The organism is Vogesella oryzae (genome assembly GCF_902829295.1).
Taxonomy (GTDB): Bacteria; Pseudomonadota; Gammaproteobacteria; order Burkholderiales; family Chromobacteriaceae; genus Vogesella; species Vogesella oryzae.
Window position 1 is genome coordinate 115081 of sequence record NZ_CADEPL010000019.1, and the last position, 55252, is coordinate 170332.

Here is a 55252-nt window from a genome sequence, read left to right on the forward strand (position 1 = left end):
TGGGCATCCGCCTGAGCGACGAGGAAGAATTCAACGGCGCCGACTTGTCGATCCACCAGATTACTGCCACGCCGGAGCGTGAAGCCAACTGGTAACCGGTAGAACCTCGCCATGAGTTGGCCGCATGCGGCCAACTGCCGATTGTGCTAGCTGCAGCTACCATGCAACAAGCCGCCCGGTGTGAGTCGCGGCGGCTTGTTGCATGGAGGGTTAGGGTTGTGAGTGTGATTCGAAGCGATGGTCACAAGAACGGCAACGCTGCACAGCTTCCTGCGTCCAGTAGACATGAGTAACTGTCTTGCTGCCATTGCTGTTTTCGCGCTCATAGGTCGAACTACGGCCATTGGCAGACTGGCGGACCAGCGTCCCCCAACTCAGCGGATCGTCACTGATGTCGACCCCTGCCGCACTGGCACCACCGCTCGCTGCGGCTAACGTGGTTGTCGAGTCTTGGTGCGAATAGATAATGCCAAGCTCTTCGAAGTCATGGTCATTCGGCCGCGTACTCTGGTCGCTGCCAGCATTCACACCGGTATTCGAGAAGTAGTCCATACAGCTATTCTGTGAGCTGCCATCGGTGGATTGGTGATCCAGTCCGAAGGTATGCGCCACTTCCTGGCACACCACATGCTGCCTTTCGTTTGGGTTGTTGTACGTCTTCAGATTGAAGTAGGAGTCGTTCATCTTGGCAGTACCCTGGGTAATATGCACCCCACCGGTAATGTTGATCGATGCCAACCCCAGCCAACCGTTGTAGCCGTATTTGCCATTGCAGACCTGGGTAGTGCCAGCCACCATAGAGCACGTACGTTTGCTGGATCGCCCACCGACTAACGACACCAGCAATGGCGTGCTGGCCGAACTATTCCAGTCATTTGCAGCCTGGTTCAAATGAGTGATCCAGTCGACGCTAGTCATATTGTTCCCCACCTTCAAGGTGAAAGAATAGGTAGTGCGTGCCCAGTGATAGCCGCCCCAGGAGTGGGTCGCCTCGCTCACGGCGGGTGCCAGCGCCAAGAGCACCCCCAGCAATACGGCCAGGCGCTGCGGTCTGTATCCGGTAATCAGCATGGTGGTTTCCTTTCAACTCGGCGAGACCGGCAAGCTGCCCGCCGTAATGATTGATTGCCCCTTACTGGATACCTGCCGGCAATGCCGGCGCATAGCCGATTGTTTTTCTTCGTTATAGCGCGCCAGCAGCCAGTCCTGCGCCACAAAAAACATGGCCCGCAGTGCGGGCCATGGTCTGCTGGAAATACAGCGCAGCGTGATCAGTAGTCGTACTCCGGCGATTGCTTGTAATAGTCGAAGCAGCGTTGCAGCTGGGCGCGCTTGCCGGCATCCAGCGCCACGAACTCCAGCCCGTAATTGCAACTATCCTTGCCGTCGGTCTTGCGCAGGATACGGGCAGCGACAGCCAATGGCTCCTGTTCGTCGTAGACCTCGCGCTCTTCATGCGGAATGCGGATCAGCAGATGTACACGCTCGCCCTCCCGTACCTGCAATTGGGCCGGCACACGCAGCTGCATGCCACTCATGCTGAAGTCGGCGGTGGTTGCCAGCTGGCTGCAGTGGCCATCATCCACAGTAACCAGCAGGTTGTGCGCCACCCGCGGCTCGCGACGCAGCTCGTTGGCCGCAGGCTGCGGCTTGGGCGCATCCTCGAAGTGGAAGTTCTGCATGATCTGCCGCAGCCGTTCGGCGACCTGGAACAGATCGGCACTCACCACGCTGGTGGTACGGATCTCGGTGGTATTCATTTCCAGCGTGTGCAGCAGCTCCTGCAAACAGGCTTCCAGATGGCGCAGTTTGCTCATCTGTTGCTGGCTGACGGTAGCAATCTCACCGGCCAGCGCATAGTTGTTGTCGATGTCCTGCATGATCAGGCCAAACACCTGATTGGCACCATCGGCCTTGTCCATGCTCAGGCTGGTGCGCTGGATGATGGCTTCCATCGCGGCCGCATTATCGGCAATCAACCGCGCCAGGTTGCTGATAATGCCATTGATATTGCCAGTGGCCTGCCCGGCACGTTGCGCCAGACTGCGGACTTCGTCAGCCACGACCGCGAAGCCACGGCCTGCCTCGCCGGCGCGCGCCGCCTCGATGGCTGCGTTCAGCGCCAGCAGATTGGTCTGCTCGGTAATGCCGGCGATGGTGTCGGTAATGGCCTGGATCTGGCGGCTGGCCTCACCCAGTGCCTGCATCTGTCTTTCCGCCTGCTGCACTTCACTGACGGCACGCTGCATTTCCTCGATATTGTCGCGTATCGCCGTCACGCCTTGCTCGGCGCGTTGCTTGGCCTGCTCGGCACGATCGCTCACCGCCTGTGACAACTCCAGTACCGAGCTGGTGGTCACCGCCAGCTCGGCAGTGGCGCTATGCACTTCCACCGAGCGCTCCTCCTGCTGGCGTGCAGTACCGGTGATGCGCTGCGAAATCTGGGAAATCTGGTAAGAAGACTGGGCGATTTGCCGCGACTCGACATCGATGCCACGCATATGGCTCGCCAGCGCACTGACCATGCCCTGCATGCTGCCCAGCAGACTTCCTGCCACGCCGGAGCGGTTGTCGATACGGGTATCCAGCCGGCCTTCGGCCACATGGCGAGTCACCTGTACGGCATAGGCAGGTTCATTACCCAGCATGGCAATGAGTTTGCGATAAAGATAGGCACCACTGGCCAGCAACAGCAGCAGCGAGGCGGCGGCACCGCCGGTACTGACCCAGAACATCAGTCCCAGGTGTAATTGCTCATCCTGCCCGGCGGCTGCCGTCTGCTGGTCGAGCTGGGCCGCCAGTTTTTCCAGTTTGTCGCCCAGCGCATCGGTCTGGGCATCGAAACCGCCCGGCTCCTTCATCACGACATTGCCAGCTTCCCTCCCCTGCTGCACATACAACTGGACCATCTTTTCGCCCGTGTCGTACAGCTTGCCGACAAGGCTATCCGCTTCGGCCACGGCATCGCGATATTCCGGCGCCAAGGCTGCCAGGTGGGTCAGCTCTGTCTTGGCCGCATCGCGCTCGGCCCTGGCTTCGTTGAATTCGGCCGCCCCGACGGCTGCCGAATCGGTAAGAAACTGCTGAATCTGCACTACATGGTAACGGACATTCTTGAAGGCCTCGGAGGCCTGCTGCAGACGTTCCTTCTCCCGTGCCGAAACATCAAGCGAGTAATTGCCATACCAGACCACGGCAATGCCGATCAGCATGATCAGCGATACCGCCGTTGCCAGTGTCAGCAACAAGCGCTTCAGGGAAGTAGAGGAACTCAGGGGGGCAGACATAGGCGTGTTCCGTTGACATTGTTGTACTCAATGATACAAACAACGCATTTCCGTTGTTAATTGCGAATTACACATTGCAATTAACATTAAACAATACCGCAACCGCCAGTAGATACCAGCCAGGTTTTTCACGCCTCCGGCTCGTTGTTGCGCCGGGCAACCTCTTCGCCACGCATGCCACGCTTGAAACCGCGCACCGCCGCACCCAGGTCTTCGCCCGCGGTACGCAACTTGCTGCCACCAAACACCAGCAAAACCACCAGCAACACGATCAGCCAGTGCGCCAGACTGAATTCACCCATTTCTGTTTCCTTGCATCACAAAAAAACCACGGAGGCCATGCGGCCAACCGTGGCATCAGCCTGCCAATCAGGCTTTCTTGGCGTAAACGTTACACCAGCCCTTGGCGGATACCAGCTTGCCGCCCAGCATCGGACAGGCGCCAAACGCATCGCCAGCCTTGCCCTGGAAGAACTGGCAATTGCTACAGGACTGGCCGGCCACAAATTTCGGGTGCTTGGCCTTGTCAATCTTGCCAGCATCGGCCACATAGCCCAGCGCTGCAGCAGCCGGGTCTTTCTCGTCAACCTTGGCCGGTGCAGCCAGCGCGGTACGGGCAACGGCCAGGGCAGAAACCACCCCTACACTTTTAATCAGAAAACTGCGGCGAGATTGCATGTTCGACTCCTGTAGGTACCGGCAACGCCGGTGATTGCTGAAAAAGACGGTACAGCCGGCAGCGCTGCTGCCGGAACATCACCCATCGCAGCCGGCATACGGCAGCGGGCGAGGCTGCCAATGTTGCACAGCAGCGCAAAAAAACCTTTGGCCAATCTCAAGCTTTTTACAGAATCGCAGCACACGGCACCATACACCCAAAGTCGTAGGGGCTTGCAGCCCGCGCCGGCATGGCGATAATCGAAAGCTGATTTTCACCCACGAGGCCGTCATGAGCTTGCAATCGGTACGAGCGTTCTTTGCAGAACGCCAACTGGATATCCCCATCATCGAACTGGACACCAGCACCGCTACCGTGGCGCTGGCGGCCGAAGCTCACGGCGTGGAACCGGGCCGTATCGCCAAAACCCTGGCTTTCCGCCTTGCCGACGGCCGTGTGGTACTGCTGGTGGCACGCGGCGATGCCCGCATCGACAACCGCAAGTTCAAGGATGCCTTCGGCAAGGGCCGCATGCTGCCGGCGGAAGAAGTCCACCAGCTGACCGGCCATCCGGTTGGCGGGGTCTGCCCGTTTGGTCTGGCGCAAGCGCTGCCGGTCTTTGTCGACAGTTCGCTGCAGATTTACGACGAAGTACTGCCGGCAGCGGGGGATGTACACACCGCCGTGCGCATCAGCCCTACCCTGCTGGCTGAAGTGGTAGCCGGCGAGTGGGTGGATGTCTGCCAAGAAGCCGCAACACTCGCCAGCGTGTGAAAAACGGGCCGATCACAGCCCTTCCCTCCGCACCAATGTCTAGGCAATCGGCGCTCTTGCCAGCCGGCCAAGCGGCTGGGGTGCTGCTGCCGAATGCCCGGTTGGTGACGGCAGCGTAAAGAAGGCGATGGCTGCCTTCAGCTCGTGCGCCATCTGCTCCAGCTGGCCGGCCGATACCGCAGTCTGCGTGGCCGCGGCACTGGTTTCCTCGGTCATCTGCGCCACCTGCTCCACATTGCCGGCAATGCTGGCTCCTGCCGCCTGCTGCTGCGCCAGTGCCACCGACACCGACTGGATGGCCTGATCGATGCGGCCAACGTTGCCGCTGATACCCGCCACTGCCGCCTGCGCCTGCTGCGTTTGCACCAGCCCGGTTTCCATCTGCGCCACGGTTTGATGAATACCGCCGACCACCTGCTGACTGCTGGTCAGCATTTCGGCAATGATGCCGCTGATCTGGCTGGTGGACTGCGCGGTACGTTCCGACAACTTGCGCACCTCGTCCGCGACCACGGCAAAGCCGCGCCCTGCCTCGCCGGCCCGTGCCGCCTCGATGGCGGCATTCAGTGCCAGCAGATTGGTCTGTTCCGCTACGTCGCGGATCACTTCCACCACGCCGGAAATCTGCTGCGACTTGCTGCCCAGCAGATTGGCCTGTTGCTGCGAATCGCGCACCAGCTGGCTTACCTGCTGGATGGTCTGCAAAGTACCGGCAATGATCTGTTCGCCCTCGCCAGCCAGCTTGCCGGCGCTATCGGCATCGCGCGCCACGTCACGGGTATTGTCGCTGACCGAGGCAATACTGACCGACAGCTGCTCCACCGAGGCGGACATCGCGGCTGCCGAGCGATTCTGCTCTTCGGCCGATACCGCCACCTGCTCCGAGGATGCGGCCAACTCGCTGGCATTGACCGACAAACGGGCAATGACCTGTTCCAGATTCTGCACCAGCCGGCACAGTGCGTGCTGCATCGCCGCCATCGACGCCACCACGCTGCAGTCATCCCCCTGGCGCACCGGCAGCGGCTGCCCCAGATCACCTGCGGCGATACGCCGTGCCAGCAGCACCACGTCCGCCGGCTCGCCGCCCAGCTGCCGCAGCAGGTTGCGGATGATGTACCAGCCCATGCCGCCGCCCAACAGCAACCCCAGCGTCATCAGCAGCACCGAAAGCTGCGCACTGTGCTGCGCCGCCGCCTCGGCGGTTGCATATTGTTCCGCCGCCACCCGCAGCTGCAGTGCGATCAGGGCGGCAATGCGGCCGGATACCGGGTCGATGGCCGGGTACAACTTGCGGTCATTAAATTGCTGCAAGCCGGCTTGATCGTCCGCCTGCGCTAGCTGCTGCAACTGGCCAACTGCGGCATTGGCCAGTTGCATCGCCTGCTCGGTCTCGGTGACCAGTTTCTGTTCTTCATCGGTCAGCAAAGTACTGCGATAAGCCTGCCATTGCTGGTCTATGCTGCCGCGGGCCGCGCCAAGGCTTTGCAGGAAACTGTCGCGGCTGATGGCACCGGCGCGCAGCTTGTGCGCGGCATCGACAATGCTCACCGCGTAGCCGTCCGCCACTTGCTTGAGCTGCTGCAGGGGCACCACGCGATCGTTATAGGTACTGGAATAGTCGGCGAGGATGCGCTGCTGTACATACATGCCGTAGCCGCCCAGTACGGCGGCAATCAATAGCAATAGTGACAACAACAGGCCAAGGCGCTGGCCGATGGTAAGTGAGTGGGTCATGGAGCTTGCTCCGTTGCGGTGGGATGGGATAACGGAAACTGCAATGCATGCCACTTCTAGTTAAACGCCATAACATGACATGTCAAAGACATGTCTGCACCCTAAGTAATTGCACCTAGACCCGGTTTATTCCGGCCAAAAGCATGTGCCACCATTTCTCAGCCCGCTGGTGGCAGCAAATTGTCTATACCGCCAGTGGCAAGCCATTTCCACGGCATAAAATGGCGGCCAACGTCGCCAGCAGGTTGGCCGCAGCTCGGTGACCGATGCAATATTTATTCCGTAAGCATTGGCGATATAAACAAAAAACCCGCACACGGCGGGTTTCCATACGAGCGGCCAACCGCAATCAGGCATAGTTCTGCGGGAACAGCGCGCGCTCGACCGACTCGATCAGGATGTGGATCACCTTGATGTGCAACTCCTGCACCCGGTCGGCATACTGGCCACCCGGGGTGCACACGTCGATGTCCGCCAGCTGGCCGATCACCGAGCCGGGACGGCCGGTCAGCGCCACCACCACCATGCCCATTTCCTTGGCGGCCTTCACCGCCGCCAGCACGTTCTTGCTGCTGCCGCTGGTGCTGATCGCCAGCAGCACATCACCGGCGCCGGCATGCGCTTCCAGGTAACGCGAGAAGATCGCCTCGTAGCCATAGTCGTTACCGACGCAGCTGATATGGCTCGGGTCGCTGATACTGGCCGCCGGCAACGCGCGGCGGTCGTTGCGGTAGCGACCGGACAGCTCCTCGGCAAAATGCATGGCATCGCACATCGACCCGCCATTACCGCAGCTGAACACCCGCTTGCCCTGCTGATACGCCGTCACCAGCGCATCGCCGGCGGCGTCGATGGCAGCCAGCGCTTGCGGGTTGGACAGCAGCGCATCCAGCGCGCTGCGTGCTTCGGTCAGGGTGGCAACGATATGCGGTTTCATGATGTCAGCCTTGTTGGTCTTGATGGGCGGGCATTGTACCCGCCTCGCGCGGCCAGCGCAGCAGCAGATCCTGCCGCAAGCCGACCGCCAGCTGACCGCCGGTCTGCGGTGGCGGAGCCGCGCCCAGCTCGCGCGCGCCCAGCAGCAGCTGCCACGGCGCATCGTCGCCAGCCACCGTCACCTGCCAGCCATCGGCCTGCGGCGCCGTCGCCATCACCGGCCGCAGCGGTTGCCCGGCCCCGAGCATGAATGCCTGCGGCGGGATGGCGTAATGCTCGAACACATTACGGAAGCCGACAAAACGTGCCACCCAGCTGCTGGCCGGCCGCGCCAGAATGTCCGCCGGCGTGCCCTGCTGCACGATGCGGCCATGCTGCAGGATGGCGACCCGCTGCGCCAGGGTGAAAGCTTCGTGCCGATCGTGCGTCACCAGCAGCGCCGGCACCTGCAAGCCGGCCAGATGCCGCGCCACATCGGCCAGCAGCTGCTGCTTGAGATCGGTATCCAGGCTGGAGAACGGCTCGTCCAGCAGCAGCAACTGCGGCCGGCACACCAGCGCCCGCGCCAGCGCCACCCGCTGCCGCTCGCCGCCGGACAGGGTGTGGCAGGCGGCACTTCCGCGCCCGGCCAGACCTACCGCCGCCAGCATCGCCTCGGCCTGCTGCCGTGCGGTGCGGCGCGGGGTGCCGCGCTCGATCAAGCCGAACGCCACGTTGGCCGCGGCATCCAGATGCGGAAACAGCGCGTGATCCTGGAACATCATCGCCAGCTGTCGCCGCTCCGGCGGCAGTGCCAGCAGGTCGCCGCCATGCAGGCTTACCCGCCTGCATATCGTCGCCGGCTTCAGTTGTGTATAAGAGCCGGGCCCCCACCTTGCCGTTACCCAGCCGCTGCAGGAAATACATGGCCTCGCGGGAGACATCGGCGGCCATCGCCGCGCTCAGACTGCTAAACATCTCGCGCGCCTTGTCCTCGTCCGCCGGTGTACCGCCCAGTGGCGACAGATAATCCGGCGCCAGTACCCAGTAACCCGCCAGTGCCAGCCGCCGGGCCACATCGCGGATATGCGGATTCAGGCCGCGGTTCTCGTGCACCAACACGACCCCCGGCATCGATTTACCGGCTGCCAGCGGCCGCACCAGATAGCCGGATAGCGGCACACCTTCGCGGTTGCCGAAGCTGACATCCTCCGCCTTGAGCCGGCTGTCGTCGGGCGCCGTCTCGCCGGCCTGCGCGTAATTGTTTTCCAGCAGCGGCAGCACCGCATAGGCCGCCGCCGCACTCCCCAGCAAGCGCGTCAGCCGGCCGATGAACTCGCGCCGTGACAGCGGCTGGTGGGTATAGCAGTCGTACAGATTGATGACCTCCTGCGACAACTCAGGCGGCGGACATTTCGGCTTCATAGGCAGCTCCTATGCAGACAGACACGTTGGCCGCATCCGGCCGGGCGGATGCGCAATGCAAGCGGCAGCGGCCGCACCGTTTTATAGGAAACCGTGACGGCAAAACGCAATGACAATTGCCTGTTGCGCGCCGCCACCCCCGCGTTGCCGGTATCAGCAAGGCAGTACGGCGGCGGCGCGCCCGGCAAGCCGGCACCGGAACTCGCCGGACAGACCATCGGTCTTACCGGAGTAGCGAATTGCTCGCTGCCTGCCTGACACCAGCAACTCACAGGGGACACATCATGACACCCTTCCTGACGCGCACTACCCTCGTACTGGCGGCCATTGCCAGCCTGTCCGGCTGCGCCGGCATGACCCAGCGCCAGCAGAATGCCGCCATCGGCGCCGCGGTTGGCGGCGTTGCCGGCTCGGTACTGACCAATGGCAGCACCGCCGGTACCATTGGCGGCGCCGCCATCGGCGGCATCATCGGCAATGGCGGCGTGAAATAACCCCCGCCGCCGCCCGCAAACCGCCGCCCACCTATGCGTGGCGGCGGTTTTTGCTTGCCGGCAACAGGCATGGAGAAAGCCGTGCCAGCCGCCATGCAGCATCTATACTGGCGGTAAGCTGCGACGCGACGCCGCGGCTGCGTCAAGGAGCATCGCCATGAGCAAGTCCAGACATAGCACCAAGGAAGCCAAGAAGCCGGCCATGCACACGGCCAAGGAAAAACGGGCCGCCAAGCACATGAAGAAACATGCCGCAGAAATGCCGCCCATCATCGTTCCACACTAAACGCCAGCAGCATGAACAATGCGGCCAACGTTGGCCGCATTTTTGTTTGCCCAGCCGCAAAGCGATGCGGCCAGCCGGCACACCACCGCCAGCAAGCAGCGCCGCAGCGACTACCATCAAGGGTAAGGAGGGACACACCATGAAATGCTGGACTTACGACACCCGCTACGGTCCGTTCGAGATCGTGCCGCTGGATGGCAGCTACCACATCATGCACGAGGGCGAGGCGCTGGGCGCCTACCCCAGCCCGGAAGCCGCCGCCAAAGCCCTGGCCGCCGGCGACACCAGCTGGCCACCATTCGGCAACCCGCAGGATCTAGGCATCCCCGCCGACCTGCAGCAATGGCATGCCCGGCAGCTGGTTTGAACTAGCGCACACACAGACCCGAGAAGGCAAAAAGGTTGGCCGCAAGTCCACACAGGCTTGCGGCCAACCTTTTTCTCCCCAAGCACCGCAACCAAACCATGCGCCGCCGAACCGACTTAGCCCACACCCGTTGGCGCGAGCCGGGCGAAACGGTGCGCCCCGGGTGTTAAGACGCTGCCTGAGCCGCGCGACGTTAGCGCGCGGTGAATCAGCGGCGCCCGGGGCGTATCGTTTGGCACAGGGTTGTGAGCAGCCGTCGGGTCGCCTTTCTTTGGGTACTTTCTTTTGGCGAGGCAAAAGAAAGTATCCCGCCGCCGCGCGGAAAGCGGCACTTAAACAAACCGCGTAGCGGCACTACAAACAAAACAAGGTTGGCCGCAATGCCATCTGGGCATGCGGCCAACCTTGGTGATTGCGCGGTAACTGTTGGGTTTCATTTCATTCAACCCAACCTACGAGCTCAAGACCCTAACAAACCTGCTGCCTTTGCTTTACCCTCACCCCAAAACGCAGATTCATCGTAATAATTTTTGTGATTCAAATCCATGAGCAGATCTTCATCAATATTTCTCAATAAGCTATATTTCTCAATCAATGGCTTAAACTTCTCCGCTCCAACCCCAGTCAAACCGTTATAAAAAAGTAAAACCAACTCATAAGAGGAGAGTTGTGCACGAAAAAGGCTAGTATAGAATCGCTTATCCACACCACTCAAACTTGTTGATTTATCTACAAAATCAACAACATAATACATGTTTCTAAAATAATGCTGCAATTCACTAGAGAATTTTTTAGTCAGTAAAGTTGCAGATTCCACACAAATCCCACGAGTATCATTTATTTTTTTCGCACCACCATCAGCATGATCACCTAGAATTTTTTCATATAGAGATCTGAAATGACGATAGATATGATAAAAAGCGGGCTTTCCAGCCACCGTTACCTTTTTATCTTTAAAATAGTGCGTCGAAGAAACAATATCTCTATGAACAGAAAGCAATTGAAAGAAATGCGCCTCAAATTTTGATTTTTCATCTTTACTTCGCTGAAAATACAGTGTCAAGACAATAAGCAATGTTGACAAGGCAGCAAAAAACGCATTGAAGGAGCCAAACATATCGCCTGACTGCCCCCTAACTGCTATGGCTGCAGATGCCTCGACACTCCCGCTCTCAACTGGAAGAGCCCTATATAAAACAGATGCTATCCAGTCACCTCCATAACCGAGAAACCATACCCAAACCAACAATACAAAGGCAAAAGCAAAAATCACCCAATACCCAAAAAACACGCGCTTCAAGAAGCCCATACTCCCTCCAAAAAAATAAGGCACGCCAAAGCGTGCCTTACATCTCTATCAAGCCAGCTTGGCAAGCTGCACCTTGATCTTGTCCAGCTTGTCATTCAGCTCGGCCAGCTGCGCCTTGTCGCGCTCCACCAGGTGCGCCGGGGCCTTGTCTACATAGCCCGGCTTTTCCAGCTTGGCGGTCAGCTTGGCAAGCTCCGCTTCCACCTTACCCTGCTCCTTGGTGAGGCGCGCGGTTTCGGCGGCCTTGTCCACTTCCACTTTCAGCATCAGGCGGGCGTCGCCGGAGATGGCCACCGGCGCGTCGTCGGCCGGCAGTGCGGCGACGATGCTGCCTTCGCTGATACGGGCCAGCAGCTTCAGGTACGGCACAAAGTCAGCCAGGCTGGCGTCGCTGGTTTCGATGAACAGCGGGGCCTTCACTGCCGGGCCGATACCCATTTCACCGCGCAGGTTGCGCACGGCGTTGACCAGATCCTTGAACGCATCCATGCGGGCGTTGGCCGCAGCGTCGATCTTCTCCGGCACGGCGACCGGCCAGGCGGCAACCATGATGGAGTCGGTGTGCTTGGCGTTGGCCAGCGGCGCCACGGTCTGCCACAGTTCTTCGGTGATGAACGGCATCAGCGGGTGAGTCAGACGCAGTGCCACTTCCAGCACGCGCACGATGGTGCGGCGGGTGGCGCGTTGCTGCGCTTCGTTGCCGTTCTGCAGCTGCACCTTGGCCAGCTCGACGTACCAGTCGCAGTACTCGTTCCAGATGAATTCGTAGATCACCTGGGCGGCGAGGTCGAAACGGTAGGTTTCCAGCGCGTTGGTGACATCCAGCTCGGCCTGTTGCAGGCGGCCGATGATCCACTTGTCGACGAAGCTGTATTCCAGCGGCAGGGTTTCGTCCTGGCCGCAGTCCTTGCCTTCCACGTTCATCATCACGAAGCGGGTGGCGTTCCACAGCTTGTTGCAGAAGTTGCGGTAGCCTTCGGCGCGCTTGAAATCGAAGTTGACGGAGCGGCCCAGCGTCGCGTAGCTGGCCATGGTGAAGCGCAGCGCGTCGGTACCATAGGCCGGGATGCCGTCCGGGAACAGCTTCTCGGTAGCCTTGGCAATCTGCGGTGCCTTTTCCGGGCGGCGCAGGCCGGTGGTGCGTTTTTCGATCAGCGGTTGCAGCGCGATGCCGTCGATCAGGTCCACCGGGTCGATCACGTTGCCCTCGGACTTGGACATCTTCTTGCCTTCGTGGTCGCGCACCATGCCGTGGATGTACACGTCGCGGAACGGCACCTTGCCGGTGAAGTGCTTGGTCATCATGATCATCCGGGCAACCCAGAAGAAGATGATTTCGTAACCGGTCACCAGCACGTTGCTGGTAACGAAGGCGTTGAGCTCCGGGGTGTCTTGCGGCCAGCCCAGGGTGGAGAACGGCACCAGTGCGGAGCTGAACCAGGTGTCCAGCACGTCCTGTTCGCGGCGCAGGGTCTTGCCCGGCGCCTTGGCGCGTACTTCTTCCTCGCTGCGGCCAACGTAGATGTTGCCGTCTTCGTCGTACCAGGCCGGGATCTGGTGGCCCCACCACAGCTGGCGGCTGATGCACCAGTCCTGGATGTTGTTCATCCACTGGTTGTAGGTGTTGACCCAGTTTTCCGGAATGAAGCGCACTTCGCCGCTGGCGACGGCGTCGATGGCTTTTTCGGCGATGGACTGACCGGTGGCATCGCCCTCGCCGACCTTGCTCATGGCCACGAACCACTGGTCGGTGAGCAGCGGCTCGATCACGGTGCCGGTACGGTCGCCGCGCGGCACCATCAGCTTGTGCGGTTTGGCTTCCAGCAGCAGACCCTGGGCTTCCAGATCGGCCAGCATGGCCTTGCGTGCCTCGGCGGTGGTCAGGCCGGCGTAGGCGCCCGGCAGGTCGATGCTGCCCTGGGCGGTGCCGTCAAAGCTGAACACCTGCGCCTTGGCCAGGATGCGCGCTTCCAGCGACATCACGTTGATCAGCTGGGTGTCGTGGCGCTTGCCGACCTGGTAGTCGTTGAAGTCGTGTGCCGGGGTGATCTTGACGAAGCCGGTACCGAAGGCGGCATCGACGTAGTCGTCGGCGATCACCGGAATCTGGCGGCCGGTCAGCGGCAGCTCCAGCAGCTTGCCCAGCAGGGGCTGGTAGCGCTCGTCCGTCGGGTTGATGGCCACGGCCACGTCGCCGAGCAGGGTTTCCGGACGGGTGGTGGCGACGGTAACAAACTCGTCGCTGCCCACTACCGGGTACTTGATGTGCCACATGTGGCCATCTTCTTCCTCGGACACCACTTCCAGATCGGAGATGGCGGTGCCGAGCTTGGCGTCCCAGTTGGACAGGCGCTTGCCACGGTAGATCAGGCCCTGTTCGAACAGGCGCACGAAGACTTCGGTGACCACCTCGGCGCGGGCGTCGTCCATGGTGAAGTATTCACGGCTCCAGTCCACCGAGCAGCCGACGCGGCGCATCTGGCTGGTGATGGTGCCGCCGGATTTTTCTTTCCATTCCCAGATCTTGGCGGTAAACGCTTCGCGGCCTAGGTCGTGACGGTTGATGCCCTGCTCGGCCAGCTGGCGCTCCACCACGATCTGGGTGGCGATACCGGCGTGGTCGGTACCCGGAATCCAGGCGGTGTTATGGCCCTTCATGCGGAAGTAGCGGGTCAGACCATCCATGATGGTCTGGTTGAAGGCATGACCCATGTGCAGGGTGCCGGTGACATTGGGCGGCGGCAGCTGGATGCAGAAGGCGGGCTGGGTGCTGTCCATATGCGGCTGGAAATAGCCGGACTGTTCCCATTGATCGTACCAGCGACGTTCGATGTCGCCCGGCTCATAGCTTTTGGCAAGTTCCTGGGTCATGGTGTGAATTCGGTCAGTTGAGGCAAAAAATGGCGCAAATTATAAACCGATCTGTCGCACGGCGTCCCGCCGGGTGCCAAGAAGTGCCTGAACAAAACCAAATGGCAACGACAACTGCCAGCAAAGCCATGTATATATGGCACTAATACCAACTATTTTTTCGCCGGCGCAAGCACAACAGGGATCTGGATAAGAATGAGCAACAAGATCTTGCTGGTAGAAGACAGCACCGCCGTACTGCGCACCATGCAACGCATTCTCGAAAATGACGGTTTCGAGGTGGAGTGCGCGGTCAGCATGCAGGAGGTAAAGCACATCCTGCAGCAAGGCAACGACTTCCTTGCCTGTGTACTCGATTACTGCTTGCCTGATGCGCCAGACGGCGAAGCGCTGTCGCTGGTACTGAATCAGCAGATCCCCACCATCGTGCTTACCGCCCGCAGCGACATGGAAACCCGGGAAAAAGTCCTGCTGCAGCCCGTGGTGGACTACGTACCAAAGGACTCCCCAGCCGCATTCGATTACACCATCAAGATGGTACGGCGCATCAAGGCCAACCCCGGCATCCGTGTGCTGGTGGTAGACGATTCGGCAACTGCCCGCGGCTATTTGCGCCAATTACTGCGCCGCCACCGCTACGAGGTACTCGAAGCAGGCGATGCCGACACCGCACTTCGTATGCTGCGTGACGATCCCAGCATTCGGTTGGTGTTGTCCGACCACGACATGCCAGGCAAGAGCGGCGTGGTGATGGTGAACGAAATTCGCCGCTTCCGTAGTCAAGAAGAGCTGGCCATCATCGGCATTTCGGGCAGCCAAGACCCCACCATGACAGCCCGTTTCATCAAGTCCGGCGCAGATGATTACCTCAACAAGCCATTCAATCATGAAGAATTCACTTGCCGCGTGACACGCAACATCGAATTCGTGGAAAACCTGTGCGCATTGTCACGTGCAGCCAACGAGGATCCGCTGACCGCCCTGCCCAATCGGCGTTATTTCTTCGAAAACGCGATGAAACAGACGCAACCATTTGGCGTGGCCATGATAGACATCGATCATTTCAAGTCCATCAACGACCGCTATGGCCATGACACCGGAGACTTGGCACTGAAACTACTGGCGGACCTGCTGCGCGCCCACTTTCCTGGACAACTGATTGCGCGCTTTGGCGGCGAGGAGTTTGTCATTCTACTGGAAGCCGAGCACGAACAATCCATGCTGCCAGCATTGGAAACATTTCGTGAACAGGTCGCCCAGATGATCTACCCGACGACACAGGGCGATCTACAATTCACGCTTAGCATAGGCGTAGCCGCCGGGCAGCACGACATTAGCGCCCTGTTGAAACTGGCGGACGACCGCCTTTATCGAGCCAAGGGATTGGGGCGTAATCGCGTGTGCAGCAGCTGACCCTGCCCCAGCCAAAAGCACAAGGCCGCCCGATGGGCGGCCTTGTGCTTTCAATGCGGCATCACGCCGCGCGCGCCAGCACCCAGTCCAGCAGCCGGGTGGGCAACAGCCACTTCAGGTGCCAGAACAGATGGGTGGGGAAGGTTACCCGGTAGCGTGCCGCCGGCCGGCGTGCGGCCAACGCCTTTTGTACCTGCGCCAGCACTGCCGTGCCCGGCAGGGTAAACGGTGCCGCGTGACCCTCTTTTTTCAGCCGCAGCAGCTGCCGCTGGTATGACTCGCGGTGCGCGCTGGCTTCGGTATCGATATTGCGCAAAAACTTCTGCAAGGCATTGGGACGGAAGCGGCTTTCGATCGGCCCCGGCTCGATCAGGCTGACATGGATGCCGCTGCCGGCCAGCTCCAGCCGCAAGGTATCGCACAAGCCCTCCATCGCATATTTGCTGGCGTTATAGGCGCCACGGTATTTCATCGCCGCAAAGCCCAGCACCGAGCTGTTGAACAGGATGCGTCCCTCGCCCTGCTGGCGCATCACCGGCAACACGGTGTTGGTCAGCTCCCAGGCGCCAAACAGATTGGTTTCGAATTGCTCGCGCATCGCCTGGCGCGGCACATCCTCCACCGCACCCGGCTGGCCGAAACCGGCGTTATTGAACAGCGCTTCCAGCTGGCCGCCGGTGCGGCGCAGCACTTCCGCCACCGCGGCGCGGATGCTGTCACTGTCATCCACATCCAGCTGCAGCGCATCGGCAAAACCGGCTGCGGCCAACCTTGCCACATCGTCCACTTGCCGCGCGGTAGCAAACACCCGCCAGCCATCGGCCTGCAGACCACGGGCGACATCCAGGCCAATACCACTGGAACAGCCGGTAATCAGAATATTTTTTTGCATGAATGGTGAACCAGACGAAGCAGGCCCCGTCACAGTAGTCTTAAGATATGTAACCGTATGTACGGCAAAAATCGGTCGCGCCAAGCTGCGCCGGCCGATCATAACAAAACACACTTCATTTTCTACGCACAAGGAGCATTCCCGATAATGGAACAGGCCCTCCCCTCGATTGGATCGCCTTTCTTCTACACGGTATTTTTTGTTGCCGTTCTGATCATGGTGGTGATCGACATGCTGGCGCTGAAGCAAAGCGGCGCACACAAGGTATCGGTCAAGGAAGCCGCCGGCTGGTCGGTAATCTGGGTCAGCCTTGCCTGCGCCTTCGGCGGCTGGCTGTGGTGGACGCTGGCCAGCGACCCGGCCTATGGCGCGGCCATCGCCAAGCAAAAAACACTGGAGTTCTTTACCGGTTACGTGATCGAAAAATCGCTGGCGGTAGACAACATCTTCGTGTTCCTGATGATCTTCGGCTTCTTCAAGGTGCCGGTGGAATACCAGCGCCGCGTACTGCTGTACGGCGTATTTGGCGCCATCGTGCTGCGTACCCTGATGGTGTTTCTGGGCGCGGCGCTGGTGCAGCAATTCAGCTGGATCCTGTATGTGTTTGGTGCCTTCCTGCTGTTTACCGGTCTGAAAATGATGCTGCCGGAGAAAGAAGAACAGCAAGACCTTACCGATAATGCGCTGCTCAAGTTCCTGCGCCGCCACATCCGCATGAGCAACGACTTCCACGGCGAGGCCTTCTTTGTGGTGAAGGATGGCCTGCGCTACGCCACGCCGATGCTGCTGGTGCTGGTGATGGTGGAGCTGTCGGACGTGGTGTTTGCCGTGGACAGCATTCCGGCCATTTTCGCGGTGACCATGGACCCGTTCATCGTGCTGACCTCCAATATCTTCGCCATTCTCGGACTGCGCGCAATGTTCTTCCTGCTGGCAGATGTGGCGGATCGTTTCCACCTGCTGCGCTACGGCCTGGCCATCGTGCTGACCTTCATCGGCCTGAAGCTGTTGCTGCTGCAGGTACTGCACGTGCCGGTACTGCTGTCGCTGGGGGTGGTTTTCGCGGTGATCGGCGGCTCTATCGTCGCATCGCTGCTGTTCCCGAAAAAACACGCCTAAGCCACTGCCATATTCCGGCCCCCACCCCGCTGCAGACAGCCTGCCAGCGGGGTTTTTCCATCTGTTGCAGCGCGATATGGCAGCTTTGTTACGCGGAGCAAAAACGCCTACAATGGCGGCCGACTTGCCATTCACTTACGGAAAGCCCCGCAATGGCCAAACCGACCAAAGCGCAAGCCAGCTTCGAAAGCGCGCTGGCACAGCTGGAAGACATCATCCGGGCGATGGAAAGCGGCGACATGCCGCTGGATAACGCCCTTACCTCGTACAAGCAAGGCATGGAGCTGATCAAGTTCTGCCAAAGCAAACTGGCGGATGCCGAACAACAACTGCGCGTGCTGGAGAACGACGAACTCAAGCCGCTGGATCTCGCCGATGGCCAATGACACTTTTACCGGCTGGATGACCGCCACCCAGCAAGCGGTGGAAACCGCGCTGGAATCGCTGCTGCCGGACGCCAGCCGCGCACCGCACATCCTGCACGAAGCCATGCGCTACAGCACGCTGCAAGGCGGCAAGCGCGTGCGCCCGCTGCTGGCGTTTGCTGCCGCCGAGCTGGTGGATGCCGATGCGGCCAACGTGGCGCGCGTGGCCTGTGCCGTGGAAATGATCCACGCCTACTCGCTGGTTCATGACGACATGCCGTGCATGGACGACGACGTACTGCGCCGCGGCAAGCCGACCTGCCACGTACAGTTCGACGAAGCCACCGCGCTGCTGGTGGGCGATGCGCTGCAAACGCTGGCGTTCGAACTGGTCGCCAGCCCGCTGCCCGGCGTCGCCGCCTCGCAGCAGCTGGCGATGGTCAAGCTGCTGGCGCAGGCTTCCGGCCACGCCGGCATGGCCGGTGGCCAGGCCATAGACCTCGCCAGTGTCGGCAAGCCGCTGTCGCAGCCGGAGCTGGAATTCATGCACCTGATGAAAACCGGCGCACTGATCCGTGCCGCGGTACTGCTGGGCGCGCTGTGCGGCCAACCGCTGGATGCGGCGCAGACCGAAGCGCTGGACCACTTTGCCAAGCGCATGGGCCTGGCGTTCCAGGTAGTGGACGATGTGCTGGACGTGGAAGCCGACACCGCCACGCTGGGCAAGACCGCCGGCAAGGATGCGGCCAACGACAAGCCCACCTATGTCAGCCTGATGGGACTGGGCGAAGCCAAGTCCTACGCCCGCGACCTGTACGACGACGCACTGGCGTCACTGGCACCGTTCGGTGACAAGGCGGCACGCCTGAAACAGCTGGCCGACTACATCGTCGCCCGCTCGTTCTGATACACCACAACAAGATCAATATGACAACATTGCTCGACACCATACAGAGCCCGGCCGACCTGAGAAAACTCGGTCGCCAGGAGCTGCCGCAACTGGCACAGGAGCTGCGCCAGTTCCTGGTGGAATCGGTCAGCAAGACCGGCGGCCACTTTGCCTCCAACCTGGGCAGCATCGAGCTGACCATTGCACTGCATTATGTGTTCAACACCCCGGACGACCGTCTGGTATGGGACGTTGGCCACCAGACTTATCCGCACAAGATCCTGACCGGCCGCAAGGAGCAGATGCCGACCATGCGCCAGCTGGGCGGCCTCGCTGGCTTCCCCAAGCGTGGCGAATCGGAGTACGACACTTTTGGCGTCGGCCACTCATCCACCTCCATCGGTGCGGCACTGGGCATGGCGGTCGCAGCCAAGGCGCAGGGGCTGGACCGCAAGTGCGTCGCCATCATCGGTGATGGCGCGATGACCGCCGGCCAGGCGTTCGAGGCCCTGAACAACGCCGGCGCGATGGACACCGACCTGCTGGTGATCCTCAACGACAACGATATGTCGATCTCGCCCAATGTCGGCGCGCTCAACAACTATCTGGCCAAGTTGATGTCCGGCCGCTTCTACGCGGCGATGAAACAGGGCAGCAACAAGGTGCTGGGCATCGCCCCGCCGCTGCGCGAGATCGCCAGCAAGATGGAAGAGCACGTGAAGGGCTTCTTTACCCCCGGCACGCTGTTCGAGGAATTCGGCTTCAATTACATCGGCCCGATCGACGGCCACGATGTCGACGTGCTGGTGGATACGCTGAAAAACATCCGCAGCCTGTCCGGCCCGCAGTTCCTGCACATCGTCACCAAGAAGGGTCAGGGCTACAAGCTAGCCGAGAACGATCCGGTGAAATACCACGGCGTGACCAAATTCGACCCGGTCAACGGTCTGGCTGCCGGCAAGAGCGGCAGCAGCAAACCGCAGTACACGCAGATCTTCGGCGACTGGCTGTGCGACATGGCCAAGCAGGATACGCGGCTGGTTGGCATCACCCCGGCCATGCGCGAAGGCTCCGGCATGGTGCGCTTCGAGAAAGAGCACCCGGACCGCTACTTTGACGTGGCGATCGCCGAGCAGCACGCAGTGACCTTCGCCGCCGGCATGGCCTGTGACGGCATGAAGCCGGTGGTGGCGATCTACTCCACCTTCCTGCAGCGCGGTTACGACCAGCTGATCCACGATGTGGCGATCCAGAACCTGCCGGTGGTGTTCGCCATCGACCGCGCCGGTCTGGTGGGTGCCGATGGTCCCACCCACGCCGGCGCCTTCGATCTGTCCTTCCTGCGCTGCATCCCGAACATGACGGTGATGGCGCCGTCGGACGAAAACGAATGCCGCCAGATGCTGTACACCGCCTTCACGCTGGACACCCCGACTGCCGTGCGCTACCCGCGCGGCACCGGCCCCGGCGCGACGGTAGCGCAAGAGATGTCCGCCATGCCGATCGGCAAGGGCCGCATCCGCCGCCAGGGCAGCGGCAAGGTGGCCATTCTGGCCTTCGGCAGCATGGTGACCCCGGCACTGGCCGCCGCCGAGCAATTCGACGCCACCGTGGCCGACATGCGCTTCATCAAGCCACTGGATGCCGAGCTGGTCAAACAGCTGGCGGCAAGCCACGACCTGTTGGTGACAGTGGAAGAAAACGTGATCATGGGCGGCGCCGGCAGTGCCTGTCTGGAAACGTTGGTCGCAGCCGGCATCGCCATCGAGGTGTTGCAATTGGGCCTGCCGGACGATTATGTTGAACATGGCGACCCGGCCCTGCTGCTAGCAGCATGCGGCCTGGACGCGGACGGCATCGGCCGCAGCATCGGCGCACGACTGGCAGGCAGATAAACCGCCAACCGGTAATGAGCGGCCAGCAGCCCCGAGCTGCTGGCCGTTTTGCCATCCACCCGCGGAGAACAACAATATGCAATGGGACCTATCCGCCTGGCTGCAACTGAGCGGCACCCCGTATCAGAACCTGCCGGCACTGCTCTCCAGCCTGGGCATCGGCCTGCTGATCGGCGTCGAGCGCGAGCGCAAGCACCACGTGCTGGCCGGCATCCGCACCTTCCCGCTGGTCTGCCTGCTGGGCACGCTGCTGGCCATGCTGCTCCCGGCACTCGGCAGTGCATGGTTGCCGGCGGCCGGCTTGCTGGCCGTTGCCGGCCTCGGCTTTCTGCCCCACGGTAGCCGCGACCCGGACGAACCCAACGAGCCGCGCACCACCACCGTTATCGCCCTGCTGGTGGCCTACACCCTCGGGTTGATGGTTGGCATGGGCAATATCGAACTGGCCGTGGCGCTGGGCATCATCACCACCGGGTTGCTGTATCTGAAGCCGGAGCTGAGCAGCCTCACCCAGCAGCTGGATCGCCATGATCTGCTTTCGCTGCTGCAATTCGCCACCCTGACCTTCATCATCCTGCCGCTGCTACCCAACCAGGGCTTTGGCCCCTATCTCGCCTTCAACCCGCACCGCATCTGGCTGCTGGTGGTGCTGATCGTCGGTGTCGGTCTGGCGGGCTACCTGGCCGTGAAACTGCTGGGGGAAAAAGTGGGGGCGCCATTGCTGGGCTTCATGGGCGGACTGGTATCCACCACCGCCACCAGTCTGGTGTACGCGCGCGAAGCCGCCAGTAATCCGGGGTCGCAGCAGCTGGCAACGCGGGTGATTCTGCTGGCCAATATGGTGCTGTTTCTGCGCCTGCAACTACTGACAGTTGCCATTGCACCGCAAGCATCCGGCGGCATGCTGCTCGTCATGTTGCCGGGCATGGCGCTGGGGCTGCTGACCATTTTCATCAGCGGCCGGCGTGGCCAGGCACGAGACGGCGCTCCCGAGCTGGAGCTTAAAAACCCGGCGCAACTGCGTATCGCACTGGGCTTTGCCGCGCTGTTTGCCGTGGTGATGCTGTGTTCTGCGTGGCTGAAAGACCTGTTTGGTGACAGCGGCCTGTACATGGTGGCACTGGTTTCCGGCATCAACGATGTGGATGCCATCTCGCTGACGGTAATGGAGCTGTTCGGCAAGCAGTTGCTGCCGCTGCAGCCGTTGCTGATTACGGTAGTGATTGCGGTGCTGGCCAACACCGTGTTCAAGATGGGGCTGATTTTCAGCATCGGCGGGCGCGCACTGGCATTGCGCTGCCTGCCAACGTTTATTGTCGCGATGCTCGGCATGCTGGGCGGGCTGTGGTTCGCCACCCTGTAGTGTTTACTCCGTCGACAGCCGCGCGATCAGGTCGGCGGTATCCAGCGGATGTTCCAGCGGAAACAGATGGCTGCCGTGCTGGCGATGGATGTTGGCCGCAAAGTGGCGCCGCATGAAGGCCAGATCGCGCGCGGTTACCGCGCTATGCTCGGCAGCCACCACATAGCTCAGCGGCACCTGTAGCCGGCCACGCAGAAACCAGCTGTTGTGCGGCAGCGTGCCGTAGATGTCGTGCTCCACCTGCGGGCGGAATTTCAGCCGCCGCCCGCCCTGCCCGTTGTCCACCGTGCCATGCTCGGCATAATCGCGCAGGCAATCCTCGTCCCAGCGCGCAAATGCCGGCTTGCGGGCAAAGTAGTCATACACCGAGCCGATACTGGCCCAGTTGTCACGCCGGCGCAGGGTGCCGGTGCCGCCGGGCGTGATGCGCTGGATAAAGCCCAGCCGCTTGGCCAGCCAGATCATGAAACTGGTGCGCGGGCCCAGCAGCGGCGAATCCAGCACGATCAGGCGGGTAAAGCGCTGCGGCTCGCGGATTGCCGCCTGCAATAGCACCATGCCGCCCAGCGAATGCCCGACTGCCAGCACCGGCTCGCGATAGTGGGCAGCCATGTACGCCAGCGTCTCGTCCACCAGCTGCGGCCAACAGTCGGTGACCGGGTAAGCCCGATCATGGCCGATGGTGTCCAGAAAGCCGACCTCATAGCCATGCGTCGCCAGCCGCTGGTGCAGCTTGCGGTAAATCGAAGCCGGAAAACTGTTGGCGTGGGCAAAATGCAAGGGTTGCGACATCATTATCCTCCTGGCGCCACATCATACCCCAAGCAAACGCTTGGTTCAGCCCGCTCGACATGACGCACCGCGCCGGCACTGCTAAGCTGCCGCCCTGAACCTATCCGCCGACCGGCGGTCTTTGTCCGATAGTCATTGCTGCGATACACCATGTCCCTCGTCCGCTTGCTGCACCGCCTCTTGCTGTTGATCCTGCTTTGTACCGGCACCGCCTGGGCACTCAACCAGGATGAGCTGCTGCCACCGGAACGCGCTTTCGCCGCCCGGCTGGAACAACAGGGCCAATCACTGTTACTGCATCTGGATGTTGCCCGCGGCTACTACCTGTACCGCGAGCGCATCCAGCTGACACCGCAGCCAGCCGGTAGTATCGACATTGCCAAACTACCGGCGGGCGAGACCAAGAACGACCCCTACTTCGGCCGCCAGCAGGTATACCACCGCGGCATCACCCTGACCCTGCCCATTCATGGCACCCTGCCAGCGGATTTCACGCTGAAAACCGTGGTACAGGGCTGCGCCGACGCCGGCCTGTGCTACCCGCCACTGACCCGTACCCTGAAGGTAGGCGACGGCATGGCCAGCAATCCGTGGCTGGACAGTATGCCCAGCCAGAGCGCCGCTCCGACGCTGGCACGCGGCAAGCTGGCCGCCACCCTGGCCGCCTTCTTTGCCGCCGGCCTGGCCATGGCCTTTACCGCCTGCATGTACCCGCTGCTACCGATTGTGTCGTCGCTGATCGCCGGCCACGGCCACCATCTGAGCAAACGCCGTGCACTCGCGCTGTCGCTAGCCTACGTGCAGGGTCTGGCACTGACCTATACCGCGGTCGGCATCGTGGCCGGCCTGACCGGCAGCCTGCTCACCGTCTGGCTGCAGCAGCCGGCGGTGGTCCTGTCTGCCGCGGCGCTGATGGTGCTGTTCGCACTGGGCATGTTCGACGTTATCAGCATCCAGCTGCCGGCCGCGCTGCAATCGCGGCTGGCCAGCACCTCCAACCGCCTGTCCGGCGGACATCTAGCCACCGTGTTCGCCATGGGTGCGCTATCGGCGCTGCTGGTGGGGCCGTGCATCGCCCCGCCGCTGGCCATCGCACTGGGTTACATCGGCCAGACCGGTGATGCGGCACTGGGCGGCGCGGCGCTGTACAGCATGGCGCTGGGCCTGGGCTTGCCACTGCTGGTGGTCGGCACCTTTGGCGGCCATGTATTGCCACGCGCCGGGCAATGGATGAATGCGGTCAAATTCGCCTTCGGTTTCGTGATGCTGGGTGTGGCGATCTGGATGGCCGGTCCATTCCTGCCAACGCCGCTGACCATGCTGTTGTGGGGCGCGCTGGCATTGGGCATTGCCTGGAAGCTGGGGCTGACCCGCCGCCTGCCAGTCGGCGCAAGGTTGGCCGCACGGCTGGGCAAGACTCTGGCGCTGCTGTTTGCACTGGCAGGCCTGCTGCAATGGGTCGGTGCCGCCACCGGCGCACCTTCTCCGCGCCTGCCGTGGGCCGGCGTCTGGCACGGCCAACAGTTGCCCAAGGCTGTATTCACCCGAGTGCAAGACAACCAGCAGCTGGATGCCGCACTGGCGCGGGCGCAGGCTGCCGGCCAAGCGGTGCTGCTGGATTTCTATGCCGACTGGTGCGTCAGCTGCATCGAAATGGAAGAAACCACCTTCCGCGACCCGGCTGTACGCCAGCGCATGGACAAGATGCTACTGCTGCAGGCCGACGTCACCGCCAACAGCCCGGCGCAACAGGCGATGCTCAAACGCTTCGGCCTGTACGGCCCGCCGGGCATCATGCTGTACGACAGCAGCGGCCGCCAGACACAGCAGGTCATCGGCTATCAGGACCCGGCAGAATTCGTGCGCAGCCTGGATGCGGCCAACCTTGGGCAATAAATCGACATGAGCCATGACCGGCTCAAAAGGATAACCATGCAAGCCATCGTAGATTTCATCCTCGAGCTGGACCGGCTCAAGGGCGTGACCCGCAAGACCCGGCCACTGGGGCTGGACCGGCAGGAAAATTCCGCCGAGCACAGCTGGCAGATTGCCATGCTGGCGGCCTCGCTGCAGCCTTATGCGCCACAACCGGTAGACATTCACCGCGTGATCGGCATGCTGCTGGTGCACGATATCGGCGAGATCGAAACCGGAGACACCATCGTCTATGCCGAAGAAGGCTGGGAAGAGCGCAAGGCGGCGGAGCTGGCGGCGGTGACACGCATCTTCGGCCTGCTGCCGGATGGACAGGGCGCGCGCTTTCTGGCGCTGTGGCAGGAGTTCGAGGACGGCGACACCGCGGAGGCGCGCTTCGCCCACGCCGCCGACCGCGCCATGCCGGTGCTGCTGAACCTGGCCAACAACGGCCAGAGCTGGCGCGAGAACGGCATCAGCCACGAGCGGGTGATTAAACGCATCGGCCCGCCGATCAGCGAGGGCTGCCCGGCGCTGTGGACTTATCTGGAAGCCCGCCTGGAGCACGCGCGACAGCAGGGCTGGTTTGGTGCCTGAGCCATGGCTCGAATCGCGCGCTTCATGAGCATCTACGACAACAGCAGCGATGAATTTGTCAGGGATATTGAATTTGCTCGCTTTGACCTCCCAGCTTTTCAGCAATGGTTTGGCGTGGCATCCGACAACCCCATGTACGACTGCTACCCCATCACCCGGCAGGACACTGCTTTTGTCGAGCAGTATCTGAACACGCCACCCGCCTGGGACTTTGCGCATTTCGCTTATTTTGTCGAGGCGGGTACGGTACAGACCTCGCGCTGATCGAAACAACAAGGGCCGGTGCAATGCACCGGCCCTTGTCACTTCTGTCTGCGGCCAACGTTGGCCGCAGGCCTGCCGCTTACAGCGCTTGCGCCACTTCGTCTTCCAGCGCACGGGCGATCACCAGCTTCTGCACGTCCGAGGTACCTTCGTAGATCTGCGCCACGCGCACGTCGCGGTAGATGCGCTCCAGCGGGTAATCGGCCAGGTAGCCGTAGCCGCCCAGGGTCTGGATGGCGGCCGAGCACACCGTCTCGGCCATTTCCGACGCCACCAGCTTGGCCATGCTGGACTCCTTCAGGCACGGCTTGCCGGCATCCTTCAGCGCCGCGGCGTGCCACACCAGCTGCCGCGCCGCCTCCAGCTTCGCCGCCGCCTCGGCCAGACGGAATCCCACTGCCTGATGGCGGATGATGGCCTGGCCGAAAGTGTGGCGCTCGGTAGCGTAGCGGGTGGCGAACTGCAATGCGGCACGCGCCATGCCCAGGCACTGCGCGGCGATACCGATGCGGCCGGATTCCAGATTGGCCAGCGCGATCTTGTAGCCCTCGCCCTCTCTACCCAGCAGGTGGCTGGCCGGCACGCGCACATTGTCGAATACCACCTGACAGGTGTCGGAGGCATGCTGCCCCAGCTTGTCTTCCACCTTGGCCACGCTGTAGCCGGCGCTGGCAGTTGGCACCAGAAAAGCGCTGATGCCCTTCTTGCCCGCCGCCGGATCGGTTACCGCGAACACGATGGCCACATCGGCATGCTTGCCGTTGGTGATGAACTGCTTCACGCCGTTGATCACGTAGTCGTCACCGTCGCGCACAGCACGGCTGCGCAGTGCGGCGGCGTCGGAGCCGGCGTCCGGTTCGGTGAGGCAGAACGCTGAAATCCACTCGCCACGGGCGATCGGCCGCAGGAAGGTTTCCTTCTGCCAGTCGGTGCCGAAGCGCTCGATCGGGCCGCAGCCCACCGAGTTGATCACCGAGATGATGGTGGACAGCGCACCGTCGCCGGCGGCGATCTCCTCGATCACTGCGGCCAAGGTCACGTAGTCGAGACCGGCGCCATCCCACTGCGGCGCCACCGCCATCCCGAAGCAGCCCAGTTCGCCCAGGCCCATCAGTGCCTGCCGCGGAAAGCTGTGTGTCTTGTCCCATTCGGCGGCATGCGGCGCGATCTCGCCCTGCACGTAGTCGCGTACCGCATCCACCACCTGTTGCTGTTCAGCCGTCAGCAGCATGTCGCGCTCCTTACACCAGTTCCACTGCCAGCGCGGTGGCTTCGCCACCGCCGATGCACAGGCTGGCCACGCCACGCTTGAGGCCACGCGCCTGCAACGCCGCGATCAGCGTCACCACGATGCGCGCGCCGGAAGCGCCGATCGGGTGGCCCAGCGCGCAGGCGCCGCCATTGACGTTGACCTTGTCGTGCGGCAGCGCCAGATCGTGCATCGCCGCCATGGTCACCACCGCGAACGCCTCGTTGATTTCGAACAGGTCGACATCGGCTACGCTCCAGCCGGTCTTGGCCAGCAGTTTCTGCATTGCCCCCACCGGCGCGGTGGAGAACCACTCCGGCTCGTGGGCGTGGGTGCTGTGCGCCACAATGCGCGCCAGCGGCTGCAGCCCCTGCGCGACGGCATCGCTCTCGCGCATCAGCACCAGCGCGGCGGCACCGTCGGAAATGGAGCTGGCATTGGCCGGCGTCACCGTGCCGTCCTTGCGGAAGGCCGGCTTCAGCGTGGGAATCTTGTCCGGATTGGCCTTCAGCGGCTGCTCGTCGGTATCGATGACCTCTTCGCCCTTGCGGCCAACCACGGTGACCGCGGCGATCTCGCCCTGGAACGCGCCGCTGCTGATCGCCTGCTGCGCGCGGGTCAGCGAGGCAATCGCGTATTCGTCCTGCGCGCTGCGGCTGAAGCCGTACTTGTCGGCACAGGCTTCGGCGAACACGCCCATCAGCTTGCCCTTGTCGTAGGCATCTTCCAGCCCGTCCAGGAACATATGATCCTTGATCTCGCCATGCCCCAGCCGCAGTCCGCCACGGGCCTTGGGAATCACATACGGCGCATTGCTCATGCTCTCCATGCCGCCGGCCACCATTACCCGGTTATTGCCGGCCAGCAGCATGTCGTGGGCAAACATCAGCGCCTTCATGCCGGAGCCGCACATCTTGTTGATGGTGGTGGCACCGGCAGACAGCGGCAGCCCGCCCTTGATCGCGGCCTGTCGCGCCGGCGCCTGGCCCTGCCCGGCCGGCAGTACGCAGCCCATGATCACTTCTTCCACCGCCTCCGGTGCCAGACCGGCACGCGCCACCGCGGCACGGATAGCGACCGCGCCCAGATCGCTGGCAGCCTGCGCCGCGAGGCTGCCCTGAAAGCCCCCCATAGGGGTGCGCGCCATACCCACGATTACGATTGCATCCTGTTGCATACCCGCCTCCGGTGTGAATGTACGTTTACGTTAACGTAAATCAATAATTAAAAACAAGCCGCCCCGCGGCGGCTGTCGCACAAAGACCAATTGCCCGATTATTTCTTGCTGCGCTTGTGCAGCCACTCTTCGCACTGGCCACGTACCTGGCCGATTTCCTTCAGCACCAGCTGCAAGTCCTGCATCTGCTGCACCAGCTGCTGCTCGCGGCGGGTCAGGATGTCGATGAATTTCTTCAGCTGCGGCTCGTCGGTGTTGGCCGCATCGTACAGCTCGAACAGCTCGCGGATTTCCTGCAGCGACAGGCCGATGCGCTTGCCGCGCAGGGTGAGCATCAGCCGCACGCGGTCGCGCTTGGTATAGATGCGACGCTGTCCTTCTCGCGCGGGAAACAGCAAGCCTTCCGCTTCGTAAAAGCGGATGGCGCGGGTGGTGATGTCAAATTCCTGCGCCAGTTCGGAAATGCTGAAGGTGCGATCAGCTGCTACGGTCACGACAACTCCTGGATACGGTTCAAAATGCAGCCGCCAATGCTGCAAACACACAATTGTAATACGTGACGCCGCTTACGGCATCCGGCATATCCCGCACGGCAGCACCAGACTGCGCGCCACCACCACGGCAACTCTCTCAAGTTTTTTCATTATAGTTGACGTTTACGTAAACTAGAATTAATTTTGCCAGCATCGCAGCAGGAGGAAACAGCATGACCATGCATACCATCGGCGTTGTCGGCGCCGGCACCATGGGCAACGGCATTGCCCAGGTTTTCGCCCAGGCAGGGTTCAACGTCATCATGGCCGACATCGGCCAGCAAGCGCTGGATCGCGGTCTGGCCAGCATCAGCAACAGCCTGAGCCGGCTGGTAAAAAAAGGGCTGTTCAACGATAACGAGGCCGTCGCCACGCTGTCACGCATTCGCGGTAGCACCCTGCTGGCCGAACTGGCGGATTGCCAGCTGGTGGTGGAAGCCGCCACCGAGAACGCATCCATCAAGGAAAAAATCTTCCGTGAACTGGCCAGCGTGGTCAGCCCGGATTGCATCCTGGCCAGCAATACCTCGTCGATCTCGCTAACCACCATTGCCGCCTGGGTGCCGCAGCCGGAACGGGTGATCGGCATGCACTTCATGAACCCGGTACCGGTGATGCAGCTGGTGGAAATCATCCGCGCACTGCAGACCAGTGACGCCACCCACCGCACCATCCACGAACTCAGCCTGCAGCTGGGCAAGACCCCGGTCACGGTGAAAGACGGCCCGGGCTTTGTCTCCAACCGCGTGCTGATGCCGATGATCAACGAAGCCGCCTTCGTGCTGTACGAGAACCTGGCCAGCGCCGAAGACATCGACACGGTGATGAAACTGGGCATGAACCATCCGATCGGCCCGCTGGCGCTGGCCGACCTGATCGGCCTGGATACCTGCCTGTCGATCATGGACATCCTGTACCGCGAATTCCGCGATTCCAAGTACCGCGCCTGCCCGCTGCTGGTGCAACTGGTCGCCGCCGGCCAGCTGGGGCGCAAGAGCGGCAAGGGCTTTTACCAGTACTGAGCCACACAGCCACGCCAGCCGCCCGCGCGGCGGGCGGCACCACACGGAAGGAGCAACACCATGTCCCGACTTCCCACCGTCAAACTGCTGATCAATGGCGAGTTTGTCGAATCCCGCACCGAGCAATGGCGCGAGGTAATCAACCCCGCCACCCAACAGGTGCTGGCGCGCGTGCCGATGGCCACCGCCGAAGAAGTGAATGCGGCGGTGAGCGCGGCCAGAACCGCCTTTGCCAGCTGGAAGAAAACACCGATCGGCACCCGCGCCCGCATTTTCCTGAAGCTGCAGCAGCTGATCCGCGAGCACATGAAGGAGTTAGCTGCGATCCTGACCGCCGAACAGGGCAAGACGCTGGCCGATGCCGAAGGCGATGTGTTCCGCGGTCTGGAGGTGGTAGAGCATGCGGCCAACATCGGCACCTTGCAGCTGGGCGAATACGCCGAGAACGTGGCCGGCGGTGTGGATACCTATACCGTGATGCAGCCGCTGGGGGTGTGCGCCGGCATCACGCCGTTCAATTTCCCGGCCATGATTCCGCTGTGGATGTTCCCGATGGCCATCGCCACCGGCAATACCTTTGTGCTGAAACCGTCGGAGCAAGACCCGATGGTGACCATGCGGCTGGTGGAACTGGCGCTGCAAGCCGGCATTCCGCCCGGGGTGCTCAACGTGGTGCATGGCGGCGCCGAGGTGGTCAACGCCATCTGCGACCATCCGGACATCAAGGCCATCTCCTTTGTCGGCTCCACCCATGTCGGCACCCACGTCTACCACCGCGCCAGCCAAAACGGCAAGCGCGTGCAGTGCATGATGGGCGCCAAGAACCACGCCATCGTGTTGCCGGATGCCAACAAGGAACAGGCACTCAACCAGCTCACCGGCGCCGCCTTTGGCGCAGCCGGCCAGCGCTGCATGGCGCTGAGCGTCGCCGTGCTGGTGGGCGAGGCGCAGCAGTGGATTCCGGAGCTGGTTGCCAAGGCCAGATCGCTGACAATTGGTGCCGGCCACGACAACCCGGACCTGGGCCCGCTTATTAGCTGCGCGGCGCGCGAGCGGGTGGCCGGACTGATCGCCAAGGGTGCCGCCGAGGGCGCCAAGCTGGAGCTGGATGGCCGCCATGTGCATGTGGACGGCTACGAGCACGGCAACTTTATCGGCCCGACCATCTTCAGCGGCGTCAAACCGGGCATGGCCATCTACCAGCAGGAAGTCTTCGGCCCGGTGCTATGCCTGTTGGCCGCCGACACGCTGGATGACGCCATTGCCCTCATCAACGCCAACCCCAATGGCAACGGCACCGCCATCTTTACCCAGAGCGGCGCCGCGGCACGCAAGTTCCAGGAAGAGATCGACGTCGGCCAGGTGGGCATCAACGTACCGATTCCGGTGCCGGTGCCGCTGTTCAGCTTTACCGGCTCGCGCGGCAGCAAGCTGGGCGACCTCGGCCCCTACGGCAAGCAGGTGGTGCTGTTCTACACCCAGACCAAGACCGTCACCAGCCGCTGGTTTGATGACGATGCCAGCAGCGGCAAGGTGCACACCACCATCGCGCTGCGCTAACCCCGGAAAAGGACATCGCATGGATTTTGCCCTCAGCGACGACCAGCTCGCCTTCCGTGACAGCGCGCGCGCGTTTGCCAGCCACGAGCTGGCGCCGCACGCCGCGCACTGGGACGAAGCAGAGATTTTCCCGCTCGACACCCTGCGCCGCGCCGGCGAAATGGGCTTCTGCGGGCTGTATACGCCGGAGCAGTACGGCGGCCTGGGTCTGGGTCGTCAGGATGCCGCCATCGTGTTCGAGGAACTGGCCGCCGGCTGCACCTCCACCACCGCCTACCTCACCATCCACAATATGGTGAGCTGGATGGTGGGCAGCTTCGCCCGGCCGGAAGTTGCCGCGGCCTGGGCGCCGCGGCTGGCCAGCGGCGAGCTGCTGGGCAGCTACTGCCTGACCGAGCCGGGCGCCGGTTCTGACGCCGCCAGTCTGCGCACCCGCGCCGAGCGCCAGGGCGACAGCTACGTGCTGAACGGCAGCAAGGCCTTCATCTCCGGCGCCGGCAGCAGCAATGTACTGGTGGTGATGGCGCGCACCGGCGGGCTGGGGCCCAAGGGCATTTCCGCCCTACTGGTGCCAGCCGACACCCCCGGCATCCACTACGGCAAAAAAGAGAAAAAGATGGGCTGGAACAGCCAGCCCACCCGCACCATCACCTTCGACAATGTGAGCGTGCCTGCGGCCAACCTCTTGGGCGAGGAAGGCCAGGGCTTTGCGCTGGCGATGAAGGGGCTGGATGGCGGTCGCATCAATATCGCCACCTGCTCGGTCGGCACCGCGCAAGCCGCGCTGGAAGCCGCCACCCGCCATGTGCAGCAGCGCCAGCAGTTTGGCCAGCCGCTGGCCGAGTTCCAGAGCGTGCAGTTCCGCCTGGCCGACATGGCCACCGAGCTGATTGCCGCCCGCCAGCTGGTCAGATTGGCCGCATGGAAGCTGGACACCGCCAGTCCGGATGCCAGCAGCTACTGCGCGATGGCCAAACGCTTTGCTACCGACACCGGCTTCAAAGTGGCCAACGAGGCGCTGCAGCTGTTCGGCGGCTACGGCTACATCAAGGAATACCCGCTGGAGCGCTACCTGCGCGACAACCGCGTGCACCAGATTCTGGAAGGCACCAACGAAATCATGCGCGTGATCATCGCCCGCCGCCTGCTGCAGGACGGCGCGCTGGACACGCTGCGCTGAAACCGGACACAGGAACCCCGACATGAGCTACAGCAATCTGCAGGTCGAGAAAATCGGCCATACCGCCCTCGTCACCATCGCCAACCCGCCGGCCAATACCTGGACTTACGACAGCCTGCAGGCACTGAAGCGGCTGGTGGCCGACCTCAACGCCGACCGCGACATCTACGCGCTGGTGATCACCGGTGACGGCGAGAAGTTCTTCTCCGCCGGCGCCGACCTCAAGCTGTTCGCCGACGGCGACAAGGGCGTCGCCGCCAGCATGACCATCCTGTTCGGCGAGGCATTCGAGGCGCTGGCGGCGTTCCGTGGCGTCAGCATCGCCGCCATCAACGGCTACGCCATGGGCGGCGGGCTGGAATGCGCGCTGGCCTGCGACATCCGCATCGCCGAGGAGCAGGCGCAGATGGCGCTGCCGGAAGCCACCGTCGGGCTGCTGCCCTGCGCCGGCGGCACGCAAAACCTGCCGTGGCTGGTGGGCGAAGGCTGGGCCAAGCGCATGATCCTGTGCGGCGAACGGGTGGATGCTGCGACCGCGCTGCGCATCGGGCTGGTGGAAGAAGTGGTGGCGCGCGGTGGCGCCCGTGACGCGGCGCTGGCGCTGGCGGAAAAGGTTGGCCGCCAGTCGCCCTGCTCGGTCACCGCCTGCAAGACGCTGGTGCAGCGCGCGCGCCATGCGCCGCCGGCGGCCAACCTGATCCACGAGCGTGAATTGTTCATCAAGCTGTTCGATACTCAGGACCAACGCGAAGGCGTGCAGGCATTTCTGGAAAAACGCACAGCGCAATGGAAAAACGCCTGAGCAGACCGCCGGAAGCCGACACCCAAGGGGACACCATGAACGATGCGGTACTGTTTGACGAAATCACCACTGCCGGCGGCCAACGCATCGGCGTGGTGCTGCTGAATGCGGAAAAATCGCTGAATGCGCTGAATCTGGAGATGATCAAGCTGCTGGATGCGCGGCTGTCGATCTGGGACCGCGACGACGGCATCGTGGCAGTACTGCTGCGCGGCAGCGGCGACAAGGCGTTCTGCGCCGGCGGCGATGTGCGCGCCATGCGCGAAGCGATTGTGGCCAACGATCAGTATCCGGATGCCTTTGCCAGCGACTTCTTCGCCCGCGAATACGCGCTGGACTACCGCATCCACACCTGGCGCAAACCGCTGCTGGTGTGGGGCAACGGCATCGTGATGGGCGGCGGGCTGGGGCTGATGGCCGGCGCCAGCCATCGCGTGGCCACCGCCAGCACCCGCATCGCGATGCCGGAAATCGCCATCGGGCTGTATCCGGATGTCGGTGCCAGCTGGTTCCTGCAGCGCATGCCGGCCAAATGCGGGCTGTTCCTCGGCCTGACCGGTGCAGCACTGAACGCGCGCGATGCCCTGCTGGTGAATCTGGCCGATCACATCCTGCCGCAAGACGGCTGGCCGACACTGCTGACGCAACTGCAGCAAGCAGACTGGCAAGCCGACGCCGCGGCCAACCACGCACTGCTGACCGCTTTGCTGGGCGAGCTGGAAGCCGGCAATGGCGACAGCGTGGCCGACAGCAATGTGGCACGCAACCTGCCGGCCATCCATGCGCTGCTGAATCAAGGCTCGCTGACCGCCTTCGATGCCGCGCTGCGCCGGCAGACATTCGACGACCCGTGGCTGGCGGCGGCGGCGCAGAGCTATCGCGCCGGCTGCCCCACCAGCGCCGCCGTGACCTGGGAAATCTTCCAGCGCGCCAAGCATCTGTCGCTGGCCGAGGCTTTCCGCCTGGAACTGGTGCTGTCGGTGAATTTCTGCGCCGCGCCGGACTTCCGCGAAGGCGTACGCGCGCTACTGGTGGACAAGGATAGACAGCCGCGCTGGGCGCGCCCGCTGCTGGCCGATGTCGATGCCGGCTATGTGGCGCAACATTTTGCCCCGCCGTGGCGGCCACAAGACCATCCATTGGCTACGCTGTAAGTACCCGTCCACCCGTTCCGTGCACCCGCCGTCGCAGCCCGGCGTAACGGGCAGCCGACTTCAGGCAGGAACCTGCACCGCAAGGAGCCGCATCATGCAACACATCGCATTCATTGGTCTGGGCAATATGGGCGGCCCGATGGCCATCAACCTGGTAAAAGCCGGCTACGCCGTGCGCGGCTTTGATCTGGCGGCAGAAGCGCTGGGCCACTTTGCCGCCCATGGCGGCAGTGCGGCGCGCTCGGTGGCGGAAGCCGTCGCCGGCGCCGACACCATCATCTCCATGCTGCCGGCCGGTAAGCATGTGGCTGCGCTGTATCTGGGCGAGGAAGGCCTGTTCGCCACCCTGCCACAAGGCACGCTGGTGATCGACTGCAGCACCATCGACGCGCAAACCGCCCGCGAGGTTGGCCGCGTGGCCGAGCACAGCGGGCTGTGCTTTATCGACGCCCCGGTCTCCGGCGGCACCGCCGGCGCAGCTGCCGGCAGCCTCACCTTCATGGTGGGCGGCGATGCGGCCAACGTCGATGCCGCCCGTCCGCTGCTGTCGGCAATGGGCAAACGCATCTTCCATGCCGGCGATGCCGGTGCCGGCCAGATCGCCAAGGCCTGCAACAACATGCTGCTGGGCATCCTGATGGCCGGCACCGCCGAGGCGCTGGCGCTGGGCGTGAAAAACGGGCTGGATCCGGCGGTGCTGTCCGAGATCATGGTCAGCAGCTCCGGCCGCAACTGGGCTCTGGAGCTGTACAACCCGTGGCCGGGCGTGATGGACAATGTGCCAGCCAGCCACGGCTACCAGGGCGGCTTCATGGCCGAACTGATGCTGAAAGACCTGGGTCTGGCCGAAGAAATGGCGCTGCACAGCCATGCGGCCAACCCGCTAGGCGCGCTGGCACGCAGCCTGTTCGAGCAGCACGTGGCCGCCGGCAACGGCAAACTGGATTTCTCCAGCATCGTGCAGCAATTCCGCCGTTAGGCCGGCTAGCGACGGGAGGCCGGCAACTTGCCGGCCACCCGCGCCCTCACCGCGCAACAAAAGCGCGACAAACCGCAAGTTTTCGCAGCAGGCGCCGCGCAATCGGAGTACACTTGCGACTTCGCGCCTTTGCCAATCAGCGCGACCTCCTTCTTAGGCCCTGGCTTTCTGCCCGGCCCATCTCGACAAACAGAATAATGTCTACCCGGATTGGTATTGTGTTACGCAATGGGCAGGCATCTGATTGCAAACTAATACATGTCAGAATCGAATTTTGCCGCACTGGGCCTTGCTGAGCCCATCCTGCGTGCCGTAGCCGATACCGGTTACACCCAGCCTACCCCTATCCAGGCACAGGCCATTCCGCAGGTACTGCAAGGCGGCGACCTGTTGGCAGCCGCCCAAACCGGCACCGGCAAAACCGCCGGCTTCACCCTGCCGCTGCTGAACCGCCTGATGGACCAGCCCTCCAAACAGAAGGGTCGCCCGCGCGCCCTGGTGTTGCCCCCGACCCGCGAACTGGCCGCCCAGGTGGAAGAATCGGTCCGCGAGTACGGCAAGTACCTGCCGCTGAAATCGATGGTGATGTTCGGTGGCGTCGGCATCAACCCGCAGATCTCCGCGCTGAAAAAGCCGGTGGATATTCTGGTTGCCACCCCGGGTCGCCTGCTGGATCACGCCGGCCAGAAAACTGTCGACCTGTCCGGCGTCGAAATCCTGGTACTGGACGAAGCCGACCGCATGCTGGACATGGGCTTCATCCATGACATCAAGAAAGTACTGGCCCTGCTGCCGGCACAGCGTCAGAACCTGCTGTTCTCCGCCACCTTCTCCGACGAGATCAAGAAACTGGCCGACAAGCTGCTGAACCAGCCCAAGCTGGTGGAAGTGGCCCGCCCGAACCAGACCAACGCCCAGATCACCCAGAAAGTGCATCTGGTCGACCGCGATCGCAAGACCGAGCTGCTGATCGAGATGATCAAGGCCGGTGACTGGCATCAGGTACTGGTCTTCACCCGCACCAAGCACGGCGCCAACCGCCTGGCGGAAAAGCTGGAAAAAGCCGGCATCGCCAGCATGGCCATCCACGGCAACAAGAGCCAGGGCGCACGCACCAAGGCACTGGCCGGCTTCAAGGACGGCAGCCTGCCGGTACTGGTTGCCACCGACATCGCCGCCCGCGGCCTGGACATCGAAGAACTGCCGCACGTAGTGAACTTCGAACTGCCCAACGTACCGGAAGACTACGTACACCGTATCGGTCGTACCGGCCGTGCCGGCTGCCAGGGCGAAGCGATCTCGCTGGTATGCGTCGACGAGCTGGGTTTCCTGCGCGACATCGAGAAGCTGACCAAGCAATCCATCGACCGCTTTAGCGTGCCAGGTTTCGAGGCCGACCCGCATGCCGAGCCGCAAGCCATCGAAATCGGCCTTGGCCGTTATATCCACGGCGCACTGACCCCGACCACCGCACCGAAAGGCGCCAAGGGCGACAGCCGTGGTCGTGGCGGCCAGCAACGCAGACAGCCGCAAGCGTCCCGCGCCAAGCCGGCCGGCGACAAACCGGCAGCCGCCGAAAGCAACCGCGACAAACCGCGCCAGCCGCAAGGCAAGCGCCCGCCGAAACAAGGTGATGGCGCGCAACGCCAGCAGCCCGCGGCGCGCAATGATCGCCAGGGACAAGGCCAGGGCCAGAACAGCGGCCAGCCGCGCCGCCAGGACAAGCGCAAGGTAGCACCGGGCATGGCCGAGCCGAACGGCAACGTGTTCTACGACAATGGCCCGCGTCAACCCAGCCTGACCATGCATGAACTGAGCCAAGGTCTGATCCCGGGCAAGCCGCAACGCCAGTACAACGGCAACCCGCTGCACCAGCAGGCGCCGCGCGGTCACGGCGGTGCGCGCCAGGGTCAGGGCCAGGGCGGCAAGCCGCGCCAGCAAGCGGCGCTGTTCAACGCCCCCAAGCGCAAGCCTTAAGCCACACCCGCGATGCGGCCAACGTTGGCCGCATGCAAAAACCGGTCATCGCCACGATGACCGGTTTTTTTACGGCCTCACCACCAGCCAGCCCGTCTTCCTGTTCATTCAGCAAGCCGCCGCGGTAGCCTCACGACATCGGCAGCATGCGCTAGGCCTTGTCCTGCACGACATAGCCCTTGGCCTGCAGCGCCCGCCGCCATTCTGACAGTGCAATCGCGGCCAGCGCCGATTGACCGGTAAACCCGAACTCGATGTGCATCTGCGGAATCGCCTCGGTGCCGAAGCTGGGCAAGCTGGACAGACGCAGTGCCGGATAGCGGTCCACAAACTCCTGCATCAGGCTGATCAGATCGCCCTCGCGCGCCTCCAGCGCAATGCACCCCAACTCCACCTCCGGCTCGGCGCTGAACAACTGCCGGTAATGCGTATCCAGCACCCACTCCACCATGGGCCAGGCCATGCTGGGGAAGCCGGGCACAAAATGAACATTGCGGCAGGAAAAGCCGGGAATCTGGTTTACCGGGTTCGGAATGATCTGCGCACTGGACGGAAAGGCCCCCATATTGATGCGATGCGGATAGGCGTCGGTACCAAAGCGCTCTTCGATCAGCTCTCTCGCTTGCGGATGCACCGCCAGCAACTCGCCCAGCGCGCGCGCGGCACAGCCGCGGGTATGATCGTCCGGCGTGGCACCGATGCCACCAAAGCTGAACACCAGATCGCCACTGGCAAATGCCCGCGCCAGCGCAGCTTCGATACGCTGCGGATCGTCCCCCAGATATTCCACCCACGACAGCTTCATGCCGCGCGCGGCCAACATGCGAATCAGCGCCTGCATGTGCTTGTCCTGGCGTTTACCAGAAAGCAGCTCGTCCCCGATGATCAGCGCACCTGTTTTCATTCCGTTCATCCTGCCATTAAAGAACCCACGGCATAGTACAACGTCCCCAGCAGTTCGCGCAGCGCCTGGTGGTTTTCCTGTAGCGCCCGCCCCTGCGGAATCCAGTTCAGCACCCCGTCACCATCGTAGCGGGTAAATCCGGTAGGCGCCGGCAACACCTGCAGGCCCTGCTGCCGGAAGAACGGCAGCGCACGTCGCATATGCCACGCCTGGGTCACCAGCGTTACGCGCGTGATCCCGGCCTGCCGCAGCAGGCGTGCACTCAATTGTGCATTCTGTAACGTGGTATTGGACTGATCCTCCACCCAGCGCGGCGGCAAGGCATAGTCCTCTTGGAGGGTGCGCGCCATCACCCGCGCCTCGGGCTCGCCGCCCAGTGGAGCACCACCACTCAACAGCAACGGCAGGCCGCTACGCCGCACCAGCCAGGCGGCATAGCGCACGCGTCCGGCACTATCCGCACTCAGCACGTTGGCCGCATATTCTGGCGCCGGCTTTTTGCCACCACTCAACACCACAATTGCCTGCGTTTGTTGCACCTGCGCCAGATCAGCCGGCGGATAACGCTCCAGCCAGCCATTGAGCTGCATGGCGGTTACCGGCAACGACAGCAGCCATGCCAGCAGCGCACTACCCCATAACAATGCGCGCGCCAGACGCGGCCGACTTCGCAGCAGACACAGGCCAGCCACAATCGGCAGCAGATAGGTAAACGGCGGCAACAACAACGCCCCCAGCAACTGGTGCAGCAGCACCTGCAGGTTGACACCCGCCATCATCAGACCCCTCTCGACATCACGACCCGGCACATAGCTTCAGTCATCACCATAAAAAACGCCCCCGGATTCCGGGGGCGTTGATCTGGCAGCGTAAAAGCTTACTCGCCGAGGTAGGCGTTACGCACCCGCTCGTCGGCCAGCAGTTCCTGCGCCGGACCGCTCATGGTGATGCGACCGCTTTCCATCACGTAACCGCGCTGCGACACCTCCAGCGCCAGCTTGGCGTTCTGCTCCACCAGCAGCATGGTCACGCCTTCCTTGGCAACCATCTGGATGATCTCGAAGATCTTTTCCACGATCAGCGGTGCCAGACCCATCGACGGCTCATCCAGCAACAGCAGCTTCGGCTGGGAGATGATGGCACGTGCCATCGCCACCATCTGCTGCTCGCCACCGGACAGCGTACCGGCCAGCTGCTTCTGGCGCTCTTTCAGGCGCGGAAACAGCTCGTAGCCACGCTCGATATCGCGCTGGATGCCAGCCTTGTCGTTACGGTGAAAGCCACCCATTTGCAGGTTTTCTTCTACCGTCAGCTTGCCGAAGATACCGCGACCTTCCGGCACCATCACCAGACCATTACGCACAAAGTTGTGCGGTGCGATGTTGTCGGTTTCCTTGCCATCAAAGTGGATGCTGCCGCCGGATTTGCGCACCATGCCCACCAGGGTTTTCAGCGTGGTGGTCTTGCCGGCGCCGTTGGCACCGATCAGGGTCACCAGCTCGCCCTTGTTGATGTGGAAATCGATACCGCGTACGGCCTGGATGCCGCCGTAGGCCACTTGCAGGTTTTTAACTTCCAAGAGACTCATGAGTGTGCCGCTCCCAGGTAGGCTTCGATGACTTTAGGATCCTTGCGCACCACTTCCGGCACGCCTTCCGCGATTTTCTTGCCGTAGTCGAGCACGGCAATGCGGTCGCACAGGCCCATCATCAACTTCACGTCATGTTCGATCAGCAGCACGGTGACGCCGTCGTTGCGGATCTTCTCCATCAGCGCCTTCAGACCCTCGGTCTCGCTCGGGTTCATACCGGCAGCCGGTTCGTCCAGTGCCAGCAGCTTCGGCTCAGTGGCCAGCGCACGGGCGATTTCCAGACGACGCTGGTGACCGTAGGACAGGTTGCGGGCACGTTCGTACGCCACATCCTCGATCCCCACATAACGCAGCAGCTCCCAGGCTTTGGCCTCGATCGCGGCTTCTTCCTGACGCACAGACTTGGTACGCAGCACCGCGCCCAGGGCATTGGCCTTGGAGCGGATGTGGCGGCCAACCATCACGTTTTCCAGTGCCGTCATTTCGTGGAACAGACGGATGTTCTGGAAGGTACGGGCAATACCGCCGGACACCACGATATGCGGAGGCGCACGGAACAGGTCGATACCGTCGAAAGTGAACTGGCCTTCATCCGGGGTGTACAGGCCGGTCAGCACGTTGAACAGCGTGGTTTTACCGGCACCGTTCGGGCCGATCAGACCGTAAATCTCGCCCTTGTTGATATGCAGGGCAACATTGTTGAGGGCATGCAGACCGCCAAAGCGTTTGTGGATGCCTTCGATTTTCAGCAGAACTTCAGCCATGGCTTAACCTTTCTTGGCATCGTCAAACTCGGCCTGGCGTCGCTTGGACGGCCACATGCCTTCTGGGCGGGTCAGCATCATGACAACCATGGCCAGACCGAACAGCAGCATACGAGCGTTTTCCGGATCGACAATCATGCGGCCAAAGGTGTGCATCTGCAGCGGGCCAATCACGTCGCGCAGGATTTCCGGCGCAATGGTCAGTACCACCGCCCCCAGAATCACGCCCGGGATATGCCCCATGCCGCCCAGCACCACCATGGCCAGAATCATGATCGATTCCAGCAGACTGAAGGACTCAGGAGAGATAAAGCCCTGGAAGGCCGCGAACAGACCGCCTGCCACACCACCGGACAGTGCGCCCAGTGCAAAAGCCAGCAGCTTGATGTTGCGGATGTTCAGACCCATGGCGGAAGCGGCGATGTAGTCTTCGCGCATTGCCACCCAGGCACGACCGATACGGGAGTGCTGCAGGCGGGACACCATGATCACGACCAGCACGGTCAGTGCCAGGAACATGTAGTAATACAGGTGCACCGGGTTCAGGGTAAAGGAACCGATCTGGGTAACCTTGCCCAGCGAGAAGCCGGCAAACTGGATCGGATCCACCAGGTTGATACCCTGCGGGCCGTTGGTGATGTTGATCGGTGCGTTCAGGTTGTTCATGAAGATACGCACGATTTCACCGAAGCCCAGCGTCACGATGGCCAGGTAATCACCCTTCAGCTTCAGTACCGGCGTCCCCAGCAGAATCCCGAACAGGGCGGCAAAGCCGGCACCCAGCGGAATGGTGATGTAGAACGGCAGGTGAATACCGAAGTGCGGCGAGCCCAGCAGCGCGAAGGTGTAGGCACCGACGGCATAGAAGGCGATAAAACCCAGATCGAGCAGGCCGGCAAAGCCCACCACGATGTTCAGACCCAGCGCCAGCATTACATACAGCAGCGCAAAGTCGATGGTACGCACCCAGGCGTTACCCAGCGTGCCGCTGACCACGAAGGGCAGCACTGCCAGCACGATGGCCGAAGCCAGGAAGGTGCCGAGTTTCTTGTTGCTTGTCATTAGTTGTGCTCCTACCTGGACTTATGCGCGATCGGCAATCTTTTCGCCCAGCAGACCGGACGGGCGGAAGATCAGCACCACGATCAGCACGGCAAAGGCGAAGATGTCCTGGTAGTTGGAACCCAGGAAACCACCCGTCAGGTCACCGATGTAACCGGCACCCAGACTTTCGATGATACCCAGCAGGATACCGCCGGCTACCGCGCCACCCAGATTGCCGATACCGCCCAGCACCGCAGCAGTAAACGCCTTCAGGCCGATCATGAAGCCCATGTAGTAGTGAGCCTGGTCATAGTTGGTTGCAACCATCACGCCGGCAACGGCACCCAGACCGGAGCCCATCACGAAAGTGGCGGAAACGATGGTATTGACGTTCACCCCCATCAGACCGGCAACGCCCGGGTTCTGGCTGGTGGCGCGCATGGCGCGACCCAGTTTGGTCTTTTCGACCACCAGCAACAGACCGGCCATCAGCACCAGGCACAGGATCACGATCAGCACCTGCAGCTGGGTGATAGTGGCACCGAAGATGTCGATGGTGTCGTGGTTCAGAATCGGCGGGAACGGAATGTAGTTACGGCCCCAGATCAGGATGGCAACCTGCTGCAGCACGATGGACAGACCGATCGCGGTAATCAGCGGTGCCAGCTTGGGCGCATTGCGCAGCGGGCGGTAGGCCACGCGCTCGATGGTAAAGCCCAACAGCATGCACGCTGGAATGGCCACCATCAGGGCGATCAACACCATTGCACCACCCGGAAGGTGGATGCCGGCATTGGTCATGGCAGAGATGACGGTGATGGTAACCATGGCGCCAAACATCACCACTTCGCCGTGAGCGAAGTTGATGAGGCCCATGATCCCGTACACCATGGTATAGCCGAGTGCGATCAGGGCATAAATGCTGCCCAGCACCAGACCATTCAGGATCTGTTGTACAAAAATGTCCACGGTGGGATCTCCTTTGGATGAACGTCCCGACGGTTTTTTAGGGTTTATCCCTCTATTACCGCCTTGCATGCTTTATCGGCCAGACTGTCAACCAGACCGACAAGCCGAGCGGATTATGTAGGCGTATTCAATCGACTGTCAACGATAAAACCCTTAAAACCGGACGTTTTCCGACAAAATTTCCACAACACATAAGCAATTGATTTTATTATGTTTTATTGCAAAAAAAGAAAGCGCCACCGCCATGTTGCAGTGCAACCAAACGGGTTTTCGCGCTTTCTTTTTCATAGCGTTACAAATTAAAAATTTTCGTATTTTTTCATTCTGAAAACATATAGTTTCGGATACGAAAAGCAATGCGATCGTTTTCGCACCAATCACGGGCAAATCCACGCACCAATACTGTATACAATCGACCTTATTCGATTTCGAAACATAAAAAAGCCGCCACACGACATTATCGTGCGGCGGCTTTTGCCTGAAAGATGACGCCAGACGCTTACAGCAACTGGAACGGGTAAACCGAACCCAGGCGCAGAATGCCGGTCAGTTCGTCCAGTGCGGTACGGCACTCCAGCAACAGCTGCGGGTCGCCCAGATCCGCCGGCGCAATGCGATCGCGATAATGCTTGTCTACCCAAGCATTAAGTGTGCCAAACAGCGCATCGCTCATCATCACGTTCGGATTGACGGCCGCAATCTCGCGCTCGGACAGCGCAACACGCAGACGCAGACAAGCCGGGCCACCGCCATTCTGCATACTCTGCTTCAGGTCGTAGACACGGACTTCATCGATCGGACCGCCGCTGACGACCAGCTTCTGTAGGTAGTTCCAGACACGCTCGATATTGCGACACTCTTCCGGCACCACGATGATCATCTTGCCGTCCGGCTTGGACAGCAGCTGGCTGTTGAACAGGTAGCTCTTCACTGCCTCTTCGACGGACACCTCGGCTTGCGGCACCTCGATGGCGATGAACTTGCCACCGGCTGCTGCCAACTTGCGATCCAGCTCGGCCAGTACCTCAGCCTGATGCAGGAACGACTTTTCGTGATGAAACAGCACGTTGGCATTGCCTACCGAGATCACGTCGTTGTGGAACACGCCGGCATCGATGGTGGCCGGATCCTGCTGCGCATACACCACACCCTGCTCTTTCAGGCCATGCAGGCGGGCAATCGCCTGACAGGCTTCCAGTGTCTGGCGTGCCGGAAAACGGGCCGGCGCCGGATAGCGACTGTCGAAAGCCGCCGCGCCGAACACGAAGAACTCCACGCCGGCACCATCGTACTCATGGCAGAAACGGGTATGGTTGGCTGCGCCTTCGTCACCGAAGTGCATCTGCGCCGGCAGCGCTTCGTGCACCATGAAACGCGATTCGTCGGCAAACATCGCCTGCAGGATGCGGCGGGTGGTCGGATGCTCGATGGAGCGATGGAACTTGTTGTTCAGGTTGGCCGGCGTGAAATGCACGCGACCATCGGCGGTATCGCCGGACGGGCTGACGGTGGCCGCGTTGGCCGTCCACATGCAGGAAGCCGAGGAAGCAGCCGCCAGAATCGCCGGCGCTTCCTTGGCGGCACGTTCCACCACCTGCGCATCGGTACCGCCAAAACCCAGGCGGCGCAGGCTGGCGACGTCCGGACGCTCGTGCGGCGCCAAGACGCCCTGCTTGAATCCCATGTCATGCAGCGCCTTCATCTTGGCCAGACCCTGCTTGGCTGCCAGCTTGGGGTTGGATACCGCATTCTGGTTGCCGGTAGAGGCCACATTGCCGTAGGACAGGCCGCTGTAGTTGTGCGTCGGGCCGACCAGGCCGTCAAAGTTCACTTCAAATGCGTTGCTCACAGTACGATCCCCGGGGAAAGTTGAGACGGAACGGTCAGGCTGTCGCATTCCAGCGACGCCACCGGCCAGGCGCAGTAATCGGCTGCGTAGTAGGCGCTGGGGCGATGGTTGCCCGAGGCGCCGATGCCGCCAAACGGTGCAGCACTGGAAGCGCCGGTCAGCGGCTTGTTCCAGTTCACCACGCCGGCACGGCTTTCCAGCAGATAGTGTTCGTATTCGGCACGGTCATCCGACAGCACGCCACCGGCCAGACCAAAGCGGGTGTCGTTGGCGATATCGATGGCCTGCTCGAACGAGGTGTAGCGAATCACCTGCAACAGCGGGCCGAAGAACTCATCATCCGGACGCTGGGCGTTGGTGGTGTCGATGATGCCCGGCGACAGGATGGCGCCGGTTGCGGACAGCCGCTTCATTTCCAGCAGGCTGACACCGCCACTGGCCAGTAAGTTTGCCTGCGCTTTGAGCAGACCTTCGGCGGCCGCGGTGGAAATCACCGAGCCCATGAATGGCTGCGGTTCTTCGTTGTACAGACCCACTTTCAGGTTGGCCGCAACCTCGACCAGGCGTGCCACGAAGGCATCGCCCCACTGCCCTGCCGGTACCAGCAGGCGACGGGCACACGTACAACGTTGGCCGGCGGACACAAAGGCGGACTGGATCACGTGGTGCACCGCGGCATCCACGTCGGCCACCTTGCCGACGATCAGCGGGTTGTTACCGCCCATCTCCAGCGCCAGAATCTTGTCCGGCTGGCCGGCGAAGTTCTTGTGCAGCAGGTTGCCGGTGGCCGAGCTGCCGGTAAAGAACAGGCCATCCAGACCGGCGTGATTGGCCAGGGCGATACCGGTGTCCTTGGCGCCTTGCGCTAGGTTGATGACGCCGGCCGGCAGGCCAGCCTCGTTCCACAGTCGTACGGTTTCCTGCGCCGTCCACGGTGTCAGCTCGGACGGCTTGAAGATCACGGTGTTACCGGCAATCAGCGCCGGTACGATGTGGCCGTTAGGCAGGTGGCCCGGGAAGTTGTAAGGCCCGAACACCGCCACCACGCCATGCGGCTTGTGACGCAACACCGCCTGGGCATCACCCATCGGCGCGGCACGTTCACCGGTGCGCTCCTGGTAGGCTTTCACCGAGATGTCCACCTTGTTCACCATGGTGGTGACTTCGGTTTGTGCTTCCCACATCGGCTTGCCGGTTTCCTTGGCGATGATTTCGGCCAGGCTGGCCTTGTTGGCCGCCAGCAATTCGCCAAAGCGGCGGATGATGGCGATGCGCTCGTCCACCGCCAGCCGTGCCCAGGAACGGAAGGCGGCCCGCGCGGCGTTAACAGCGGCATCCACCTGCTCGCTGCCGGCGGCATTTCCCTGCCAGATCAGCTCGCCGGTTGCCGGATTATGCTTGCTCATGGCTTCGCCGCTACCGGCCAGCCACAAGCCGTTAATGAATTGGGTACTCACTGTGCAGTCTCCTTCGGCGACAGTGCGACCACACGCACCATGTCTCCCTGCTTGATTTTCAGTGCCGCTGCCTGTTCGGCAGTGATGTCAATGCTGTCCTGGCCGGCCGGTTGCGAGACCATGATCACGCGGAAGTCAGTCAGACTGGTATTGGATAACAGCAGGCACTCGCCTTCTGTCACCTGCGCTACCACGTTGGCCGCCAGCAGACGGCTGTCACGCACGGCGCGGATGTCCCGGGTGTAGGACTGTACGGTCGGGCCGCCGTCGAAGATGTCGACATAGCCTTCGTAACGGAAGCCCTCGCCATACAGCATGGCCACTGCCGGACGGGTGTTCTCATGGGTCTGGCCGATCACGGCCTGCGCTTCCTGCGGCAGGAAGTCGATGTACACCGGAAACTTCGGCATCAATTCGGCCACGAAGGCCTTCTGACCAACGCCGGTCAGATAGTCGGCCTCGGCAAAATCGATGGAGAAGAAGTGGCGACCCAGCGCTTCCCACAGCGGCGATTTGCCATTTTCATCCGACACGCCGCGCATTTCTGCCACCACCACCTTGCCGAACAGCTCGGGGAACTGGGCCAGGAACAGGAAGCGGCTCTTGGACAGCAGGCCGCCATTGCGGTTGACGCGGAAATCCGGATGCAGGAACAGCGTGCACAGCTCGCTGTAGCCGGTATGGTCGTTGGACAGGAACAGGGTTTCGTGACGGGTGTAGACACCCAGTTCTTCCGAGGCGTGCACGATGGTGCCGACACGGTAGTTGTACCACGGCTCCTTCAGGCCGACGGCCGCCTCCAGCGCGCAGATACCGCCCACGCGGCCACTGTCGCTATCTTCCAGCACGAACACATAGCCGCAGTCTGCCAGTTCGGCCTCGCCGGCAAAGGTTTTTACCGAGCGCGCAATACGTGCGGCCAACCTTTCGGCGTTCACCGGCAGCGAGGTCAGGCCCACACCGGCGCTGCGCGCCAGCTCCATCAGACCGTCCAGATCACTGGTACGGATCGGGCGAATTACCATCATGCTGCTTTCCTCCCTGCTTCCGGCAGCAGTGGCACGACACAGGCTTGCTGGCCACTGGCGAGCGCCAAGACACGGGCGGTGTCCGGCGTAATGAACAACACATCGTCAACCAGCGCCGCACGGGCCTGGGTAACGGCAAATTCGCTGCTGCGATGATTGGAGATCAGCATCTCGACCTCGCCTTCCGGCAGCTCCGGCGTCACTTCCACCCGATGGATGCGCTGCTCGCGCAGGCTGAACAACTGGTCGACTTCGGCGGTCAGCACCGCGCCACCGTCGAAAATGTCGATGTAGTCGTCGGCCTCGAAACCTTCGCGGGTAAGGATGTTGAACGGGCGCTCGAAATCGGGGTGAATCTGGCCCACCGCGCTTTGCGCCTCATCCGGCAACAGCGGCACATAGATCGGGTAAGTCGGCATCAGCTCGGCAATAAAGGTCTTGCTGCGCTGGGCAAAGGCCTGCTCCACCTGCGCGAAGTCCATATTGAAGAAGCGGCGACCGATGGCGTTCCAGAACGGCGACTGGTCATCGCCATCCAGGATGCCCTGCATCTCGACCAGAATGCGGCGGCCGAAGCGCTCGCGGGCGGCCGCGATATACATCAGACGGGCACGCGACAGCAGCTCGTAGGCACGCAGCTGCTGCTTGGGAGCGCAGAAATAGCCGCACAGCTGCACCAGACCGGTCAGGTCGTGACACATGGTCAGCACATGGATGCGGTTATTCACCTTCAGCGCACGCGATGCATGCACCATGGTCTCGCTGCGGTAGCTGTAGAACGGCTCTTCAAAGCCAGCCGAAGCACTGATGGAAGCAGTGCCCACCACTTCGCCTTCGTCTTCCAGCACGAACATATAGTATTCGCGGCCGGTACCGGCGATGGCCTCGTGCTCGAACGCGCCGATCGAGGACTGGATTTTCTCGTAAAGCTTTTCGCGATTGTTCGGCAAACTGGTAACGCCGATCCCGCTATCTACCGCCATCTTCTCGATGACCGGCAGGTCGGAAATACGGACTGGGCGCACTGTCAGCATGACATGCCTCTCTCTCGTAAATATCCGGAATTCAGGCGCAGCGGCACCCGCCCTGCCGCCGGACTGGCAGCAGGGTTCCCCTGGATTGGAATGAATAGGTTAGACCGGAGGCGGGATCAGCCGCGGTTGGCCGCAACCACGGCAGCGACAGCGGCGTCGAAGCGGGCCAGACCTTCGTCGATGTCCTTGTCTTCCACCACCAGCGACGGGGCGAAGCGCACCACGGACAGACCAGCTACCAGCACCATCAGCTGCTGGGCCTCGGCGGCCTTCAGGAATTCGCGGGCGCGGCCGGCGAATTCATCGGTCACCACGGCGCCGATCAGCAGACCCATGCCGCGGATTTCCTTGAACACGTTGTACTTGGCGTTGATGGCGTTCAGGCCATCGACAAAGCGCTGGAACTTGGCATTCACACCGGCCAGCACTTCCGGACGCGACACGATCTCGACCACTTTGTGCGCCACGGCGGTAGCCAGCGGGTTGCCGCCATAGGTGGTGCCGTGGGTGCCAACAGCCAGGCTCGGTGCCACTTTGGCAGTCGTCAGCATGGCGCCGATCGGGATGCCGCCACCCAGCCCCTTGGCGGAAGACAGGATGTCCGGCGTTACGCCGTAAGCCTGGTAGGCGTACAGGGTGCCGCAGCGGCCGATACCGGTCTGTACTTCATCGAACACCAGCAGCGCATTGTGCTGGTCGCACAGCTCGCGTGCTGCCTGCAGGTATTCCTTGGTAGCCGGCAGTACACCGCCCTCGCCCTGCACCGGCTCGATCACGACCGCGCAGGTCTTGTCGGAAATGGCGGCCTTCAGTGCTTCGATGTTGTTGTATTCAACGTGGGTAATACCGGCCGGGTTCGGACCGAAACCCTCGGCGTACTTGGGCTGGCCACCGACGTTAACGGTGAACACGGTACGACCGTGGAAAGAGTTCTTGCAGGAAATGATTTCGTATTTGTCGGCGCCAAAATGGTCGGCGGCGTACTTGCGCGCCAGCTTGAATGCGGCCTCGTTGGCCTCGGCACCGGAGTTGCAGAAGAACACGCGCTCGGCAAAGGTTTTTTCCACCAGCAGCGAAGCCAGCTGCAGCGCTGGCTCGTTGGTGAACACGTTGGACAGGTGCCACAGCTTGTGCGCCTGTTCGGTCAGCGTGGCAACCAGTTCTGGATGACAATGACCCAAGGAATTCACCGCGATACCACCGGCAAAGTCGATGAACTCGCGGCCAATCTGATCCCACACACGGGAACCTTCGCCCTTTACCGGAATGAAACCGGCCGGGGAGTAGTTGGGGACCATGACCTGGTCGAAAGTTTCGCGAGTGATTTGCTTGCTCATTGATGGGTTCCTTCCTGCAATTCGTCTTGAGTTCTTGTGTTGGCGACCCGCCTTCGTGGGGTGCGGCGGGCCTGTCCCTTAGGCTTGCATCGATTCTAATCGAATCTTTCGGCCAGACCATATCCGCTATGCGACATGGCCTTACACTTTTTCAAGAGATATACAAGTGTGAACCAAAAACAAAAAATCAAGCTATTTCAATGAGTTGCTGCAGCTTATTTGCATCCGGAATATGAATTTCCCTGCCGTCGACCACAATCTGTGCCTGCTCCGACAGTTTTTGCAGCACACGGGAGAAGGTTTCCGGCGTCAGGTTCAGCCGCGAGGCCATTACCTGCTTGTTCACCGGCAATGTCACCGCACCGGCGTGCTCGCCATCGCCCAGTGCCTGTAACAGATAACTCACCACTCGTGCCACCGCGCCTTGCAGGCTGTAGCTGGCCACATCCTGCAACAAACCGTGCAGCCGCATCGACAAACCGGCCAGCATGCGGCGCGCCAACTGCGGATCGCCATCCAGCAGCGACAACAGCGGCGGCGCCGGCACAAACAGCACCAGCGCATCTTCCAGCGCCTGCGCCATCACCGGGTAGCTGCCGCTCATGAACATGATCGCCTCGCCAAAGCTCTGGCCCGGATAGATGATCTCTACCACTTTCTCGCTGCCACTGCGCGACGACACACTGAGTTTTATCTTGCCGTAGACCAGCACGTGCATGCCATCGCAGGCATCGCCGCGCTGGAACAGCACGCTGCCTTTGTCGTAGCGATGCTCGGTAGTGACACTGGCAATCTGCTGCAGATGCTCGGGCGAGCAGCTGGCAAACAGCGGCAGATGCTGCAGGAAACGGATGGCGGACGGTTGCATGGTGGGGGCTCCTGATTTCTTGACGACTGTCATTCTCGCCAGTGCCGCTACAACCGACACTGGCCGTATCGCTAGTTCCGACTGTTAATAGCAGTTACCGTCATGAGCCGCCATACACCATTAGAGCTAATCACCCGCGCCCCGCATCGCACCGGCTTCGTGCCGGGCATCGCCGCCGCCGCCCTGCTGACCCTGGCCTGGGCCGCCGAACTTGGCCTGCGCCTGGCCGGCGGCAGCGTTGCCACCAGTATTGCCGTTTCGCAGGCACACGGCCTGCTGATGCTGTACGGCATCTTCCCGTTCTTCATGTGCGGCTTCTGCTATACCGCGGTGCCGCGCTGGCTGAATGTCGACGCCCCCGCTGCGCGCAGTTTTGTCACCATGCCGCTGTTGTTGCTGGCCGGCGTACTGTGCTGGCTGGTCGGTCTAAGGCTTGGCAGCAGCTGGTTGTTGGCCGGCACTGCCGCACAGTTGGCCGCATTCAGCGGGCTGATCGCCACCCTCGGCGCCATGATCCGCCGCAGCACCGTGGCCGACAAACAGCACGCCCGCTGGGTGGTGGCCGGTTTCGCGCTGGCGGCCACCGGGCTGATATTTGCCCTGCTGTGGCTGAGCGGGTTGCTCGCCAACGGCTGGTGGTGGACGCGGCATATCGCGCTCTATGGTTTTCTGCTGCCGGTCTTTCTGACAGTCACCCACCGCATGCTGCCGTTTTTCAGCAGCAGCGTACTCAAGCCCTACACCGTGTGGCGGCCTTACTGGCTGTTGCAACTGTGGCTTGCCGGCAGTGTGCTGCACGGCGCCTTGGGTATTGCCCTGCTGCCACAGTGGCCGCTCGATCTGCTGCTGGCCGCATTGTTCGGCTATACCAGCTGGCGCTGGCAGCTGCGCCGCAGTCTGGCGGTTCCGCTGCTGGCGATGTTGCACCTGGCCTTTGCCTGGCTGGCGCCCGCCTTCCTGCTGCAGGCCCTGTCCGGCCTCGGCTGGATCTCGCCGCTGGCCGGGCTGCACGCCATCACCATCGGTTTCTTCATCACCATGCTGGTCGGTTTTGCGTCGCGCGTGATGCTGGGACACTCCGGACGACCGCTACAGGCCTCGCCGGCACTGTGGCGGGTGTATCTGCTGCTGCATGCGGTAGCGGTACTGCGGGTGGCGGCAGACATCGCCACCGGTGCGGCCAACCTGTTGCTGGCAGTAGCCGCGATTCTGCTGGCTCTGCTTTTTGCCGGCTGGCTGCAGCTGGGCACGCCGTGGCTGCTGCGCCAGCGGGTAGACGGCAAGGAAGGCTAGGACACCCACTGCGCATAGTTTCGGCTGGCGCGTTCATTGAAATAACATCTACGCTGAGGAAGAGTTACAGTAAAGTGGCGCCTAGCCGCAAACCGACAGGAGAACATCATGACCGAGGCCACTTTGCTGATCGTCGAAGACAGCCAGAGCCAATGCGCCCTGTATCGCAACCTGTTCGACACGCAATACAGCCTGCGCTTTGCGGCCAACGGTCAGGAGGCGCTGGCGAGCGTGGCGCAGCAGCAGCCGGACGCGATCCTGCTGGATGTCGAGATGCCGGACATGGACGGTTATGCCGTCTGCAGCCAGCTGCGTGCTGCCGGCCATGAGATGCCGATCCTGTTTGTTTCCGCCCACAGCCAGCTGGAAGACCGCCTGCAAGGCTACGATGCCGGTGGCAACGACTTTCTAAGCAAACCGATAGACGGCCGCGAGATGCTACTGAAGGTGGCGCTGGCGCTGCGCAGCGTGGCAGAAAAGCGCGAGCTGCAACAAAGCGGCCAGCACGCGTTTTCCGCCGCCATGACCGCGATGAGCGCGATGTCGGAAATGGGCGTGCTGATCGAATTCATCCGCAACGTCTCCAGCCTCGCCAGTTATGGCGACATCGCCACTGCCGTCTGCAACACGCTGGAATCCTTTGGCCTGCACGGCTGCGTGCAGGTATACGGCAGCAACGGCGAAACCCTGCACTCCACCGATGGCCATGCCAGCGAGCTGGAAGCCAGCATCATCGCCAATGCCCGCACCCTGTCGCACATCTATTCCAGCGGCAGCAATACCTCGTTCAACTACCCGCACTGCTGCCTGATCGTGCGCGACATGCCGCTGGATGACGAAACCCGCTGCGGCCGCCTGCGCGACCACCTGGCGATTCTGGCCGAAGTCGCCGCCACCCGCGCCCAGGCGCTGGACGAACTACAACGCGAACTCGGCAGCCTGCAGCGCCAGCTGGATGCCCTCAATGCTGCCGTCCTTGCCCTGCGCCGCGAGCTGCCCGCCAGCAGCGCCAGCATCGGGCTCAGCAGCCAGCAGCAACAGCAACTGGCCCGCCTGTTCGACCAGCAGCTGGTAGCACAACACAAGTCCTGAGTTTCCGTCACACGCTAGCCGCTAGCCGCAACGACAGATACCCGCTCGTCACAAAGCCTTGCCAGACATGGCTGGCAGCCATTTTCACGTAGTCGCGCAACTACACTAAAACCGCCTTGCCTGCCGCTTTGGGCTAGGGTAAAAGCTGGTTTCCACTTGTTTGCGAGACTTGTCATGTCTGCCCCGCTGAATGTCGCCCTGGTGGGTTACGGCTATGCCGGCCGCACCATCCACGCCCCGCTGATCAAGGCCAGCCCGCGCCTGAAACTGCACACCATCGTCAGCAGCAAGAGCGAGCTGGTGCAAGCCGAACACCCGGGTGTCCACATCGCCAGCGATACGCTGCAGGCACTGGCCGATCCGCAGGTAGATCTGGTGGTGATTGCCAGCCCGAACGACAGCCACTTCATCCATGCCGATTGCGCGCTGGGCGCCGGCAAGCATGTGGTGGTAGACAAGCCGTTCACGGTACCGCTGGATGAAGCACAGCGGCTGATTGTGCGGGCGCGGCGTCACCAGCGCCTGCTGTCGGTGTTCCACAACCGCCGCTGGGATGCCGACTTCCTCACCGTGCAGCAACTGTTGGCCGCCGGCACCCTGGGTGACATCACCCTGTTCGAGTCTCGCTTCGAGCGCTATCGCCCGCAGGTACAGGTTCGCTGGCGCGAATCCGACGTTGCCGGTGGCGGCCTGTGGTATGACCTCGGCCCGCACTTGCTGGATCAGGCACTGCAGCTGTTCGGCACCCCGCGCGCCATTCATGCCGACCTGGCAGCACAGCGCCAGGGCGCGGTGACTACCGACTACTTTCATGTCCAGCTGCGCTACCCGCGCCTGCGGGTACGGTTGTCCGGCAGCTGCCTGATCAGCGGCGGCTCGCCGCGCTTTGCCGTGCACGGCACCACCGGCAGCTTTGTGAAATACGGACTGGACACGCAGGAAGCGATGCTCAAGCGCGGCGAACAGCCGGGTGACCATGGCTGGGGCGATGACAGCCTGCATGGCATGCACTACTGGCAACAGGACGGCGAAGAACACGGCGCCGCCTACCCGACCACGCCCGGCGACTACCGCCGCTTTTACGACGGCGTTGCCGCCTCCATTCTCGACGGCGCACCCAATCCGGTGTCGGGCGAGCAGGCAGCAGAAGTCATGCGCCTGATCGAACTGGGTGTCGCCAGCGCCCGCAGCGGTCAGGAGCTGGCAGTCAGCCCCGGCTATTGAGCCAGCCGCTGGCGATCTCGCCATAGGGATGCCATCGCCGTGCGGCCAACCTTTTCCCCGGCGCGGCCGCTATTCCCAGCTCACCGCCGACAGGAACAGATAACCGGCGCCATAGACGGTCTTGATCATGCGCGGGCTGTAGGAGTCGTCCTCCAGCTTGCGCCGCAAGCGCGAGATACGCACATCGATACTGCGGTCGTACGGCGACATGTCATCCAGCCCCAGCAGCTGCTCGCGTGGCAGCACGCGGTTGGGGCGCTCCAGAAAACGCTGCAACATCTGCCCCTCGCCGGCGCTCAACGCCTTCTCAACGCCATCCGGCGAAGTCAGGGTCAGACTTTCCGCGTCGTAGCGCCAGCCGGCAAAACGGGCCACCCGCCCGCTGCCGCTGGCCGGTGCCTGCTGGCCGTCGTCGCAACGGCGCAGGATGCTGCGCACCCGCGCCACCAGCTCGCGTGGCTCGAACGGCTTCATGATGTAGTCGTCGGCACCGCTCTCCAGTCCCATCACCCGGTCGCCGACATGACCACGGCCGGTGAGGATGATCACCCCGCAGCGGCGCAACGCGCGCACCTCGCGCACCAGTTCCATGCCATCCATGTCCGGCAGCCCCAGATCGACAATCACCAGATCCGGCAGCTGCTGGCGCAGCCGGCGCTGCAGCTCGCTGCCGCTGTGGAACACTTCGCAGCGAAAGTGGTAGTCGCGCAGCACGTTGCCGATCAGCCGCGCCACCGCCAGCTCGTCCTCGACCAGAAAAATCAGCTTATCGGCATCGGCGGCCGGATTCAGGGTTGTGGCGGACACAGCATCACCTCGTCGAGCAAAGCGGCCAACTGGGCCGGGGTAAAAGGTTTTTCCAGCTTGGGGAAGTTGGCCGCAGCACCGCGGCCAACCTCGTCGTAACCACTCATCAGCACGATGCGCATCTTCGGCCGCAGCTGGCGCGCATGCTGTGCCAGCGCGCGGCCGTCCAGCTGCCCCGGCATCACGATGTCGGTCAGCAGCAGGCCGATATCGTCGATGCTGGCTACCATCAGCGCCGCCTCGTCGCCGCTTTCCGCTTCCAGCACCGGAAAGCCCAGCCCGGTGAGCTGCAGCCGCACCACGCGCCGCACATCCGGATCATCCTCCACCAGCAGCACCAGTGGCCGTTCACGCCCGCCGGCCTTGCCACTGAAGTTGAGCCGCCCGGTCAGCGCCACTTCCGGCGCCGTATACGGCAGATACAGGCTGAACAGCGAGCCTTTGCCCGGCGTGCTGCTGACCTGCACCGCACCGCCGGACTGGCGGGCGAAACCATAGACCATCGCCAGTCCCAAGCCGCTGCCGGAACCGAAACGCTTGGTGGTAAAGAATGGCTCGAATACCCGCAACTGCACCTCGTGGCTCATGCCGCTGCCGGTATCGCTTACATCCAGCCGCAGGTAATCGCCGGGCGGCAACTGCAACTCGCTATCGCGCTCTGCCAGCGTGATACGGCTGGCGGCCAACGTTAGCTGCCCGCCGCCCTCCATTGCGTCGCGGGCATTCAGTACC

The 55252-nt window shown here is 62.2% G+C and carries 52 protein-coding genes and 1 pseudogene (1 of these 53 cut by a window edge); 24 read left to right on the forward strand and 29 right to left on the reverse strand.

Annotated features, from left to right (window positions below):
* Positions 1 to 95, forward strand: the end of a protein-coding gene (locus HU218_RS08175) for an ammonium transporter (protein ID WP_174874443.1). 1105 nt of this gene lie to the left of the window's left edge; only the last 95 of its 1200 coding nucleotides appear in the window; its start codon lies off the left edge, out of view; it ends in the stop codon at positions 93 to 95.
* Between the two features lie 115 nt (positions 96 to 210).
* On the opposite strand, the gene HU218_RS08180 is transcribed toward HU218_RS08175, so the two are convergent.
* From HU218_RS08180 to HU218_RS08195, 4 genes are all read right to left on the reverse strand, one after another.
* The gene (locus HU218_RS08180; RefSeq protein ID WP_174874444.1) at positions 211 to 1071 is read right to left on the reverse strand and encodes a hypothetical protein; all 861 of its coding nucleotides are present in this window, start codon (positions 1069 to 1071) and stop codon (positions 211 to 213) included.
* A 200-nt stretch (positions 1072 to 1271) separates the two neighbouring features.
* Entirely contained in the window at positions 1272 to 3287 is a 2016-nt protein-coding gene (locus HU218_RS08185; RefSeq protein ID WP_174874445.1) for a methyl-accepting chemotaxis protein, read from the reverse strand.
* A gap of 128 nt (positions 3288 to 3415) precedes the next feature.
* Positions 3416 to 3589 (reverse strand): twin-arginine translocase TatA/TatE family subunit, encoded by a 174-nt coding sequence (tatA, locus tag HU218_RS08190; RefSeq protein ID WP_174874446.1) that lies wholly within the window; start codon positions 3587 to 3589, stop codon positions 3416 to 3418.
* Between the two features lie 67 nt (positions 3590 to 3656).
* Positions 3657 to 3965 carry a high-potential iron-sulfur protein gene (locus tag HU218_RS08195; RefSeq protein ID WP_174874447.1) on the reverse strand — a complete coding sequence of 103 codons (309 nt, stop codon included), beginning with the start codon at positions 3963 to 3965 and terminating at the stop codon, positions 3657 to 3659.
* 271 nt (positions 3966 to 4236) lie between these two features.
* Here HU218_RS08195 and HU218_RS08200 point away from each other — a divergent pair, with 271 nt between their 5' ends.
* Positions 4237 to 4719: a YbaK/EbsC family protein gene (locus HU218_RS08200; RefSeq protein ID WP_174874448.1), complete on the forward strand. Its 483-nt coding sequence runs from the start codon at positions 4237 to 4239 to the stop codon at positions 4717 to 4719.
* 39 nt (positions 4720 to 4758) lie between these two features.
* Here HU218_RS08200 and HU218_RS08205 read toward each other — a convergent pair whose 3' ends face one another.
* The 4 genes and pseudogenes from HU218_RS08205 to HU218_RS17185 all read right to left on the reverse strand — a co-directional run.
* Positions 4759 to 6456, reverse strand: a complete 1698-nt coding sequence (locus HU218_RS08205) for a methyl-accepting chemotaxis protein (RefSeq protein WP_174874449.1) — start codon at positions 6454 to 6456, stop codon at positions 4759 to 4761.
* 349 nt (positions 6457 to 6805) lie between these two features.
* On the reverse strand, positions 6806 to 7393 hold the full coding sequence (locus HU218_RS08210; protein WP_174874450.1) for an SIS domain-containing protein: 588 nt from the start codon (positions 7391 to 7393) through the stop codon (positions 6806 to 6808).
* 4 nt (positions 7394 to 7397) lie between these two features.
* Complete coding sequence (locus tag HU218_RS08215; protein ID WP_174874451.1) at positions 7398 to 8315, reverse strand: ABC transporter ATP-binding protein; 918 nt, start codon at positions 8313 to 8315, stop codon at positions 7398 to 7400.
* A pseudogene (locus HU218_RS17185) lies at positions 8314 to 8796 on the reverse strand (dienelactone hydrolase family protein); the annotation flags it as partial. The gene HU218_RS08215 and the pseudogene HU218_RS17185, both read right to left, overlap by 2 nt.
* Before the next feature lie 284 nt (positions 8797 to 9080).
* Here HU218_RS17185 and HU218_RS08225 point away from each other — a divergent pair.
* The 3 genes from HU218_RS08225 to HU218_RS08230 all read left to right on the forward strand — a co-directional run bounded on the left by HU218_RS08225 (position 9081) and on the right by HU218_RS08230 (position 9943).
* Positions 9081 to 9290 (forward strand): glycine zipper 2TM domain-containing protein, encoded by a 210-nt coding sequence (locus HU218_RS08225; protein ID WP_174874452.1) that lies wholly within the window; start codon positions 9081 to 9083, stop codon positions 9288 to 9290.
* A 157-nt stretch (positions 9291 to 9447) separates the two neighbouring features.
* Positions 9448 to 9576, forward strand: coding sequence for a hypothetical protein (locus tag HU218_RS17030; RefSeq protein ID WP_281357137.1), 129 nt, complete (start codon positions 9448 to 9450; stop codon positions 9574 to 9576).
* Positions 9577 to 9715: 139 nt separating this feature from the next.
* Positions 9716 to 9943: a hypothetical protein gene (locus tag HU218_RS08230; RefSeq protein WP_174874453.1), complete on the forward strand. Its 228-nt coding sequence runs from the start codon at positions 9716 to 9718 to the stop codon at positions 9941 to 9943.
* A gap of 460 nt (positions 9944 to 10403) precedes the next feature.
* Here HU218_RS08230 and HU218_RS08235 read toward each other — a convergent pair whose 3' ends face one another.
* On the reverse strand, positions 10404 to 11252 hold the full coding sequence (locus tag HU218_RS08235) for a putative phage abortive infection protein (protein WP_174874454.1): 849 nt from the start codon (positions 11250 to 11252) through the stop codon (positions 10404 to 10406).
* Positions 11253 to 11300: 48 nt separating this feature from the next.
* On the reverse strand, positions 11301 to 14123 hold the full coding sequence (locus HU218_RS08240; RefSeq protein WP_174874455.1) for a valine--tRNA ligase: 2823 nt from the start codon (positions 14121 to 14123) through the stop codon (positions 11301 to 11303).
* A 195-nt stretch (positions 14124 to 14318) separates the two neighbouring features.
* Here HU218_RS08240 and HU218_RS08245 point away from each other — a divergent pair, with 195 nt between their 5' ends.
* Positions 14319 to 15536 carry a response regulator gene (locus tag HU218_RS08245; protein WP_174874456.1) on the forward strand — a complete coding sequence of 406 codons (1218 nt, stop codon included), beginning with the start codon at positions 14319 to 14321 and terminating at the stop codon, positions 15534 to 15536.
* A gap of 61 nt (positions 15537 to 15597) precedes the next feature.
* Here the strand turns inward: HU218_RS08245 and HU218_RS08250 are convergent, their stop codons facing one another.
* Positions 15598 to 16428 (reverse strand): SDR family NAD(P)-dependent oxidoreductase, encoded by an 831-nt coding sequence (locus tag HU218_RS08250; protein ID WP_174874457.1) that lies wholly within the window; start codon positions 16426 to 16428, stop codon positions 15598 to 15600.
* Positions 16429 to 16575: 147 nt separating this feature from the next.
* Between HU218_RS08250 and HU218_RS08255 the strand changes: the two genes are divergently transcribed.
* The 5 genes from HU218_RS08255 (at position 16576) to HU218_RS08275 (ending at position 22059) form a co-directional block, all read left to right on the forward strand.
* Positions 16576 to 17547: a TerC family protein gene (locus tag HU218_RS08255; protein WP_174874458.1), complete on the forward strand. Its 972-nt coding sequence runs from the start codon at positions 16576 to 16578 to the stop codon at positions 17545 to 17547.
* 152 nt (positions 17548 to 17699) lie between these two features.
* Positions 17700 to 17933, forward strand: coding sequence for an exodeoxyribonuclease VII small subunit (locus HU218_RS08260; RefSeq protein ID WP_174874459.1), 234 nt, complete (start codon positions 17700 to 17702; stop codon positions 17931 to 17933).
* Complete coding sequence (locus HU218_RS08265; protein ID WP_174874460.1) at positions 17923 to 18819, forward strand: polyprenyl synthetase family protein; 897 nt, start codon at positions 17923 to 17925, stop codon at positions 18817 to 18819. Before HU218_RS08260 ends, HU218_RS08265 begins: the two co-directional genes overlap by 11 nt.
* A gap of 20 nt (positions 18820 to 18839) precedes the next feature.
* Positions 18840 to 20696, forward strand: coding sequence for a 1-deoxy-D-xylulose-5-phosphate synthase (gene dxs / locus HU218_RS08270; protein WP_174874461.1), 1857 nt, complete (start codon positions 18840 to 18842; stop codon positions 20694 to 20696).
* A 76-nt stretch (positions 20697 to 20772) separates the two neighbouring features.
* Positions 20773 to 22059 (forward strand): MgtC/SapB family protein, encoded by a 1287-nt coding sequence (locus HU218_RS08275; RefSeq protein WP_174874462.1) that lies wholly within the window; start codon positions 20773 to 20775, stop codon positions 22057 to 22059.
* A gap of 3 nt (positions 22060 to 22062) precedes the next feature.
* On the opposite strand, the gene HU218_RS08280 is transcribed toward HU218_RS08275, so the two are convergent.
* Positions 22063 to 22851, reverse strand: coding sequence for an alpha/beta hydrolase (locus HU218_RS08280; protein WP_174874496.1), 789 nt, complete (start codon positions 22849 to 22851; stop codon positions 22063 to 22065).
* A 150-nt stretch (positions 22852 to 23001) separates the two neighbouring features.
* Between HU218_RS08280 and dsbD the strand changes: the two genes are divergently transcribed.
* From dsbD to HU218_RS08295, 3 genes are read left to right on the forward strand one after another with little or no spacing between them, the layout of a single operon-like run.
* On the forward strand, positions 23002 to 24747 hold the full coding sequence (dsbD, locus tag HU218_RS08285; protein WP_174874463.1) for a protein-disulfide reductase DsbD: 1746 nt from the start codon (positions 23002 to 23004) through the stop codon (positions 24745 to 24747).
* A 36-nt stretch (positions 24748 to 24783) separates the two neighbouring features.
* Positions 24784 to 25362 (forward strand): HD domain-containing protein, encoded by a 579-nt coding sequence (locus HU218_RS08290; RefSeq protein ID WP_174874464.1) that lies wholly within the window; start codon positions 24784 to 24786, stop codon positions 25360 to 25362.
* A 24-nt stretch (positions 25363 to 25386) separates the two neighbouring features.
* Complete coding sequence (locus HU218_RS08295; protein ID WP_174874465.1) at positions 25387 to 25626, forward strand: DUF7683 domain-containing protein; 240 nt, start codon at positions 25387 to 25389, stop codon at positions 25624 to 25626.
* 79 nt (positions 25627 to 25705) lie between these two features.
* Here the strand turns inward: HU218_RS08295 and HU218_RS08300 are convergent, their stop codons facing one another.
* From HU218_RS08300 to HU218_RS08310, 3 genes are all read right to left on the reverse strand, one after another.
* Entirely contained in the window at positions 25706 to 26857 is a 1152-nt protein-coding gene (locus tag HU218_RS08300) for an acyl-CoA dehydrogenase family protein (protein ID WP_174874466.1), read from the reverse strand.
* 10 nt (positions 26858 to 26867) lie between these two features.
* A complete protein-coding gene (locus HU218_RS08305) occupies positions 26868 to 28052 on the reverse strand; it encodes an acetyl-CoA C-acyltransferase (RefSeq protein WP_174874467.1) in 1185 nt (394 codons plus the stop codon).
* 98 nt (positions 28053 to 28150) lie between these two features.
* Positions 28151 to 28546: a MerR family transcriptional regulator gene (locus HU218_RS08310; protein WP_174874468.1), complete on the reverse strand. Its 396-nt coding sequence runs from the start codon at positions 28544 to 28546 to the stop codon at positions 28151 to 28153.
* 212 nt (positions 28547 to 28758) lie between these two features.
* On the opposite strand from HU218_RS08310, the gene HU218_RS08315 reads away from it, so the two are divergent.
* The 7 genes from HU218_RS08315 (at position 28759) to HU218_RS08345 (ending at position 37259) form a co-directional block, all read left to right on the forward strand.
* Positions 28759 to 29607: a 3-hydroxybutyryl-CoA dehydrogenase gene (locus tag HU218_RS08315; protein WP_174874469.1), complete on the forward strand. Its 849-nt coding sequence runs from the start codon at positions 28759 to 28761 to the stop codon at positions 29605 to 29607.
* A gap of 60 nt (positions 29608 to 29667) precedes the next feature.
* A complete protein-coding gene (locus tag HU218_RS08320) occupies positions 29668 to 31167 on the forward strand; it encodes a CoA-acylating methylmalonate-semialdehyde dehydrogenase (protein WP_174874470.1) in 1500 nt (499 codons plus the stop codon).
* A gap of 19 nt (positions 31168 to 31186) precedes the next feature.
* Entirely contained in the window at positions 31187 to 32347 is a 1161-nt protein-coding gene (locus HU218_RS08325; RefSeq protein ID WP_174874471.1) for an acyl-CoA dehydrogenase family protein, read from the forward strand.
* A gap of 22 nt (positions 32348 to 32369) precedes the next feature.
* Positions 32370 to 33149 (forward strand): enoyl-CoA hydratase, encoded by a 780-nt coding sequence (locus HU218_RS08330; protein WP_174874472.1) that lies wholly within the window; start codon positions 32370 to 32372, stop codon positions 33147 to 33149.
* The gene (locus HU218_RS08335; protein ID WP_246210861.1) at positions 33134 to 34303 is read left to right on the forward strand and encodes an enoyl-CoA hydratase/isomerase family protein; all 1170 of its coding nucleotides are present in this window, start codon (positions 33134 to 33136) and stop codon (positions 34301 to 34303) included. The genes HU218_RS08330 and HU218_RS08335 overlap by 16 nt, the downstream gene beginning before the upstream one ends.
* Before the next feature lie 94 nt (positions 34304 to 34397).
* The gene (mmsB, locus tag HU218_RS08340; RefSeq protein WP_174874473.1) at positions 34398 to 35282 is read left to right on the forward strand and encodes a 3-hydroxyisobutyrate dehydrogenase; all 885 of its coding nucleotides are present in this window, start codon (positions 34398 to 34400) and stop codon (positions 35280 to 35282) included.
* A gap of 258 nt (positions 35283 to 35540) precedes the next feature.
* A complete protein-coding gene (locus HU218_RS08345; protein ID WP_174874474.1) occupies positions 35541 to 37259 on the forward strand; it encodes a DEAD/DEAH box helicase in 1719 nt (572 codons plus the stop codon).
* A gap of 151 nt (positions 37260 to 37410) precedes the next feature.
* Here HU218_RS08345 and HU218_RS08350 read toward each other — a convergent pair whose 3' ends face one another.
* The 12 genes from HU218_RS08350 to HU218_RS08405 form a co-directional block, all read right to left on the reverse strand.
* Positions 37411 to 38163, reverse strand: coding sequence for a competence/damage-inducible protein A (locus tag HU218_RS08350; protein ID WP_174874475.1), 753 nt, complete (start codon positions 38161 to 38163; stop codon positions 37411 to 37413).
* Between the two features lie 5 nt (positions 38164 to 38168).
* A complete protein-coding gene (locus HU218_RS08355) occupies positions 38169 to 38942 on the reverse strand; it encodes a YdcF family protein (RefSeq protein WP_174874476.1) in 774 nt (257 codons plus the stop codon).
* A gap of 98 nt (positions 38943 to 39040) precedes the next feature.
* Positions 39041 to 39751: an ABC transporter ATP-binding protein gene (locus HU218_RS08360; protein ID WP_174874477.1), complete on the reverse strand. Its 711-nt coding sequence runs from the start codon at positions 39749 to 39751 to the stop codon at positions 39041 to 39043.
* Positions 39748 to 40518 (reverse strand): ABC transporter ATP-binding protein, encoded by a 771-nt coding sequence (locus tag HU218_RS08365; protein WP_174874478.1) that lies wholly within the window; start codon positions 40516 to 40518, stop codon positions 39748 to 39750. Before HU218_RS08365 ends, HU218_RS08360 begins: the two co-directional genes overlap by 4 nt.
* Positions 40519 to 40521: 3 nt before the next feature.
* Positions 40522 to 41580 (reverse strand): ABC transporter permease subunit, encoded by a 1059-nt coding sequence (locus tag HU218_RS08370; RefSeq protein ID WP_174874479.1) that lies wholly within the window; start codon positions 41578 to 41580, stop codon positions 40522 to 40524.
* A 21-nt stretch (positions 41581 to 41601) separates the two neighbouring features.
* Positions 41602 to 42531, reverse strand: a complete 930-nt coding sequence (locus HU218_RS08375; protein WP_174874480.1) for a branched-chain amino acid ABC transporter permease — start codon at positions 42529 to 42531, stop codon at positions 41602 to 41604.
* A gap of 499 nt (positions 42532 to 43030) precedes the next feature.
* Positions 43031 to 44380 carry an N-succinylarginine dihydrolase gene (astB, locus tag HU218_RS08380; protein WP_217450756.1) on the reverse strand — a complete coding sequence of 450 codons (1350 nt, stop codon included), beginning with the start codon at positions 44378 to 44380 and terminating at the stop codon, positions 43031 to 43033.
* Positions 44377 to 45837 (reverse strand): succinylglutamate-semialdehyde dehydrogenase, encoded by a 1461-nt coding sequence (gene astD, locus HU218_RS08385; protein ID WP_174874482.1) that lies wholly within the window; start codon positions 45835 to 45837, stop codon positions 44377 to 44379. The genes astB and astD overlap by 4 nt, the downstream gene beginning before the upstream one ends.
* A complete protein-coding gene (gene astA / locus HU218_RS08390; protein ID WP_174874483.1) occupies positions 45834 to 46865 on the reverse strand; it encodes an arginine N-succinyltransferase in 1032 nt (343 codons plus the stop codon). The genes astD and astA overlap by 4 nt, the downstream gene beginning before the upstream one ends.
* Positions 46862 to 47899 carry an arginine N-succinyltransferase gene (locus HU218_RS08395; RefSeq protein WP_174874484.1) on the reverse strand — a complete coding sequence of 346 codons (1038 nt, stop codon included), beginning with the start codon at positions 47897 to 47899 and terminating at the stop codon, positions 46862 to 46864. Before HU218_RS08395 ends, astA begins: the two co-directional genes overlap by 4 nt.
* Before the next feature lie 116 nt (positions 47900 to 48015).
* Complete coding sequence (locus HU218_RS08400; RefSeq protein WP_174874485.1) at positions 48016 to 49236, reverse strand: aspartate aminotransferase family protein; 1221 nt, start codon at positions 49234 to 49236, stop codon at positions 48016 to 48018.
* A gap of 187 nt (positions 49237 to 49423) precedes the next feature.
* Complete coding sequence (locus HU218_RS08405) at positions 49424 to 50104, reverse strand: Crp/Fnr family transcriptional regulator (protein WP_174874486.1); 681 nt, start codon at positions 50102 to 50104, stop codon at positions 49424 to 49426.
* A gap of 102 nt (positions 50105 to 50206) precedes the next feature.
* Between HU218_RS08405 and HU218_RS08410 the strand changes: the two genes are divergently transcribed.
* From HU218_RS08410 to HU218_RS08420, 3 genes are all read left to right on the forward strand, one after another.
* A complete protein-coding gene (locus tag HU218_RS08410) occupies positions 50207 to 51397 on the forward strand; it encodes an NnrS family protein (protein ID WP_174874487.1) in 1191 nt (396 codons plus the stop codon).
* 108 nt (positions 51398 to 51505) lie between these two features.
* Complete coding sequence (locus HU218_RS08415; protein WP_174874488.1) at positions 51506 to 52489, forward strand: response regulator transcription factor; 984 nt, start codon at positions 51506 to 51508, stop codon at positions 52487 to 52489.
* A gap of 174 nt (positions 52490 to 52663) precedes the next feature.
* Entirely contained in the window at positions 52664 to 53713 is a 1050-nt protein-coding gene (locus HU218_RS08420) for an oxidoreductase (RefSeq protein ID WP_174874489.1), read from the forward strand.
* A gap of 69 nt (positions 53714 to 53782) precedes the next feature.
* Here HU218_RS08420 and HU218_RS08425 read toward each other — a convergent pair whose 3' ends face one another.
* Positions 53783 to 54520, reverse strand: a complete 738-nt coding sequence (locus HU218_RS08425; protein ID WP_174874490.1) for a response regulator transcription factor — start codon at positions 54518 to 54520, stop codon at positions 53783 to 53785.
* Positions 54502 to 55252, reverse strand: a 751-nt coding sequence (locus HU218_RS08430; protein ID WP_174874491.1) for an ATP-binding protein, incomplete at its 5' end; no start/stop codon positions are given. The genes HU218_RS08430 and HU218_RS08425, both read right to left, overlap by 19 nt.

Excerpts from the sequence above, each read along its gene's own strand:
- HU218_RS08395 (WP_174874484.1), bottom strand. The coding sequence starts at position 47,899 with ATGCTGACAGTGCGCCCAGTCCGTATTTCCGACCTGCCGGTCATCGAG.
- HU218_RS08325 (WP_174874471.1), top strand. The coding sequence starts at position 31,187 with ATGGATTTTGCCCTCAGCGACGACCAGCTCGCCTTCCGTGACAGCGCG.
- HU218_RS08300 (WP_174874466.1), bottom strand. The coding sequence starts at position 26,857 with ATGCTGCTGACGGCTGAACAGCAACAGGTGGTGGATGCGGTACGCGAC.
- HU218_RS08240 (WP_174874455.1), bottom strand. The coding sequence starts at position 14,123 with ATGACCCAGGAACTTGCCAAAAGCTATGAGCCGGGCGACATCGAACGT.
- HU218_RS08370 (WP_174874479.1), bottom strand. The coding sequence starts at position 41,580 with ATGACAAGCAACAAGAAACTCGGCACCTTCCTGGCTTCGGCCATCGTG.
- dsbD (WP_174874463.1), top strand. The coding sequence starts at position 23,002 with ATGTCCCTCGTCCGCTTGCTGCACCGCCTCTTGCTGTTGATCCTGCTT.
- HU218_RS08205 (WP_174874449.1), bottom strand. The coding sequence starts at position 6,456 with ATGACCCACTCACTTACCATCGGCCAGCGCCTTGGCCTGTTGTTGTCA.
- HU218_RS08415 (WP_174874488.1), top strand. The coding sequence starts at position 51,506 with ATGACCGAGGCCACTTTGCTGATCGTCGAAGACAGCCAGAGCCAATGC.
- HU218_RS08295 (WP_174874465.1), top strand. The coding sequence starts at position 25,387 with ATGAGCATCTACGACAACAGCAGCGATGAATTTGTCAGGGATATTGAA.
- HU218_RS08360 (WP_174874477.1), bottom strand. The coding sequence starts at position 39,751 with ATGAGTCTCTTGGAAGTTAAAAACCTGCAAGTGGCCTACGGCGGCATC.
- HU218_RS08260 (WP_174874459.1), top strand. The coding sequence starts at position 17,700 with ATGGCCAAACCGACCAAAGCGCAAGCCAGCTTCGAAAGCGCGCTGGCA.
- HU218_RS08235 (WP_174874454.1), bottom strand. The coding sequence starts at position 11,252 with ATGGGCTTCTTGAAGCGCGTGTTTTTTGGGTATTGGGTGATTTTTGCT.
- HU218_RS08225 (WP_174874452.1), top strand. The coding sequence starts at position 9,081 with ATGACACCCTTCCTGACGCGCACTACCCTCGTACTGGCGGCCATTGCC.
- HU218_RS08250 (WP_174874457.1), bottom strand. The coding sequence starts at position 16,428 with ATGCAAAAAAATATTCTGATTACCGGCTGTTCCAGTGGTATTGGCCTG.
- tatA (WP_174874446.1), bottom strand. The coding sequence starts at position 3,589 with ATGGGTGAATTCAGTCTGGCGCACTGGCTGATCGTGTTGCTGGTGGTT.
- HU218_RS08200 (WP_174874448.1), top strand. The coding sequence starts at position 4,237 with ATGAGCTTGCAATCGGTACGAGCGTTCTTTGCAGAACGCCAACTGGAT.
- HU218_RS08350 (WP_174874475.1), bottom strand. The coding sequence starts at position 38,163 with ATGAAAACAGGTGCGCTGATCATCGGGGACGAGCTGCTTTCTGGTAAA.
- HU218_RS08230 (WP_174874453.1), top strand. The coding sequence starts at position 9,716 with ATGAAATGCTGGACTTACGACACCCGCTACGGTCCGTTCGAGATCGTG.
- HU218_RS08315 (WP_174874469.1), top strand. The coding sequence starts at position 28,759 with ATGACCATGCATACCATCGGCGTTGTCGGCGCCGGCACCATGGGCAAC.
- astA (WP_174874483.1), bottom strand. The coding sequence starts at position 46,865 with ATGATGGTAATTCGCCCGATCCGTACCAGTGATCTGGACGGTCTGATG.
- HU218_RS08355 (WP_174874476.1), bottom strand. The coding sequence starts at position 38,942 with ATGATGGCGGGTGTCAACCTGCAGGTGCTGCTGCACCAGTTGCTGGGG.
- HU218_RS08185 (WP_174874445.1), bottom strand. The coding sequence starts at position 3,287 with ATGTCTGCCCCCCTGAGTTCCTCTACTTCCCTGAAGCGCTTGTTGCTG.
- HU218_RS08290 (WP_174874464.1), top strand. The coding sequence starts at position 24,784 with ATGCAAGCCATCGTAGATTTCATCCTCGAGCTGGACCGGCTCAAGGGC.
- HU218_RS08405 (WP_174874486.1), bottom strand. The coding sequence starts at position 50,104 with ATGCAACCGTCCGCCATCCGTTTCCTGCAGCATCTGCCGCTGTTTGCC.
- HU218_RS08195 (WP_174874447.1), bottom strand. The coding sequence starts at position 3,965 with ATGCAATCTCGCCGCAGTTTTCTGATTAAAAGTGTAGGGGTGGTTTCT.
- HU218_RS08320 (WP_174874470.1), top strand. The coding sequence starts at position 29,668 with ATGTCCCGACTTCCCACCGTCAAACTGCTGATCAATGGCGAGTTTGTC.
- HU218_RS08305 (WP_174874467.1), bottom strand. The coding sequence starts at position 28,052 with ATGCAACAGGATGCAATCGTAATCGTGGGTATGGCGCGCACCCCTATG.
- HU218_RS08265 (WP_174874460.1), top strand. The coding sequence starts at position 17,923 with ATGGCCAATGACACTTTTACCGGCTGGATGACCGCCACCCAGCAAGCG.
- HU218_RS08210 (WP_174874450.1), bottom strand. The coding sequence starts at position 7,393 with ATGAAACCGCATATCGTTGCCACCCTGACCGAAGCACGCAGCGCGCTG.
- HU218_RS08280 (WP_174874496.1), bottom strand. The coding sequence starts at position 22,851 with ATGTCGCAACCCTTGCATTTTGCCCACGCCAACAGTTTTCCGGCTTCG.
- dxs (WP_174874461.1), top strand. The coding sequence starts at position 18,840 with ATGACAACATTGCTCGACACCATACAGAGCCCGGCCGACCTGAGAAAA.
- HU218_RS08245 (WP_174874456.1), top strand. The coding sequence starts at position 14,319 with ATGAGCAACAAGATCTTGCTGGTAGAAGACAGCACCGCCGTACTGCGC.
- HU218_RS08400 (WP_174874485.1), bottom strand. The coding sequence starts at position 49,236 with ATGAGCAAGCAAATCACTCGCGAAACTTTCGACCAGGTCATGGTCCCC.
- HU218_RS17030 (WP_281357137.1), top strand. The coding sequence starts at position 9,448 with ATGAGCAAGTCCAGACATAGCACCAAGGAAGCCAAGAAGCCGGCCATG.
- HU218_RS08335 (WP_246210861.1), top strand. The coding sequence starts at position 33,134 with ATGGAAAAACGCCTGAGCAGACCGCCGGAAGCCGACACCCAAGGGGAC.
- mmsB (WP_174874473.1), top strand. The coding sequence starts at position 34,398 with ATGCAACACATCGCATTCATTGGTCTGGGCAATATGGGCGGCCCGATG.
- HU218_RS08275 (WP_174874462.1), top strand. The coding sequence starts at position 20,773 with ATGCAATGGGACCTATCCGCCTGGCTGCAACTGAGCGGCACCCCGTAT.
- HU218_RS08180 (WP_174874444.1), bottom strand. The coding sequence starts at position 1,071 with ATGCTGATTACCGGATACAGACCGCAGCGCCTGGCCGTATTGCTGGGG.
- HU218_RS08420 (WP_174874489.1), top strand. The coding sequence starts at position 52,664 with ATGTCTGCCCCGCTGAATGTCGCCCTGGTGGGTTACGGCTATGCCGGC.
- HU218_RS08330 (WP_174874472.1), top strand. The coding sequence starts at position 32,370 with ATGAGCTACAGCAATCTGCAGGTCGAGAAAATCGGCCATACCGCCCTC.
- HU218_RS08255 (WP_174874458.1), top strand. The coding sequence starts at position 16,576 with ATGGAACAGGCCCTCCCCTCGATTGGATCGCCTTTCTTCTACACGGTA.
- HU218_RS08410 (WP_174874487.1), top strand. The coding sequence starts at position 50,207 with ATGAGCCGCCATACACCATTAGAGCTAATCACCCGCGCCCCGCATCGC.
- HU218_RS08365 (WP_174874478.1), bottom strand. The coding sequence starts at position 40,518 with ATGGCTGAAGTTCTGCTGAAAATCGAAGGCATCCACAAACGCTTTGGC.
- HU218_RS08345 (WP_174874474.1), top strand. The coding sequence starts at position 35,541 with ATGTCAGAATCGAATTTTGCCGCACTGGGCCTTGCTGAGCCCATCCTG.
- HU218_RS08215 (WP_174874451.1), bottom strand. The coding sequence starts at position 8,315 with ATGTCTCCCGCGAGGCCATGTATTTCCTGCAGCGGCTGGGTAACGGCA.